Source organism: Rhodococcus sp. Chr-9, assembly GCF_000801125.1.
GTDB lineage: Bacteria > Actinomycetota > Actinomycetes > Mycobacteriales > Mycobacteriaceae > Rhodococcus > Rhodococcus pyridinivorans.
In genome coordinates, this window is sequence record NZ_JTIZ01000089.1 from 398,560 (window position 1) to 456,230 (window position 57,671).

Consider the following 57,671-nt stretch of genomic DNA (forward strand, 5'->3'; position numbering starts at 1 on the left):
GCTCGGCGACCTTGCCTGCGAGCGCCTCGGCGCGTTCGTGCGCCCACACGAAGTTGTCACCGACGGATTCGGCGACCTGTTCGGCGAGCCACTGCCCCAGCCGCGGCCATTCCTTGCCCGGATCACAGTCGTCCACGGACGCTTCGGCGTCGCGGGTCACCGTGCGCAGCCGGTCGCGCAGGTCGTGGTCGATGTCGGCCGCGAGATCGGCGATGCCGTCCGACAACGTGATCTGCCACCGCGCTGCCCGCGTCCGCAATGCCTCGGTCGCGGCGCGTGCCCGGTGCAGGTCCTCGATCGCGTCGTTCCCGGAGTCGGGGTCGCGCAGGGTGGCGAGTTCGCTCTCGCATCCGAGCGCGAGATGGTCGACGACGGTCTTCACGTCGTGCGCCACCGACAGTCGCGCCGAGTCGGCGTTGCGCGCGACCACCTGTTCGCGCAGGAAGTCGTAGATCGCGTCGAAGCCGGATTCCTGCTGCAGCGAGGCGTCTTCGGTGCGCAGGGCGTACTCGCGCAGCAGGGACGAGACGGGCAGCAGCGGCAGGTCGATCCCCGCTCGCTGCAGGTGTTCGCGGTCGGCGTCGACGATCGCGCGCCAGTGCGGATACACGTCCGTCTTGGTGACGAGCACCGCCGACGCCGGGCACAACGTCTGCACCTGTCGCAGGAACGACATCTCCGGTGCAGTGAACTCCTGACTCGCATCCGAGACGACGAAGACCGCATCCGCGGTGGCCAGGAGCGTCAATGTGGCTGCTGTGTGCGGATTTCCGTGGCCTCCCACACCCGGGGTGTCGACGAACACGAGTCCGTCGGCGAGCAGCGGACTCGGCACACTCACCTCGAGCCGGTCGACGTCCCGGCCGGCGCTGCGCGGCGCGACCTGCTGCAGGTCGTCGAAGGGCACGGCGATGCGCGGCGCCGAACCGGTCGGGACGAGTTCGGCGGACGGCTCCTGCCCGTGTTGCACGAGCGTGGGGACCGCGGTGGTCTCGTCGTCGCCGACGGAACACACCTCGAGGCCGAGCAGAGCGTTCACGAACCGGCTCTTGCCCTGGTTCAGACCCCCGACGACGACCACCCGCAGTCGCGGGTCGGAGACCTTCGTACGGGCGGCCGTCAACCGGTCGGTGAGATCGTTGCGCCTGGCGCTGCGAGATCGCGCGATCGCGGAGTCGATCAGGTCGAGGAGCGCTCGGCGTCTCGAAGGATCGGATGGATGCTGCGTATCCGGTGAATGCTGCATGGGCTGCGTCGACTCGCCTTCCGTCGGTGCGGGCTCCGGACATTATGTCCCGGAGCCCGCACCGCTGCGGGTCAGGGCAGCAGTTCGTCGAGCTCGGTGGAGTCGGTGGCGCCGAGAGAGGAGTCGCCGCCGAGACCGGAGGTCGCGGTGAGACCACCCTCGCCGAACAAGCCCGCAGCTCCCGAGGCAGAGCCGAAGACGTCCTCGCCGACCGATGCCCAGCTGTCCGCACCGCCCGACAGGGCCGTATCGACCCCGCCCGACAGGGCCGTATCGACCCCGCCCGACAGGGCCGTCCCCACCTGCGTGGACAGCTCGGCACCGAGGTCGGCTGCGCTCTCCAGACCGCCGGAGACACCGAGGTCGGCAGCCGCGCCCAGGTCTGCTGCACCACCGAGATCCAACCCGTTCTCGACATCGGTGGCTGCACCCAGATCGACGGACGTTCCCAGTCCACCGGCCGCGCCGATCCCCGAGCCGATCGCCGCGCCGAGGTCCGCTCCCACGTTCACTCCGGCCCCGAGTTCCGCCGCCGCGTCCAGTGCGCCGTCGAGGGCGTAGCCGAGCTGACCGGTGGCTTCGGCACCGGCATCGAGGCTGCCGCCGATCGTCGACGCGAGCTGCGTGCCGAGATCGGCCCCCGCATCGAGGGACGCCGACCCTGCGGCCGTCTCGAGTGCACTGCCGAGTTGCAGGCCGAGCTCGGCGCCGGCCGAGCCGCCGGTCGCGAAGGTCGAGCCGAGGACGGACGACAGATCCGATCCGAGGTTCGTCCCCGCCTGCACGGTCGAATCGACGGTCGCGCCGATACCGGTGGTCGAGCCGATGGCGACGTTCAGCGCCGACGACAGTTCGGTGGCCGCGGTGGTCTCGAGGCCGAGCGCACCTCCGAGCACCCCGCCGACCAGCGTGCCGAGTTCGACGCCCGCCCCGGCCTCAGCGTCGATCTCACCACCACCCGAGAGGACCGCGTCGAGGTCGACACCGCCGAGCAGACCGCCCTGCGCGCTGTTCTCGATGACGGTCCCCAGCGCGGCGCCGAGATCGGCCGCAGCTCCACCGCCCGCTCCGAGCAGGGCCGAGAGGGACGCACCGAGGCCGAGCGTCGCGCCCACACCGGCGTCGAGACCGTCGGAAAGGTCGGTTCCCAGTCCGGCGCCGAGATCGGCCACACCACCGAGGACGCCGCCCAGGCTCGTGCCGAGCGCGCCGGTCAGTTCCGTGCCCACGCCGAGAACGCCACCGAGGGTCGTGCCGAGTGCGGCACCGAGTTCGGCGCCGCCCTCGAGGGCCGCGGTGAGTTCGGTCGAGAAGGTGCCGCCGACGTCGACGGCCGATTCCAGCAGGCCACCGAGGGCAAGCCCGATGTCGGCGCCGAGGGTGCCGCCGATGCCCAAGGCTCCTTCGAGGGTCGTGGCGAGATCTGCGCCGAGGCCGCCCGAGGCCTCGACGGCCGCGTCGATCGCCGCGGCCAGGTCTGCAGCGGCACCGACGCCCAGGCCGAGCCCACCTTCGAGCGCTCCGGCCACGGCACCTCCGACGTCGAAGGATTCGCCGAGTTCGAGGCCTGCGTCGAGAGCACCACCGAGCGCTGCACCCAGGGAAGCGCCGAGTTCGCCACCGGCTTCGAGCGCCGCTCCGAGCTGCGCACCGAGGTCGACGACGATCCCGGTCTGCGCGCCGACGGTCCCGCCGAGGTCCAGTCCGCCGCCGAGGTTAAGTCCACCACCGAGACCCAGGCCCCCACCGAGGCCTGCTCCGACACCGAGGCCCAGGCCGGCGGCGCCACCGAGGCCCGCTGCTCCGCCCAGACCGGCTGCGGCGGTGCCTGCGATCGACGCCCCGACGTTCGCCGCACCGTTCAGCGCTGCGGTCAGTTCGGCGGCGGTTCCGGCGAACAGACCACTGTCCGCAACGAGCGGGGCGACGGCGACGATGTCGGCGTGGCACACGCTGTCCAATCCGGCTTCGGCGAGGACGGCCTCGGGGTTGTTGCAGTACCGGGCGAGTTCCTTCTCGTCACGGAACAGGCTGAGGATGAAGTCGAGTACGGCGTTGGTGGCCATCGCGTGTCTCCTGAGTCGTCGGGATCTACGGACGACGCTACGAAACGGCCGGTCGCGGGCACAGGGGGTGCTGCCCCCTGCCCGCCGTCGCCCGTTAGGGGATCGGGGTTCGGGGGCATGGGGGTCGTTAGGGGACAGTCCCTACGATCGGGCCGGTGGCGGCGTGGGCGCTAACGGGCCGCGCGGCGGGAACGACAGGCTCATCGAGACCGAACGGTGGAGCGAGATCGCGGACCGATGTCCGCCCAGAACACGGGAGCGTGCATGTATTCAGGACTCGGCGTCACGATCGGGGCGGCCAACTCGGCGGCCCTCACCGTCCTCGACCAGCCCCGATCCGGCGATCCCAGCGTTCTGTCGATCCCCACCGAACTCCACCTCCCCGAGGGCGGGGCCTTCGTCCTTGGCGCCCCGACCCCCGGTGCGCAGGTGTTCTCCGGCTATGCGGCCCGGGTGGGCGATCCGGTCGGCATCCTCGCCGAGGACGGCTCCACCTACCTGGGTGAGGATCTCGTCGCGTCGACCGTGGCCTGCCTGCAGTACCGCACCGGCACCTCCGATGTGCCGACGATGCTGGCACATCCCGCCGCGTGGTCGGCTCACACCGTCGAGGCCCTGTGCGCCGCGCTCGTCCGGGCGGGCGTCACTGCACGGACGATCCCCGAACCGATCGCGGCGGTGCGCTGGCTCGACGCCACACACGGGCCGCTGGGAGACGACGTGACGGTGGTCTACGACCTCGGTGCGCGCAGCCTCGACGTCACCGTCGTGCAGGGCGGCGCCCATCCCATGCTGCTGGGCCGCCCGTTGAGCAGCGACGACGTCTCCGGCGACCATTTCGACCATCTCGTCACGACCTATCTGCTGGAAACGCTCGGCGGGGACTCGACCGGCCTCGATCCGTTCGATTCCGCGACCGTCGCGGCACTCGCCGACTTCCGCGGTCGGTGCCGCGCGGCGAAGGAGGCACTGTCCAGCGACACCGAGACGGTGGTGCCGGTCGCGCTGCCCGGCCTGCACCGCGACCTGCGTCTGGTGCGCAGCGAGTTCGAGGAACTCGCCCGGGAACCGCTCGGGGCGTCGCTCGCCGTGGTGCAGGACGCGATCCGCGGGGCCGGGCTCGATCGTGCGGACATCGGACGCGTACTGCTGATCGGTGGTGGCTCGTCCACCCCGCTCGTCGCCGAACTGATCTCGTCGGAGCTGGGTCTGCCGATCGTCTCGTCGGCGCGACCGGCCTTCACCGCAGCGCATGGGGCCGCGCTTGCAGCAGCCGCGGACGGTGCCCCGACTGCCGCGGTGCCGATGGCGCCTCCTGCACCTGTCGTCGACGACGAACCCGAGACCGTCGCACTGCCGGTGGTGCCCGCCGCGGAGGCGCAGCCTGTCGCTGCAGCGCATCGGCCGGCGGTCGTCGACACCGCGACCGGCACACCCGCACGCGGCCGCTCGTTCGCGCTGGTGGGTGCCGCTGTCGCTGCCGTCGTCGTCCTCGCCGGGGGCGGACTGGCGATCGGCACCCTGTCGTCGGAGGCCGAGACGCCCGGTTCGGAGGTACGTCCGTCGAGCGAGGTCGTGGCCGGGAACCCGACGACCACCGAGACCGCGCCCGGGACGACCGTCCCCGGCACGACCGGCGCGCAGCCGTCCGAGGCGGGAACCACCGTCCCGATCGGGGTGCAGGGACCGGACGGCACCGTGACCGCTGTCCCGGTCGCCGCGACGCCCGCTTCCGGCGCCGCACCCACCGGCGCTGTACCTGCACCGGACCCGACCGCTCCCGCACCGGTGACAGCCGGGGAGACCACGCAGGCACCCCAGCCGGCACCGCAACCTGCCCCAGCACCCGCCCCCGCTCCGGCACCGGCACCCGCCCCTCAGCCTGCGCCGCAACCCACCGCACCCACCGCGCCGAGCACGGGCGGAAGCCGTGTCGGCGAAGCCCTCTCGGGCGCCGGCCAGGGTGCGGGTGCGGTCGTCGAAGGTCTGGGCAACGGCGTCGGCGGCCTGCTCGGAGGCACCGGGCAGGCTGTGGGCGGACTGCTCGGAACCGGACGCTGACCGATCCCGATGACGTCCGCTCCCGCTCCTCCGCGACGCCCGGTCCCCCGGGAGGTCACGCGTGCCCTGACCGCGGCCGCTCCCCCGCGACTGCTGCTCGTCGGCGGCACCGGAACCGGGAAGTCCGCCGTGCTCGCTTCGCTCCGAACCGATCTCGCCGATGCCCGTATCGTCGACGACGCACACCGCATGACCGCCGCGGAACTGCAGGAGCTCGTCGACCACATCCGGGACGCGCCGACGGGGATCGCCGTGGCCACCGAAGCCCGACCACACCGTCCCGAGATGCGTTCGCTGACCGCAGCGTTCGCGGGAAGCGGGACGGTGGTGGAACTGGGTTCGTGGACGCCTCGTGAAATCGCCGGTCGCGCGGCGTCGTTCGAGCTCCGGCTCGCACCGCCCCAGGTGCGAGCTCTACACCGCCTCACGGGCGGCGTACCGCATCTCGTCGACACCGCCCTCGAGGCCGTGCGGACGGAGAGCGATGTCCAGCGGGCCGTCGAGGAGGCGATCCGCCGGCAGCTCCTCGCGGATCTCGAGCTCACCGCAGTCCTAGCGCTCGTCGATCTCGGTGCCGCGCTCGATCCCGGCGAACTCGCCGCCGTACTCGACATCCCCGTCGAGCGTGCCCTCGACCTCGTCGATACCGCTCGTGCGAGCGGCCTGCTCGGCCAGGATGCCGCGAGCCTCACCACCGGGGCGAACGGTGTGCCTGCTGCGGTCCTGGGGAGGCACAACCTGTTCGCCGTCGCGCGCCGTCTCCTCGCGACCCGCATCGACGCCGGAACGCTGACGCCGCAGCTCGCCCGCGGTCTCGCGACGATCGGTCTCACCGACCCGCACCTCGCCGATCGGCTCGTCGCCTTCGCAGCCGACGCGCCACCTCGCGAAGCCGCCGAGCTTCTCGACGCCGCCGTACCCGCGGGAGCCGATCCCGCGGCCCTAGCGGTGCGACGAGCCGAAGTCGCCTTCGCGGCAGGGGATCTCGAGCGATCCGAACAGATCACCGACCGGCTGCTCGACCGCGCCGACACGGCGGACGTCGACGACGTGCGCGCCGCCACCCGGATCTCCGCGAGCATCGCCGCGCATCGCGGCATGCTCGACCGCAGTGCCGACCTGTTCGAATGGCTCGGTCCCGAACGGGTCGGTACGGACGCTCCCCTCGCCGCCACCGTGCTGCTCGCCGCCGGACGACCCTCGGCCGCAGAACGTCTCCGCGGTGCCGCCACCTCGGGTGCGCCGACCTCTGCGGCCTCCGCCGCACGACTGTTCGAGGAGGGCCTGCGCGAATCCGTCGGCGGCGACGGCCGGATCGCGATGAACCGCCTCGCCCGCGCATTGACGAGCCTCGGCTCCGACGGGCCGCTGCGCGCCTGGCCCGACACGGTCGACGCCGTCGCCGCACTGCTGTGCCTGCACTCGGGCGAACTCGGGCACGCACGCGCGATCCTCGACCGTCCGGAGACCCCCACCGTCCGCAATCGCATCCTGGTGGCGTGGACCGAGATGCTCGGCGGTGATCTCGCAGCGGCGGCGGCGACCGCCGAAGCCGTCGCTCCCGAGGTGACCGGGCAGCGCGACCTCCTCTTCTTCCACGCCTTGCAGGTCGGGTTGGCGCGACGCAATGCCGACCTCGGAGCGTTGACGGTGCGGTGGCAGGCCGCGCAGTCGGTGGTGGCGGAGTACTCCGTCGACCTGTTCGGGCTGCTGCCCCTGGGCGAACTGTGGCTGGCCGCCGTCCGCCTCGGGGAGTCCGCGCGGGTCGCGCACCTCGTCGCCGCTGCCCGCGTACTGCTCACCACCCTCGGTGAGCCACCGCTGTGGGGCGCGGCGCTGCACTGGTACGGGGTGCAGGTCGCGATCGCCGCGGACCGGCCGGCCGACCTCGTCCCGCACGCCCGCGCGCTGGCCCTGGCTGCGGAGACCACCGCCTACGCCGCGGTGCTCGCGCGGGCCGGGCACGCATGGCTCTCGGTACTGCGCGGTGAGGTCGACGCGACGCGCATCCGCGAGGCGGCCGAGTCCCTCGCGTCCGTGGGTCTTCCGTGGGACGGCGCGAAGCTTGCGGGAGAAGCGGCGCTGCGGACGGACGACACCACCGTCGCCACCGGATTACTGCAGGTCGCGCGGACGATTCGGCAGGACGGCCCGGCCGGTCGCGCACCGGTCGACATCGCCCCCGACACTCCCCCGGGCGATCCGGACGAATCACCCCTCGGTGCACGGGAGAAGCCGGGTGCACTGTCCGAGCGCGAGGCGCAGGTGGCCGACCTGGTGGTTTCGGGCCTCACCTACCGAGAGGTAGGAAACCACCTGTACATTTCCGCGAAGACCGTGGAACATCATGTCGCCCGTATCCGGCGCCGACTCGGTGCCGGTTCCCGCTCGGAGCTCCTGTCACTGCTCCGGGCCATGGGGCACGGCGCAGATGTACCCCGTCACACACACTCCGACCGGAATGGAGGCAAGCCGGCATGTCCGTAGGCGTAGGCCTGAGGGTGGGGACCACCGTGTCGTCGGTTGCGGTCACCTCACCGACGCCGGGACGGCCGGACCCCGCACCGATCGAGCGATTCACCGCCGTCCACCTGCACTCCGACGGCACCGCGACACTGGGCGACCACGACGTCGTCGACGGGCACACCAGTTCCTTCACCGGCTTCGTCGACCGCCTCGGCCACTCCGGAGGTGTCCGCGCCAACGACGGTTCGCTCTCCCGCGCCGAAGACCTCGTCGCCACGGCCATGGAATGCCTCCTCGCCGACGCTGCCTCCCTCATCGGCGACACCCCGTACACGGCAGTGGCGACGCATCCCACCGACTGGCCGAGCTCGACGGTCGCGGTACTGCGCAACGCGCTCGACTACGTCGGGTTGCGTCACGTCTCGCTCGTCTCCGACGCCGAGGCTGCCGCGGCATGGTTCGAATCGCAGGTCGCGCACCAGACCGGACGGCTCCTCGCGGTCTATCACATCGACCCGCAGGGCTCGACCGTCACGCTCGTGCGCTCGGGAGTCGCGGCGGGTAAGGCCTTCCGATTCCCCGAGGACGACGCCCCGTCGGTCGCCGCGCAGCTCTCGTCGGCGCTCGGCGCGTTCGGCTGGCTCGTGAGCAACCTCGACGCCATCGTCGTCACGATCGACGAAGCAGTCGATCCGAGCGCCGCGCAGCTCGTCGCACAGTCGGTGAAGACCGGTCTCGGTGTGCGGTGTGCCCTGGCGCCCGCCCCGCACCAGACGATGGTGCGGGGCGCCGCTCTCGCCGCGGCCGCCGGCTCGGTCGACCTCCTCGGTTCGACGCAGATCCTGCCCACCGCCAAGCTCACCGAACCGCGACGCAGCGAACTCGACCCCGAGATCACCGCGGTGATCTCGAAGATCACCGCGACTCCCCCTCCGGGCGCCACGCCCGCTGCCGCCGCGGCGAACACGCCGAAGGCGACGGTCGCCGCCGTCGCAGCCGGAGATGCCGCCGACGAGAAGCCCTCGGGTCGCTCGTCGAAGGTCACGGCCATCGCGGCGGCTGCGGCGATCGCGTTGCTGGTAGGCGTCGGCGCGTTGGTGTTCGGGCTGCGGGACTCCCCGACGGCCACCGCGGGCACGCAGGTCGCCGACACCCCGACCGCTCCCGCAACCACGACGACCTCGAAGCCGAGCAAGCCGCCGGCTCCCCGCAGCACCGAGGAGACCACCACCGAGGAGTCGACCGAGCCGGCCACCGCCGAGCAGACGGTCCCGGTGGCCCCGCCGGTCGTGCAGCAGACCTGGGTCGATCCCACCACCGGCACGAGCGAACAGTCCTCTTCGTCGGCGCCCGGCTCGACCACCTCGAGCACGTCCTCAACCACCTCGAGCACCGGCTGGTCGCGGCGGAACCAGCCCGATGATTCCTCGGGTGGCGGACGCGGCAGTGGTGGCAGTGGCGGGAGCGGTGGCAGTACCACCACCACCACGACGACCCAGCCGACGACCGCCCCGACCGATCCCGACCCTTCTGAGGAACCGCCCTCGACGGACATTCCGGAAACGACAGAGACTGAGACCGGCAGCTAGACAGCGCGGCTATCCGAGTGGTGACCTACGGCACTATCGGCGGTCGCCGGGCCGTCCCGTAGGCTGTCCCGCGGGTCGGCTCGCCGATTCCACGAAGCACCTGTTCAAGAGCACATCGAGCACACATGAAAGGCCTCCATGCGTCTCTCGTCGGCGTCGCGCGCCGCAGTCCGTTCCACCACCCGCCGCGTCGCAGTCGCAGCGGCCTCCGCGGTTCTGCTGGCTGTGCCTCTGAGCGCCACAGCGAACGCCGCGCCCGCCGAACAGTTGCCGTCCACTGAACTTCCCGCCGAGCTCGTCGAAGCGATCCAGCGCGACCTGGGTCTGACGCCCGAGGAATACCTCGATCGCGCCGCGCGGGCGCAGGAACTCGGTGACTACGCCCGCGACTTCCGCTCCGAGCGTCCCTCCGAGTTCGCCGGCGCCTGGCTCGGCGAGGACGGCAAGCCCGTCATCGCCGTCACGAACCCCGAGGCCGCAGAGAAGGCAGCCCAGGACGGCTACCGGGCGACGGTCGCGCCGGTCTCGGCCGACGGACTCGAGCAGGCCCTCGCCGAACTGAACCGCTGGGTGGCGGGGCTCCCGCGCGAGGTGTCGTCGCAGATCAACTCCGCGTCGATCGATGTGCTCAACAACCAGATCGTCCTCGACATCGTGAACTCGCCGATCGGGCGCGCACTGAACCTGCCGTCGCTGGTGGCGAACGTGCAGGTCCAGTTGTCGCCGGGCATGCCGCCGAACGATCCGGCCCCGATGGGTGGCGACACCTACATCACCGCCGACGGCGACGTCCGCGCCACGCCCATCGAGCGCATCGGCATCTGCTCGTTCGGCTTCAACGGTGTCGACGCCGACGGCGACGCCGTCAACCTCACCGCCGGTCACTGCGACGCGGTCGCTCGTTCCGACGGTGGTTCGACGGTCTACCTGCCCAACCGCGCGAACATCGACGAGAGCGTCCGGATCGGCAAGTTCACCGAGTCCACGGTCGGTACCGACAGCACCCTCGACTACGGCATCGTCTCGCTCGACAAGGCCGGCGTCGAGGCGGGCCTGGACCGCCCGTCGGTTCGCGGCGGCAACGGCTCGACCCTCACGGTCACCGGCACGGCCGTTCCGGTCGTCGGCGCGCCCGTCTGCAAGTCGGGACAGTCGTCGTCGTTCACGTGCGGGCTCGTCGTCGCCGATCGCATCGAGACCCAGCTGACCTACGACTCGGGCTTCTCGAGCACCATCCGCGGCTTCGCGACCTCCGCCTGCACCCTCGCGGGTGACAGCGGTGGTGCCATCGTCACCGGCACCCTCGCCCTCGGCGTGATCAGCGGATCGAACAGCGCCGGCGCACCGAACTGCGTCGAGGCGAATCTGGTACTCGCGCCCAACGGTGGCACCTCCAGCCTCGGCATCCCGATCCAAGAGATCGAGAACGCCACCGGCGCCCGAGTCCGTACTGCGGCGAACCCGTCATAATGCCCGGAACACCCGGGCCGTTCGTCACAACAGTCACACGAGTCTCATACGTAACCGAGAAGTAGCTACGTACTTCCGCGATCACCCCTTAGGATCGGACGGACGCCGATCCGCGGGGGAACGGCGCCTTCGCGCGTGCATGCGCGAGGGAACGAGAAAGGTATCCATGCGACGCACCTTCGCACGTCGGACGGCCGTCATCGGTTCGACCGCACTGCTGCTCCTCGGTCCCGCCGTTGCCATCGCGCAGGCCGAACCCGAGACCGAACCGGCGCAGACATCGTCTCTGCCGGCCGAGCTCGTCGAGGCGTTGCAGCGCGACCTGAACATCGATGCCGAGCGCTTCCTCGCCGATGCGCAGCGCAGCCAGGATCTCGCCGCGTTCGCCGAGAAGGCACGGGAGCAGTTCGAAGCCGTCTTCGCCGGTGTGTGGCTGGACGACCAGGGCACCGCCACCGTCGGCCTCACCGAAGGTGACGGCTTCGAGGAGGCCCGCAAGGCCGCCGAGGATGCCGGATTCACCGTCGCCGAGACCGAGCGCAGCGAGGACGCCCTCGAAGATCAGCTCGGCGCGCTGGGCGACTGGCTCGAGACCCAGCCGCCCGCCGTCGCCGATGTCATCCGCGGCATCGCCGTCGACGTGGTCAACAACGATGTCGTCGTGCGCACCGACAACGTGTCCGGCGTCGAGCTCCCCGACTTCCTCGACGGCGTGCGCGTGCTGTTCGCTCCCGCCGAACTGACCCCGGAGGGCGCAACCGACCTGCAGCCCATCGCCGGTGGTCTCGGCGCGCCCGACGCGCTCTTCGGCGGCGACGCCTACGCCGCGCTCGGTGCCGGCGAAGGGCTCCGCTGCTCGCTCGGCTTCAACGCCGAGGACGGCAGCGGACGTCCTGTGAACATCACCGCCGGTCACTGCGACCCCAACCGCGCCCAGGCCGGTACGCGATGGGCGTCCCAGGTCCACCAGCTCGTCGGCGACAACCTGGGTCAGCACCTCGGCTCGTTCGAGAAGACGGTGCTCGACCGCAGCGACTACGCGCTGATCCGTCCCTCCGCCGAGGCCGCAGCCCGTTTCGAGAACAACGGCGTGCGCGTTCCGTTCGCCGCTCCGCTGACCATCACGGGCGTCGCGGATCCCGTCGTCGGCGCTCCGGTCTGCAAGTCGGGCCTGCGCACCGGCTACAGCTGCGGCGTCGTGACGGCCGCCAATCAGAACGTCGAGATCGGCCACCGCGTGCTCGAGAACGGCTTCTCCACCAACCTGTGCGCCCTGCAGGGCGACAGCGGTGGCACCCTCGTCACCGGCACTCTCGCCCTCGGCATCTCCAGCGCCTCGAACGTCGGCCAGTACGGCATGTGCGAGATCGCCGGGTTCGTCAGCGGCCTGCTCGGTGAGAGCCCTGAACTGTTCGCCACGCCGATCAAGACGGTCCTGGCCGAGAACCCGGGCCTGAAGGTCCGCACCTGGTAGCGCGAGTCCACACGACGACGAGGCCCGGCTTCCGCACCGCGGAGGCCGGGCCTCGTTTCGTCTCATCTCCGCAGATTGCGCTCTTCTCGAAGCGTCGTTCGGGCGCCAAGATCGAATCGGATAGGCTCGCCCGATCGGTCGGACCGGACGAGTGGACCGCAGGGACAGAGGGAGATTGAAGTGCTGGGATCATCGATCGTAGGCAGCATTGCGGTGCTGCTCACGGATCAGCAGGTGCTGTGGAATCTGATCAGGCTTTTCCTGGCCGGTTGATCTGCATACGAAACGGCCCCGTCACCCTGCAGGGCGACGGGGCCGTTTCGTACTACTGCTTACTTATCTTCGGCCCACTGCGTGGTTCCCGGAGCAGCCAGCAGATCCTGGACCACCGCGATACCCGCGATGACAGCCGTCGGGCCGCCAGCCGTGAACGCGCCGATGGTGCCACCGACGCCCGCACCGGCACCACAGCCGAGGATGGTCCCTGCGCCCGGCACGATCGTTCCGGGAATCGCTCCGACGATGCAACCGATGATCGCGCCCGCGACAGTGCCGATAGCGGTGGCCATGCCCAACTGCGACACGAAGTTCTGCTGCGACTTCAGGTTCTCTTCGGGCGATGCGACATCGGTGAGCTTCAGCGCCACCGGGGTGAGCGACGGTCCGACCTTGTCCTCAGGTGCGACCGGGGTCGCCTTGGACAGGTCGGTGACGGGGGTCAGCGTGAGAGTCTTGCCGTCCTCGCTCACCTCACGCTCGAAGGGCAGCTGCAGATCGCCGAGCTGGATGGCGAGCGGCAGGCTGAGGACGGTGTCGCCCTCGTCGTCCTGCAGTTCGACGCTCTTTCCGTCTCCGGAGACCTGGAAGGAACCTGCGTCGATGACGGTCACGACGGACTCACCCTCGGGCCGGACCTCGTAGTTGATCGCGTCTTCGTCGGCTGCGGCCGGAGCGGCGTACGAAGTTCCGGCGGTGATGCCCATGGCGGCGATCGTCATCGTCGCCACAGCGGCAAGCTTCTTCAGCTTCATCTTTTTCCGTTCTGTGACATGGCGCACGCCTGTTAAGACGCCCCCATTCTGCTGTATCGACCTGAAGTTCTACGTCCCCCGACGTGTACATCCCACGTGCGAACCCCACGTACCGGGCAAATCATAACCGACATCACATCCGGAGCGTTATACCCCCTTGTTCGAATGGACACCGCATCGTGGCCGGTAGAGCGTGTCGTGACCTCCGTGTGACACACGCCTCGTTTCGGGCGAGTTAGGACATCCTGCGCGACGGCGGTATCGCGTTTGACCTCTAGCGTGTCCGGGCACACGGTCTCCGATTCGACGCAGATTTTGCTACTGGCGGGTAACTCCAGTTCAGACCAAGTTACCGGTGGGTAACTTAGCTTGCGTTACGATGCGGTGACTCATACCAGGCGGCACGACGCCGCCCCCGACACGAAAGGCCACGTATGAATGCCCTGACGATTACGTTGGGCACGATCGGCGTGCTGCTGAGCCTCGTGTGTTGGTTCGCGTTCATCAGCGGCGCGCTGAAGATGGTCAACACGATCCGTATCGGCCAGCCGGCCCCGGACCGCTGGCGGCCGTTCTTCCCGCGCTTCAAGCAGATGGTCGTCGAATTCCTCGCGCACACGAAGATGGTCAAGTTCCGCACCGTCGGCTGGGCGCACTGGCTGGTGATGGTCGGCTTCATGCTCGGCGCGATCGTCTGGTTCGAGGCCTACGGCCAGACGTTCGACCCGAGCTTCCACTGGCCCATCATCGGCAACACCGCCGTCTATCACTTCATCGACGAGATCCTCGGCCTCGGCACAGTGATCGGCATCCTGACGCTGATCTACATCCGCCAGCGCAATCATCCACGTCAGCCCGGACGGATGTCGCGCTTCAGCGGCTCGAACTTCAAGGCCGCCTACTTCGTCGAAGCGGTCGTGCTGCTCGAGGGCCTGGGAATGATCCTGGTGAAGGCCGGCAAGATCGCCACCTACGGCGGCGGTCACCTGTCGACCGACTTCTTCACCATGCAGGTCGCCCGGATCCTTCCGGAGAGCCCTGAACTCGTGTCGGTCTTCGCGTTCATCAAGCTCATGTCGGGCATGGTGTGGCTCTACATCGTCGGCCGCAACATCACGTGGGGTGTCGCATGGCACCGCTTCTCGGCCTTCTTCAACATCTACTTCAAGCGTGAGGACGACGGCGGTCCCGCCCTCGGTGCCGCACGTCAGATGATGTCCGGCGGCAAGCCCGTCGACATGGAAGACGCCGATCCGGACAAGGACACCTTCGGTGCCGGCCGCATCGAGGACTTCACGTGGAAGGGCTGGCTGGACTTCACGACCTGCACCGAGTGCGGTCGTTGCCAGTCGCAGTGCCCCGCCTGGAATACCGGTAAGCCGCTGTCGCCGAAGCTGCTCATCACGTCGCTGCGCGACCACGGTTACGCCAAGGCTCCCTACCTGCTCGCCGGTGGTCGCACCGATCTCGGTGGCGACGAGGTCGGCTTGGTCGACGCCGAGGGCAACCCGGACGAGGCCAAGCTGGCGAAGATCCCGGCGTCGGCTCGCGAGGAGTCGGGTCGCAAGCTCGTCGGCGAGACCGAGGGACTGCTGGAAGCAGGCGAGCTCGCTCCCGTCATCGACACCGAGACCCTGTGGTCGTGCACCAACTGTGGTGCGTGCGTCGAGCAGTGCCCGGTGGACATCGAGCACGTCGACCACATCATCGACATGCGTCGCTACCAGGTGCTCATCGAGTCGGACTTCCCGTCCGAGCTCGCGGGTCTGTTCAAGAACCTCGAGAACAAGGGCAACCCCTGGGGGCAGAACGCCAAGGACCGTCTCAACTGGATCAACGAGATGGAGTTCGACATCCCGGTCTTCGGCCAGGATGCCGACAGCTTCGACGGCTACGAGTACCTCTTCTGGGTCGGCTGTGCCGGTGCCTACGAGGACCGCGCCAAGAAGACCACGAAGGCCGTCGCCGAGCTCCTCGCGACCGCTGGCGTGAAGTTCATGGTCCTCGGCGCCGAGGAGACTTGCACCGGCGACTCCGCTCGCCGCGCGGGCAACGAGTTCCTGTTCCAGCAGTTGGCGCAGCAGAACATCGAGGTCCTCAACGGTGTGTTCGAGGGCCTCGAGCAGAGCAAGCGCAAGATCGTCGTGACGTGTGCGCACTGCTTCAACGCGCTGAACAACGAGTACCCGCAGGTGGGTGGCAGCTACGAGGTCGTCCACCACACGCAGCTGCTCAACCGTCTGGTGCGGGCGAAGAAGCTGGTCCAGGTCAAGGCCGTCGGCCAGGACGTGACCTACCACGACCCGTGCTTCCTCGGACGGCACAACAAGGTCTACAACGCTCCGCGTGAGCTGATGGCGGCGTCGGGCGCGAAGCTCGTCGAGATGCCGCGTCACGGCGAGCGGTCCATGTGCTGTGGTGCCGGTGGTGCCCGCATGTGGATGGAGGAGAAGATCGGTAAGCGCATCAACATCGACCGTGTCGACGAAGCGCTCACCACGAATCCCGCCAAGATCGCGACGGGCTGCCCGTTCTGCCGCGTCATGCTCACCGACGGTGTGACGGCGCGTCAGGAAGAGGGCAAGGGCGAGGGCGTCGAGGTCATCGACGTTGCGCAGCTCATGCTCGAGTCGATCTCTCGCGTCGAGGCTGCGAAGCTCAGCGACAACCTCAAGGTCGTCCAACAGCCGAAGACTCCGGTCGAGGTCGAGGAGACCGCGGAAGAGGTCGAGAAGGAGCGCGTCGAGGAGGTCGAGGCGGCAGCGGCAGCGCCGGCTGCTCCGAAGACCACCGGTGTCCCGAAGTCCGGCGGCCTGCAGATGAAGGGCGGGCTGAAGGCTCCGGGCGGACCGAAGGCTCCCGGGGGCGCGAAGGCTCCTGCTGCCGAAGCTGCCGAGGCGCCGGCAGCGCCGAAGGCGAAGCCGGGCGGCCTGCAGATGAAGGGCGGTCTGAAGGGTCCGGGCGCGAAGAAGGCTGCGGCGCCGGCCGCACCGGCCGCGTCGTCCGAGGCTTCTTCTGCTCCTGAGACCGAGGCACCGGCAGCACCGAAGGCGAAGCCGGGCGGGCTGCAGATGAAGGGCGGTCTCAAGGCACCGGGCGCGAAGGCCCCGGGCGCTGCGAAGCCGGCCGCACCTGCTGCTCCCGCCGCTCCTGCCGAGTCGTCGGAAGCTCCCGCTGCCGAAGCACCCGCGGTGCCGAAGGCGAAGCCGGGCGGACTGCAGCTCAAGAGCGGCCTGAAGGGACCGGGCGCCAAGAAGGCGGCTCCGGCGGCGTCCGCAGCTCCGGCTGCACCTGCCGAGGAGGCACCTGTTGCCGAGGCTCCCGCGGCGGAGTCGTCTACGGCCGAGGCGCCTGCTGCGGAGCAGCCGAAGGAGTCGGTGATCCCGAAGGCGAAGCCGGGCGGACTGCAGCTCAAGAGCGGTCTGAAAGGTCCGGGCGCGAAGAAGGCTGCGCCTGCCGCTCCGGCGAAGGCGGAGCCGACGCCGGAACCCGAGCCGGTCGCCGAGGCTCCGGCTGAGCCCGAGGCGCCCGCGACCCCGGCGAAGCCGGAGGTCGAGGCACCGAAGGCGAAGCCGGGCGCGCTCGGCTTCAAGCCCGGCGCGAAGGCACCTGGCCGCAAGTAGGTACGCAACGCGAGGTTGAGGCTCGCAACGCTGGCAGTGACTGCTGGCGTTGCGAGCCTTACTTCTTTGTTGCGTACCTCCCCGTCGGCCCGCTTCCCCGCGCCGCCCGTGCGAACGCCTCCCGCACCTTCGTTGCGACGGCGCCGCGGGTCCCGAGGTCCTGCCACGTCCACCGCACCACCGTCCACCCCGCGTGACGCAGTGCGTCCTCCCGCAGCTTCTCGCGGTAGACCACGTCCTCGGCGGCGGTGGTCGCGACCCCGTCGCGGCGGTACTTGATCCGACCGTCGAACTCGCCGATCACACCGTGCTCCGGCCACAGGAAGTCGACGCGAGCGAGCCACCTGCCGTCGGCGCAGAAGACGTCCACCTGCGTGAGCGGCATCGGGATCTGCTCACGGACGAACAGAACCCTGCTCCGCGACTCGCCGGCGCTGTCGCTGCACCCGCTCGACAGCTGCACGGCACGACGCGCATGCGCGATGCGGGGATGACTCCCCATCCGTTCCACGGCACGGGTCAGCTCGTCGGAGGCAACCAGCCCCGCTCGCAGCGCACTGTCGGCAAGTACGACGGCCTGCTCCACCGGCACCGTTGCGGCCACATCCGTGATCGTCCGTGCGACCGACAGCACCCGCGCTCCCCTCCGGTCCACGACGTCCGCCTCACGGAAGAGCGCCGCGTGCATGGCGCGGCCGGGTGTCCTCCGCGCTCCACTCGGCGCGTTGCGGGTGAGGTGCACATCGTCGAGTGGGATCTGCCAGACGTCGAGCCCGTGCAGCACCGCGGCCGATACGTGGCTCAGCGCCGAGGTCGGTCCTGCATTGGCGATGAACGCCCGTGCCCGAAGAGCATGTCGAGCGTGATCGTCGGCCCCCGCATATTGGTCGGACTGGACGAAGACTCCCGACGCGAGCCGAGTCCACGTTCCGTTCCGCACCAGACGTCGGATCTCCGCATCGGTGACGCCGCGCGCATTTGCCTCGCGCCGCAGAATCAACTCCCCCATGGCGCCTAGCATCGCCCGTCGCCCCGGGCCGCAGGTGCCTACGAGGACGAATCGGCCGGAACTGTGGATGAACCGACCGCCTGTGGATGAACCGTCAGGACGCGCCGATCGCGGGACCGAGGACGGGCCACGAGTTGTGCAGGTCGTCCTGCCAGTAGCCCCAGTTGTGGGTGCCGTCGTCGTGGATGTCGATTGTGGCGGGGATGCCCAGTTCGTCGAGGCGCGTCGCCATGCGTCGGGTGCAGTCGGCCGCGGCGGCTTCGATGAGCCCGCCTTTGATGACCACGTCGGCGAGGTCTTCCTCGTCCTTGATCCACTCGGATTCGAGATTGTCGTAGCGGCCGGGCAGGCCGGTGCGCGACGACAGGTACAAGGTGGTGCCGCGCAGTTTCTCGGCGTTGACGTAGGGATCGTTGGCGACCCAGGTGGGGTCGTCGAACGGACCCCACATGTTGAGCGGGTTGCCGAAGAAGTTGACGACGGTCGTGGTGACGAAGGCCTGGCCGAGGGGGTCGCTTGTGCGTGCGCAGCCGCTGAAGCTGCCCACCGCGTCGTACAGATCCGGTGCGGCAATCGCGAGATTGAGCGACGACGTGCCCGACATCGAGAAGCCGATCAGGCCGTTGGTGCCGGTGGTCGCGTAGGTGCTGTCGATGACGGGCGGCAGTTCCTCGGTGAGGAAGGTGGCCCACTTGTAGCGGCCGAGGTTCGGGTCGTCGTGCTTCCAGTCGGTGTAGTAGCTCGACTCGCCGCCCTTCGGGATAACGACGTTGACGTGCTTGTCGGAGAAGAAGTCGACGATGTCGGACTGGTCCATCCAGCTGTTGTTGTACGACCCGCCGTCGACGCCGCTCAGCACGTACAACGTGGGGCTGGGAGTGACGGTGTCGGTGGGGCGCAGGATCCGCAGCTCGATGTTCTCGTCCATGGACGGCGAGTAGACCTCGATGTCGAGTTGCTGGTCGTCGACGACCGTAGTGCTCACGAGCCGGGCCTCATCGGGTTCTGCGGACGCCGTCGACGCTCCGAGGCCCCAGGTCGACGCCACGACGGTCGTCACGACAACCAACGCGGATACCCGCCGCATAGATATACTCCGATTCCGTTCCCCTGCGCAGCCCCCGGAACACCTTATAGGGCCGCAGTGCACTTACCGATAGTCGTCACTGTTCGAAGGATGACCCGTGTTTGGCCGACCGCTCCTGCTGACCGTTCTCGCCGCGGGTCTTCTCGGCTCCGGCACGGCGGCCGCCTCGCCTGCCACGCTGCCCGTGCCGTACGAACTTCCCGACACGGTGGCTCTGGAGCTCGAGAATCCGGGTGGTTCGGCTCCCGGCTCGAACGACCCGAACTGTCGCCCGACCCCCGACAAGCCCAATCCTGTTGTGCTGGTCCACAACACCAGCGGTAACCGGCAGGTCGCGTGGCAGACGTTCTCGCCTCTGCTCGCCAACGCCGGCTACTGCGTCTTCGCTCCGACCTTCGGCGCGTTCCCCGGTCCGTGGCCCGTCAGCGCTCTGGGTGGGATGGCGCCGCTCGAGCCGAGCACACATCAGCTCTCCGCATTCGTCGACGAGGTGCTCGCGCAGACCGGCGCCGAGAAGGTCGACATCGTCGGCCATTCGCAGGGCACGCTGGTCGCGGCGAAGTGGATCGGTGACGGCGGCGCCGGCAAGGTTGATCGACTCGTGTCGCTCGCTCCCCTGTGGGACGGAACGACCATCGTCACCAGCGACGGTGTGATGCGCGACTTCGAATACGCGACCTGCCCCGCCTGCGCCGACATGCTTCCCGGCTCGCAGTTCCTCGAGGATCTCGCCGCGACCGGCCGCTTCGTCGAGTCGGTGGAGTACACGAACATCCTCACCGCCCACGACGACGTGGTGGAGCCGTACACGAGCGGCCTGGGCGAGGATCCGAACGTCACCGATGTCGTGCTGCAGGACGTGTGCTCCTCCGCGAAGACCACGCACCTGGAGATGCTCGCCGACCGGCTCACCACGGAGCTCGTGCTCTCCACGCTCGACGAGACGGTTCCGGCGCCGACCGGCTGCGTCGACTGACAGCACCTCAGCTCTCCCGCTCGGAGAGCACCGCGTCGAGCACGGGCACGATGACGTCGAGCGCATCGGGTGAGGTCATCTGCCAGTGCGTCGCCGGCACCTGATGGTTGTCGACGGCACCCGTCACGGCCGCGTTCCAGCCGGACGCTCCGCGTGTTCCGGTCGGGTCGTCGGCTGCGGCGGTGAAGTAGACGATGTCGCCGTCGTATGTCCCCGGCCGATGGCCCGCCATCAGCTCGGAGTTCCGCTGTGCCGCCGCGACCAGCCTGGTCATCACACGTCTCGTGTCGTCCTCGGTGTTGCCCGTAAGTGAGGCGACGGACGTGACGAGGTCGTCGATGTCCTCAGCGCCGGCTGCGTCTGCATCGTCGAGTCCGAATCCGGCGAGCAGCTCGCTCATCGACACATCGCTCGACTCGCCGGTCCGTGCACCGTTGCCGGCGACGCTGTCGAGCATCACCAACGTGTCGACACGCTCCCCCTCCGCCTGCAGACGAACGGCCATCGCGTGGGCGATCACGCCGCCGAGCGACCAGCCGAACAACCGATACGGCCCCTCGGGCTGCGCGGCCCGCAGTTCATCGACGTAGCGCGCCGCGAGTTCGTCGAGGGTGGCGGGCTCGAAGTCGTCCTCGGTGACGGCCGGGGTCTGCAGACCGTAGACGGGTGCGTCGTGATCGAGCTGACGCGCGAGGGCGGTGTAACACCACGACAATCCGACGATCGGGTGGACGAAGAACAGCGGCGTACCTGCACCCCGGGTCCGGATCGGCAGGACCGGGGCCACGGACTCTTCGACGTCACCGGCACTTTCACGATCGATGAGCGCCGCGAGTCCTTCGACGCCGGGTTCCCGGAACAGCCACTGCAGAGGTACTCGCGTGGGGAGTTCCGCGTTCAACCGGGAGACGAGCCTGGTGGCCACCAACGAATTGCCACCGAGTCCGAAGAAGTCGTCGTCCAGGCCCACCTGCTCGACACCGAGCACCTCGGCGAACACCGACGCCACGATCTGCTCGACATCGGTGACCGGCGCCCGGAACTCGCGAGCCGCGAGTTCGGGCTCCGGCAACGCCCTGCGATCGAGCTTCCCGGACGCATTGAGCGGTAGCGCATCCAGAACGAGGAACTGCGCCGGGACCATGTACCGGGGAAGGGATGCTCCCAGTGCGTCACGAACGCTGTCGAGTTCGACGGTTGTGCCCGCAGCAGGAACAACATAGGCCACCAACTGCGGACCGAATTCACCTTCGTGCACCACGACGGCTGCCTGTCCGATCTCGGGCAGGCCCGTCAGAGCAGTCTCGATCTCCCCGAGTTCGATCCGCAGACCGCGCACCTTGACCTGGAAGTCGGTGCGGCCGAGGTACTCCAGCATGCCGTCGGCGTTCCACCGAACCCTGTCACCGGTGCGGTAGAGCCGGCCACCTCCCGTCGTGAACGGGTCCGCGACGAAGCGCTCGGCCGTCAGGTCGGCTCGTCCGATGTACCCGCGCGCCACCTGGACGCCCGACAGGTACAACTCGCCCTGCACTCCGACCGGGACCGGGTTCAGACGTCCGTCGAGCACGTAGGCACGGACACCGCGGAGCGGTACACCGATCGGAACCGACACGGATTCCGTGCCCACACATCGGAACGCCGTAGACGTCACAGTCACCTCGGTCGGGCCGTAGGTGTTGTCCAGTACCGCATCCGAACGCGACGCGACACGTGCAACGAGATCCGGCGAGAGCGCCTCACCGCCCGCCGAAAGATACCGCAGCGACGACGGAAGCTCGAGTCCTTCGTCCGCAACGAACAACGCCAGCATCGATGGGACGAACTCCATGATGCACACATCCCACCGACGTGCGACCTGCACCAGATACTCCGGGTCCCGGTGGCCGCCGGGCTCCGCGATCACGAGACGCGCACCCACCTGCAGCGGGTAGAACAGCTCCCACACGCTGGCATCGAACGTGATCGGTGTCTTGTGAAGCGCGGTATCTCCCGGACCCAGGCCGTACCGTTCCGCCATCCACGCGATCTGATTGACGACCGATCGGTGCGAGACGGTGACGCCCTTCGGTCGCCCCGTCGATCCCGACGTGAAGATGACGTACGCCGTGTTGTCCGGGTGCGGCGCAACCGGGAGAACCGAGCTCACGTCGTGCGCATCGAGATCGATCGTCTCGACGTCCACCGCGACTGCAGACGCCGGAAGCGAAGCTCCATCCGTTGCCGTGGTGAGAGTCAGCAACGGTGCTGCGGTCTCGAGGACGTACGCCGTCCGGTCGAGCGGATGTTCCGGATCGATCGGTAGATATCCCCCACCTGCACGCAGGATCGCATAGATCGCGACCAGCATGTTCGGCGACCGACTCATGCAGACGCCAACCAGCACTTCCGGCCCCACCCCACGTTCGACAAGGTATCCGGCGAACGCCTCGACACGGCGGTCGAACTCGCCGTACTCGAGGACATCGTCGCCGAACACAACTGCCGGTGCGTGCGGCGTGCGCTGCGCCTGAGTGGTGAACCCGTCGAGCAGGAGAGCATCGGTTACCGGTACCGCGGTGTCGTTCCACTCTGTCAGGATGCGGTGCCGCTCGGCATCCTCCATTACGTCCACATCACCGATGAAGAGATCCGGATCGGCGGTCGTCGTCGAGAGAAGCCGGACCAGGCGCTCCGCCATCAGATCGACGGTGTCTGCATCGAAAATGTCTGTGGCGTAGTCGATCTGACCGAGGTACCCGTCACCGCCCGGCGTCTCGGCAAGACTGAAGGACAAATCGAACTGCGCGGACTTGCGATCGAATTCCAACGCCGAGAGGGAAAGTCCGGGGATTTCGACTGCAGACTGGGTGTAGTTCTGGAAGGCCAGCATCACCTGGAACAATGGAGAGAACGACTGGGACCGTACCGGGTTGATCCGGTCCACCAATTTCTCAAACGGTACATCCGCATGCGCGAACGCCTCGAGATCCGCCCGGGTCGTGGCCGTCATCAACTCACGGAAAGACGAGCTCGGGTCGACCTCGGTCCGCAACACCAGAGTATTGACGAACATCCCGACCAGGTCATCCAGCGCGCGCTCACCACGACCGGCCACCGGAGTGCCGATCGCAATATCGGCGGTACCTGACAATCGGGCCAGCAGCACCGCCAAGGCCGTGTGCACCACCATGAACGGAGTAGCGTGCTGCGCGGCGGCGAGCTGCCTGACGCGAGCCACGACTTCCGGCGGGACCGTGAAATCGACGCGTGCGCCCAACCCGCCCCGAGTCGCCGGGCGTGGCCGATCGGTAGGAAGATCCAATGCGTCCGGCAGATCCGCAAGGAACCCGGTCCAGTAATCGAGTTGTCGGGATATCATCGAGTCCGGATCGGATTCGTCACCGAGCACGGCACGTTGCCACAGTGCGAAGTCCGCATACTGCACCTCGAGCGGTGGCCATGCGGGAGCTTGCCCTGCGATGCGAGCGGTGTAGGCAACGACGACGTCCCGCGCCAACAGTCCGATCGAAACCCCATCGGCAGCGATGTGGTGCACAACCAGCGCAAGGACGTGTTCGTCCTCGTCGATCCGCAGTAGTGCACCACGAATCGGCGGCGCGTTCGTGACGTCGAAACCACTGGTGAGAAGCTCGGTGACGCGGAGTCGTAGCTCGTCCTCATCAGCCGCCCGAACAGGTTCGAGGCCGGCCGGTATCCAACCTGCAGGAAGCACCTTCTGGGTGCCCACGCCGTCTACTTCCGGATACTCCGTGCGCAGCACCTCGTGCCGGGAAATCACTTCCCGCATCGCTCTCTCGAGGGCCTCGATGTCGAGGTCGCCGCTCAGGCGAATTGCAAACGGAATGTTGTACGCCGCCGACTCCGGATCGAACCGGTTCAGGAACCACATCCGCTGCTGGGCGAGTGAGAGCGGAATCTGATCGGGACGTTCTTGTGCCACCAGCGGAACCACAGCACCGGCACCGGCCCGTCCTTCGAGGTTCGCAGCGAGAGTTTCGACGGTCGGCGCATCGAACAACGAACGCAACGGGACCCGCGCCTCGACGGCCGCTCCGAGACGGGACACGACCTGGGTCGCCACGAGGGAGTTGCCGCCGAGGGCGAAGAAGTCGTCGTCCAGGCCGACCTGCTCGACACCGAGTACGTCTGCGAACACCGATGCGACAGCACGTTGGGTTTCCGTGACCGGGGCACGGAACTCCCGCTCCTCGAGCTCCGGAGCCGGTAGCGCCTTCCGATCCAGCTTTCCGGACGCATTGAGGGGCAACGAATCCAGCACGACGAATTGTGTCGGAACCATGTACGACGGCAGCACTTCGCCTAGAGCGCCACGCAGCTGGGTCGCGTCGACGTCACCCACCGGAACGATGTAACCGACCAGCTGATCCGACCGGACGTCGACCGCTGCTGCCGCGATCCGATCCGTGCCGCGCAGCACCGCTTCGATCTCGCCGATCTCGAGGCGCTGGCCGCGCAGTTTGACCTGCAGGTCGTTGCGACCGACGTATTCGAGTTCGCCGTCGCGGTTCCACCGAACGAGATCGCCGGTGCGGTAGAACCTCTCGCCGGTACCACCGGCCGGGTCGGCCACGAAACGTTCGGCAGTCAGTCCCGCACGTCCCTCGTATCCACGCGCGACCTGGATGCCCGACAGATACAGTTCGCCCATCACGCCGACGGGCACGGGGCGCAGTCGCGCGTCCAGAACACGCGCGTGCGTGTTCCATACAGGTGTACCGATGGGAACCACGACGTCGTCGTCGGCGCTCGCCTCACGGTGCGTCGCCTGAATCGTCACCTCGGTTGGGCCGTAGAGATTGTGCACGTCCGCGCCGAACTTCGAACGGGCACGCTCGACGGTCGCCGACGACAATGCTTCTCCGCCGGCGAACACCGCTCGCAATGCCGGGGTCGGCTCCGTCGACTCATCGAGCACGGCGTCGAGCACGATCGGTACGAACTGTGCGATCGTGATGTCGAAGTCCACCAGCGCCCGAGCGAGATAGGCGGGGTCGCGGTGTCCGTCGTGCGATGCGATCACGAGGCGGGCACCGGAGATCAGCGGCAGCATGAACTCCCACACCGAAGCGTCGAAGGTCGCGGGAGTCTTGAGCAACACCACATCGGAGGGTCCGACATCGAACTGCTCTTGCATCCAGGCAAGTTGGTTGACCACAGCGGCGTGCGTGACCGCGACGCCCTTCGGCCGCCCTGTCGAGCCCGACGTGAACAGTACGTAGGCGACGTTCTCCGGCCGCAACTCTCCGCGACGTTCATCGGCCGCCAACGGCTCGGAATCGAAGCCGGAAAGATCGACGGTGTCGACCACAACCACTTCACGATCGGTACGGAACTCTGTTCCAGAAGTCGTCAGAACGACCGCCGGATCGGTGATGTCGAGAACGTAGCCGACACGCTCCGACGGCTGTTCGGGATCCACGGGCACGTAGGCGCCGCCGGCCGCGAGGACCGCGTAGATGCTCACCACGAGATCGACAGACCGCCCGATTGCGACCGCGACGGTGGAGTCCGGAGAAACTCCGACCGAAATCAGATACCGAGCAAGAGAATTGACTCGTCTCGAGAACTCGCGATAGGTGAGAGTCGTGTCCTGAGCGGAGACCGCGGCAGCGTCGGGGGTTGCCGCTACGCTTTCGCTGAACCATTCGGGGACAGTCATCGGCCCCACGAGTTCACGTGTCGCAGACTCACCGAGTGCGCGTACTTTCTCCGTCTCCGCAGGTAGCATCCACGGCAAGTCACCGACCGCCGCTGCTGCGTCGGTGACGACGGCGTCGAGTATTCGCAGGAAACGCTGCGCGATCGCGCCGACCGTCGCATCGTCGAACAGGTCGGTGGCATACGTCCACGCCATCGCGATACCTGCGGGCTCGTTGGCATCCGATATCGTTTCGTGCACTGTGACCTGAAGGTCGGTCATCGCATGACCGAGCGGCACTTCGACCGGCGACATGCGGACTCCACCGAGACGGAAGTCGGTGGTCTGTGCATTCTGCAGGGTCAGCATGACCTGGAACAGCGGGTTCCGAGACTGCGATCGAGTGGGCGCGAGCACGTCGACCAGCGACTCGAACGGGATGTCCGCGTGGGAGAACGCCTTCAGGTCGATACTCTTGACCGAGTCGAGCAACTCGAGGAACGGCACACTCGGTTCGATTTCGGTTCGCAGTACGAGAGTGTTCACGAACATGCCGACGAGATCGTCGAGCTCGGCGTGGCCACGTCCGGCGACAGGTGTGCCGATGACGATGTCGGTGCTGCCACTCAGTGCTGCAAGCTCGACTGCCAACACGGAGTGAAGCACCATGAAGAGAGTTGCATTGCGTTCTCGCGCCAAGCGTGTCAGCCCGGCGTGGACCGTTCGGTCGACCGTGATGGTGTGTGTCGCGCCGCGGTGGGATGCGATCGCCGGCCGAGGCCGGTCCCACGGCAACTCCAACTGCTCGGGGGCACCCGTGAGCGTCTCGATCCAGAAGCGAATCTGACCGGCCATGACACTGCTCGCGTCATCGGCCGAACCCAACATCTCACGTTGCCACAATGCGTAATCTGCGTACTGCACGGCCAGGGGCGACCACGTGGGTACGGTCCCTTGATCCCGAGCTGCGTACGCCAGCATGATATCCCGCGTCAGCGGCCCGGCAGAGAAGCCGTCACCTGCGATGTGATGCACGACGAATACGAGAACGAACTCGTTCTCTGCAGGTTTGTACAGTCGCGCGGCCAGCGGCACTTCGGTCGTCACATCGAAACCGGTGGATACGAATTCGGCGAGGCGACCGAGGATCTCGCTCTCACTCACCGGTATGGGAGAGAGGTCCACGTCGACGTCCGATGCCGGCAGGATTCTCTGCACGCCGATTCCGTTGATCTCCGGATACACGGTGCGCAGGATCTCGTGACGGTCGAGAAGGTCCTCGACGGCGTGCTGGAGTGCCGGCACGTTCAGGTCACCGGACAACCGGATCGCCAGCGGAATGTTGTAGGTCGCGGACGCCGGATCGAAGCGGTTGAGGAACCACATCCGCCGCTGAGCGAGGGACAGCGGCACATGTTCGGGTCTGGTCCTCGCTGTGAGTGCAGGCCGGTTGCCGGAACCACTTCGCCTTTCCGCAGCAGCTGCGAGGTCGGAGACCTTCGAGGATTCGAACAACAGGCGCACTGGAATCTGCGCTTCGAATGCGTTGCCGAGACGGGCAGCGACACGTGTGGCGATGAGCGAGTTGCCACCGAGATCGAAGAAGTCGTCGTCGGCACCGACTCGTTCCAGGCCGAGGACCTCCGCAAATACGCCGGCAACAATCTCTTCTGCAACCGTAGTCGGAGCGCGGAAGTCGCCGCTACCGAATACGGGATCGGGGAGCGCGCGGCGGTCGATCTTTCCGGATGTGTTCAGCGGCATCCTCGGCAGCGCGATGATGCTCGAGGGCACCATGTAGCGGGGAACCTTCGATGCAACTGCCACGGCGAGGGAGTCCGTATCGATATCCGCGCCGTCTTCCGGCACGACATAGGCAACGAGATGGTCTCCGAGTGTTTGGTGGGAGTGCACGATGACCACGCATTGACGGACCGTCGCATCACCGAGAAGCGCCGACTCGATCTCGCCCAGTTCGATGCGAAGTCCCCGCAACTTCACCTGGAAGTCCGAGCGTCCGACGTACTCGAGTTCCGATGCCCGATTCCATCGAACGAGGTCACCGGTACGGTACATCCGACCGCCGTCGCCACCGAACGGATCGGCGACGAACCGCTCGACTGTCAGATCGGGGCGTTCCACATAGCCGCGGGCAAGCTGAACTCCGGCGAGGTACAGCTCCCCTGTCACGCCGACGGGCACCGGACGGAGATGCGCGTCCAATACGTACATCCCGACGGGACCCTGCGCCGCCCCGATCGGAATTACATTCAGGTCGGTGGCAGAGACTGCGTGGCGGCTGACGGATACTGCCGCTTCGGTCGGACCGTACTCGTTCGACAGCGCCGTCGCGGCGTTGACAGTGCGGAAGGCCCCGGCGAGCTTGGGGGTGAAGACTTCTCCACCGCAGAACACCTGGCGGAGGGAGGCGAGTTCGCCCGGTTCGGCGGACGCAACCAGCTCGGTGAGCATCGACGGGACGAAGTGTGCAGATGTCACCTGGTTCTCGACAATTGCCTCGATGAGACGTCGAGGATCGCGGTGCGCGTCAGGTGCGGCGACGACCAGTCGGGCGCCCGATGTGAGGGGCCACCAGAACTCGCGAACCGACGCATCGAAAGTGAACGGTGTTTTCTGCAGGACTGTGTCATCGGCGCCCAGGCCGTAGGCATTCTGTCGCCACGACAATGAAGCAACGACCGCACTGTGGGGAACTGCAACACCCTTCGGCCGCCCGGTCGAACCGGACGTGAAAATCACGTAGGCGATGTTCTCGACATGCAGCGGCGCGTTCCTGTCGGCGTCCGAAACGGTCCGTTCGGAGTAGTTTCCGAGCTCGAGGATGTCGATCTGAACGATCTCGAGATCATGGTCCGTGGCGAAATCGTCGCCGGACGTCGAGAGGACCAGGAGTGGGTCGGCGGTCCCGAGGACGTAGTCGTTGCGGTCCTGCGGCAAATCGGGATCAACAGGAACGTATGCGCCGCCCGCCTTGGCCACTGCGTACATACCGATCAACAGGTTCGCCGATCGACGCAGCGCCAGGGCGACCAAGGTGTCGGGACCGACCCCGCGGGACACGAGGTACCGGGCCATCGCATTGACCTGCGCATCGAACTGCGCGTACGACAGGGTCACGCCGTCGGCCGACAGTGCCGGCGCATCGGGCGTCCGCGTCACCTGACGGTCGAACAGATCGACGAGAGTCTCGCTGTGCAGGGGTTTGACGCCACGGTCCCACTGGACGAGTGCCCGTTCGGCGGGTTCCAAGATGTCGATGTCACCGACCGCTACCTCGGGCTCGGCAGTGACGGCACCGAGTATCCGACGGAACCGATCTCCGAATGCATCGATCGTGGAACCGTCGAACAGGTCGGTAGCGTAGATGAATTCAGCTGTCCACCCCGAAGGATCTCCTGCTGCGTTGTGCGAATCGGTCAGCGTCAACTGCAGGTCGAACCGAGCTTCGGCGAAGTCCGTGTCGAGCGCGGAGATGGTCAGCTCGTCGAGTTCGAACACCGACTGCTGCATGTTCTGGAAGACGAGCATGACCTGGAACAACGGTGTTCGCGACTGCGAGCGGGGCGGATCGAGCACCTCGACGAGCCGCTCGAACGGCACGTCCGCGTTGCCGAAGGTGCCCAGGTCGGTGTCGCGCACCTGCGCGAGCAGCTCGGTGAACGGCAGGGCCGGGTCGATGTCGTTGCGCAGCACGAGGGTGTTGACGAACATGCCGATCAGGTCGTCGAGTTCGGCCTCCCCGCGACCCGCGACGGGCGTGCCGATGGTGACGTCGCGGGTGCCGGCGAGTTTCGCGAGCAGGACGGCGAGTGCGGCGTGCACGACCATGAAGGTGGTCGCGTTGTGTTCGCTTGCGAGGCGTTGCAGCGCACCGACGGTGGTGGCGTCGATCTGGAAGGTGTGCCGTGCACCGCGGTTGGTGGCGACCGGCGGACGCGGGTGGTCGAGCGGCAGTTCGAGCGGCTCGGGCAGGTCACCGAGTCGTTCGGTCCAGTAGGCCAGTTCACGTGCGACGAGACTGTCCGGATCGTCCTCGGATCCGAGCAGTTCGCGTTGCCACAGAGCGTAATCCGCGTACTGGACGGCGAGCGGCGACCACGACGGCGCCTCCCCGCGGCGACGCGCGTCGTAGGCGACCATGACGTCGCGGGTCAGCGGTCCCATCGAGAAGCCGTCCGCGGCTACGTGGTGCACGACGAAGACGAGCACGTACTCGTCGTCGCCGACCCGGTAGAGGCGGGTGCGGACCGGTACCTCGGACGTGACGTCGAATCCGGCGTTCACGAATTCGACGACGGTGGGCAGGATGTCGGCCTCGTCGATCGGCACGGGCGTGACATCCGGGCGCACTTGGGAGACGGGCAGCACGACCTGATGGCCGACACCATCGGCTTCCGGGTAGACGGTGCGCAGGATCTCGTGGCGCGCGAACAGATCCGCGACGGCGTCTTCCAGGGCCGTGAGGTGCAGAGAACCGGTGAGGCGGATGGCGACCGGGATGTTGTACGCGGCGGAGTCGGGGTCGAGGCGGTTGAGGAACCACATCCGCTGCTGCGCGAGCGAGAGCGGCACCGAGTCGGGTCGCGGTTGCGTCTGCAGTGCCGGGCGGCCACCGGATCCGGCGTGTTCCTCGGCCCGCACGGCCAGTGCTGCCACGGTGGGTGCCTCGAACAGCACGCGCAGCGGGACGCGCGCGTCGAGTGCGGTGGCGAGTCGCGCGATGACCTGGGTGGCGATCAGTGAGTTGCCGCCGAGTTCGAAGAAGTCGTCGTCCGCGCCGACGCGGTCGACGCCGAGCAGGTCGCGGTAGATGCCGGCGACAATCTCTTCGATCGGGGTGGACGGCGCGCGGTACGCGCGCGTCGCGACCTCCGGTGCGGGCAGCGCCTTGCGGTTGATCTTGCCGTTCGCGTTGAGCGGCAGCGCGTCGAGGATCATGACGACCGACGGCACCATGTAGCTCGGAAGACTCTGTGCGAGTGCGTCCTTCACGGTGTTCGCGTGCAGGGACTCGTCGCCGGTGAGGTAGGCGACGATCCGGTCGCCGGTGTGCGGGTCGCTGTGCACGACCGTCACGGCCTGCGCCACACCCGGCTGTGCCCGCAATGCGGTGTCGATCTCGCCGAGTTCGATGCGGAAGCCGCGGAGTTTGACCTGGAAGTCGGCGCGGCCGCGGTAGTCGAGGGTGCCGTCCTCGTTCCAGGCGACGATGTCACCGGTGCGGTAGAGGCGCGCGCCGGATCCGAGCGGGTCGGCGACGAACCGGTCGGCGGTGAGGTCGGGGCGTCCGGCGTAGCCACGTGCGAGTTGGGCGCCCGCGAGATACAGCTCGCCCGTCACACCCACCGGCACGGGGCGGAGGCGACCGTCGAGGACGTGGACGCGCGTGTTCCACTCCGGGCGGCCGATCGGCACCGAGTCGGTGTCGTCGCCGGTCACCGCGTGCGCGGTCACGGAGACGGCGGCCTCTGTCGGCCCGTACAGGTTGACCAGGTCGACGTCGGGGTGGAGCGAGCGGAACCGCTGGGCTAGCGCGGAGGGCAGCGCCTCACCGATCGCGAGGATGCGCCGCAGCGACGGGCTCAGCGCATCGCCGGCCGTGTCGAGCAGCGCCTCGAGCATCGACGGCACGACGTGCAGAGTGGTCACGGACTTCTGCCGTATGACCGCGTCGAGGTAGGCCGGGTCGCGATGACCGTCGGGTGCGGCGACGACGAGTCGACCGCCGGAGACGAGTGCCGACCAGAACTCCCACACCGACAGGTCGAACGTCGCGGCCGTCTTCAGCAGCGCGGCGTCGTCGGGGAACAGACCGAAATGCCCTGTCTTCCAGAGCAACTGGTTGGCGATCGCCGCATGCGGAACTGCGACACCCTTGGGTCGTCCAGTGGAACCCGACGTGAAGATGACGTAGGCGAGGTGCTGCGGGTCGAGCGGAACACGACGTTCGGTGTCACGCACCGGGCTGTCGTCGAGCGCGTCGAGTTCGGGTGCGTCGACGTGCACCACGGCGCGACCGCCGGCATCGAAGTCGTCGTCGCGACCGGTCAGCACGCAGACGGGGTCGGCGACCGACAGGATGTAGTCGATTCGCTCGCGGGGGTGATCGGGGTCGAGGGGGACGTACGCGCCGCCGGCCTTCGCGACGGCGTACATGCCCACGAGCAACTCGACGGAGCGACGCATCCCCAGCGCAACCGCCGTCTCGGGCCCCACGCCGAGGTCGATCAGGTGACGGGCGAGACGGTTGACCCGTCCGTCGAACTCGCGGTAGGTGAGGGAGCCGCCCTCGTGGTCGAGCGCGACGGCGTCCGGCCGGGCCGCGACCTGCGCGTCGAACAGCGACACCAGCGTTCCGACGGGAACGTCGTTCCGAGTGTTGTTCCACTCGTGCAGGATTCGCGTTCGCTCGACGGTGTCGAGGATGTCGAGATCACCGACGGGACGGCCGGGTTCGGCGACGATGCTGTCGAGCAACCGGACGAACCGATCGACGAACCCGCGGGCCGTCGACTCGTCGAACAGGGCCGACGCATAGGTCAGGTAGCCGACGATGCCGGTGGGTGTACCCGACTCGTCGTAGCGGTCCTGGACGATCCAGTGCAGGTCGAACTGCGAGGTGTCGTGTTCGAGGTCGACGAGGGCGACGTCGAGTCCGGGCAGCGCGAGGGTGCCCTGTTCGAAGTTCTGGAACGAGAAGCCGACCTGGAACAGCGGGTGCCGCGCGGTGGAGCGCTGCGGGTTGAGCACCTCGACGAGCCGCTCGAACGGCACATCGGCGTGCGCGAAGGCCCGCAGGTCGGATTCGCGGACGGCGGCGAGCAGGTCGTCGAAGGTGACGGCGCCGGATACCCGGGTGCGCAGCACGAGGGTGTTGACGAACATGCCGATCAGGTCGTCGAGTTCACGTTCGCCGCGACCCGCGATGGGTGTGCCGACGGCGATGTCGTCGCTGTCGGACAGTCGCGCGAGCAGCACCGACAGGGCGGCGTGCACGGCCATGAACAGCGTGGCGTGACGGCTCTGGGCGAGGTCGACGAGCCGGGCGTGGAGGTCGGCGTCGATGCGGATCTCGACGCGTCCGCCCTCGTAGGACTGCACGGCGGGCCGCCGGCGGTCGGTCGGCAGCGACAGTTGGTCGGGCAGTCCGGCGAGGGCACCGCGCCAGTAGTCGAGTTGCTGCGACACCAGCGAGTCGGGATCGTCCTCGGACCCGAGCACACGACGCTGCCACAGCGCGTAGTCGGCGTACTGCACCGGCAGGGGCGCCCACTCGGGCTCGGAGCCGGTGAGGGCCGAGGTGTAGGCGACGAGCAGGTCGCGCACCATCGGGGCGATCGAGAAGCCGTCGCCGGAGATGTGGTGGACGACCATCGCGAGGACGTAGTCGTCGGCGCCGAGTTCGAAGAGCCCGATCCGCAGCGGCACCTCGGTGGTGACGTCGAAACGGGCGGTCGCGAACGGTGCGACCGCCGCGAGCAGGGCGTCGTCCCCACCGGCGACGGTGTGGACCTCGATGTCCGGAGCGGTGTCGGCGGCCGGCAGCACGACCTGCACCGGCCCGTCCGGGGTGTCGGGGTAGACGGTGCGCAGCGATTCGTGTCGCTCGACGACGTGGGCGACCGCGATGCGCAGCAGGTCGACGTCGACCGAGCCCGACAGACGGATCGCCATCGGCAGGTTGTAGGCCGCCGAGTCGGGATCGAAGCGGTTGAGGAACCACATCCGCTGCTGGGCGAGCGACAGCGGCACCTGTTCGGGCCGCTCCCCCGCGACGAGCGCGGGTCGCGCGGCCTGCTCACCGTGCTCGGCCACCGCGGCGGCGAGCGCTTCGACGGTGGGATGTTCGAACAGCGTGCGCAGCGGGATGTCCGCGCCGAGCGCGGCACCGATGCGGGCGATCACGCGGGTCGCGATGAGTGAGTTGCCGCCGAGCGCGAAGAAGTCGTCGTCGAGACCGACCCGCTCCACCTCGAGCACCTCGGCGATCGCGGCCGCGACCGCCTGTTCCGTAGGGGTGACGGGAGGGCGGAACTCCCGGATCGCGGCGAGGGGCGCGGGCAGAGCGCGACGGTCGAGCTTGCCGGATGCGTTGAGCGGAAACGCGTCGAGCACCATGAGCACGTCGGGCACCATGTAGCGCGGCAGCGACCTGCCGACCGCCGCACGCGCCGCCTCGATGTCGACACTCGCGCCTGAGGACGGGACGACGTAGCCGACGAGTTGCCGGCCGTGGTCGCCGTCGTGCACGACCATCACGGCTTGCGCGATCTCCGGCAGCGCAGTCAGGGCGCTCTCGATCTCGCCGAGTTCGATGCGCAGACCGCGCACCTTGACCTGGAAGTCGGTGCGGCCCAGGAAGTCCACCTCACCACTGGGCAGGATACGGACGAGATCGCCGGTGCGGTAGAGGCGTTCGCCGTCAGGTGCGGCGACGAACCGTTCGGCGGTGAGGTCGGGACGGGCGTGGTAGCCGCGTGCGACCTGCACTCCCCCGAGGTAGAGCTCACCGGGCACCCCGATCGGCACCGGGCGGAGTCGCGCGTCGAGCACCTGCACGGTGGTGTTGCGGATCGGACGGCCGATCGGGACGCTGCCCGCGTGCTCGCCTTCGACGCGCAGGACCGTTGCGGTCACGGTGGTTTCGGTGGGTCCGTAGGTGTTGTCGAGCGCCGCCGTCGATCGTGCGGCGAAGTCGGCGGCGAGATCGGCCGGCAGGGCTTCGCCGCCGACGGACAGGTAGCGCAGCGACTCGGGAAGCTGCAGCGCCGGGTCGGCGAGGAACACCGCGAGCATCGACGGGACGAATTCGAGGATGCTCACGCGCTCCTCACGCGACACTCGTGCCAGATAGGCGGGGTCGCGGTGCCCACCCGGAACGGCAACGACGAGGCGTGCCCCGACCTGCAAGGGGTAGAACAGCTCCCACACCGACGCGTCGAAGGTGATCGGTGTCTTGTGGAGCGCAGCGTCGGCGGCGCCGAGGTCGTACCGTTCGCGCATCCACGCGATCTGGTTCGCGGCCGAACGATGGCTCACCGCAACACCCTTCGGGCGACCGGTGGAGCCGGACGTGAAGATGACGTAGGCGGTGTTGTCCGGTCGCAGCGGCGCGACGCGGTCGGCGTCGGTGAGCGGCGCGTCGGAGACCGTCGACGGCGCATCGATCTCGAGCACCGGTGCCGCGGCGGGCAACGAACCCCGATCGGCTGCGGTGGTGAGCACGACGACGGGCCGAGCGAGGTCGAGCACGTACTCGGTGCGGTCGGCGGGATGTTCGGGGTCGAGCGGAACGTACGCTCCCCCGGCCTGCAGGATCGCGTAGATCGCGACCATCATCTCGATGGACCGGCCGGTGTACACGCCGACGAGGCTCTCCGGACCCACACCGAGTCCGACGAGGTGCCGCGCGAGACGGTCGACCCGCGACGCGAACTGCGCGTACGTCAGGGTCGTGTCCTCGAAGATCAGCGCCGGCGCGTCCGGGGTGCGGGCGGCCTGCTGGTCGAAGCGGGCGAGCAGGGTCTCGTCGACGGACCCCGCGTCGGCCGCATTGATTTCGTCCAGCAGGCGGATCTCGTCATCGTCGCGCAGGTCGATGTCGCCGACCGCGATCTCCGGCGCACTCACCGCGGCATCGACGAGTGCCACGAGGCTCTGCGCGGCCTGCGTGATGGTGTCTTCGGTGAACAGGTCGGTGGCGTAGGTGATCGAGCCGTCGATACCGAGGCGTCGGCCGTCGGCGTCGAAGGTCTCCCCGAGGTGGATTTCGAGGTCGAGCTTGGCGCCGGTCGCGCCCGGTTCGACGGTGCTCAGCCGCAGCCCGGGCAGGTCGATCTCCGAGCGCGTGAAGTTGTGCACCACGAGCAGGGTCTGGAACAGCGCCGAATAGGCCGTGGAGCGGACGGGATCGAGCAGTTCGACGAGTCGCTCGACCGGCACGTCCGGATGCGAGAAGGCCGCGAGGTCGACGTCGCGCACCTGGTCGAGGATCTCGTCGAAGGTGGCGCCGGCGTCGATGCGGGTGCGCAGGACGAGGGTGTTGCCGAACATGCCGACGAGGTCGTCGAGGGCTTCCTCGCCGCGACCGGCGATCTGGGTGCCGATCGGGATGTCGCTGCTCCCCGACCAGCGTGCCAGCAGCACCGCGACGGCCGCGTGGGCGAGCATGAACAGCGTGATGCCGCGTTCGCGGGTGAACTGTGCGACGCGGTCGGCGAGCTCGGCGTCGAGGGCGATCGGGACGGTCGCGCCCCGCGACGACTGCACGGGCGGACGCGGCCGGTCGGTGGGCAGTTCCACCAGGTCGGGCAGGTCGGCGAGGGTGTCGGTCCAGTACGCGAGCTGACGGGCGAGCAGCGACTGCGGGTCGTCCTCGCTGCCGAGGAGCTTCTGCTGCCAGAGCGCGTAGTCGGCATACTGGACGCTCAGCGGCGACCAGCCGGGCTCGGCACCTTCGCGACGCGCGAGGTAGGCGGTGACGACGTCGCGCGACAGCGGTGCCTGCGACCCGCCGTCGCTCGCGATGTGGTGGGCGACGACGACGAGGACGTGCTCGTCGTCGGCGATGCGGAACAGCCGGGCGCGCACCGGCACGTCGACGTTGAGATCGAAACCGCGCGTGACGAAGTCGGTGAGGACGCCGGTGATGTCGTCGGCCGCGACGTCCTGCGGTCCGAGATCGGACGCGGCCTCGCCGACGGGCACGATCACCTGGGCGGGCCCGGCGTCGCTGTCGGGGAAGACGGTGCGCAGCGCTTCGTGCCGGTCGAGGACGTCGAGCAGCGCGGCCTGCAACGCAGGCACGTCGAGCTCGCCGCTCAGGCGCAGCACCATCGGGATGTTGAAGGCGGCCGAGCCGGGATCGAAGCGGTTGAAGAACCACATGCGCTGCTGCTGGAGCGACAGCGGGATGCGGTCGGGGCGTTCGACGGCCACGAGCTCGGGACGACCGCCGGAACCGGCGGTGCGCGCCACGGCGGCGGTCAGCGCGGCAACCGTCGGAGCGTCGAACACCGTGCGCACGGGCACGGTGGTGTGCAGGGCGGCACCGAGCCGCGCGACGAGTTGGGTCGCGTTGAGCGAGTTGCCGCCGAGCGCGAAGAAGTCGTCGTCGAGGCCCACACGGTCGACACCGAGCAGATCGGCGTAGACGGACGCGACCGTCTGTTCCACGGGTGTCTCGGGTGCGCGGAAGGCGCGTGCCTCGAAACCGGGGACGGGCAGCGCCTTCCGGTCGAGCTTGCCGTTGGCGGTGATGGGCAGCGCGTCGAGGACGAGGATCTGCGCGGGCACCATGTACGACGGCAGTTCGTCGGCGAGGCGGTCGCGCAGCACCTGCGGGTCGGCTGCGGTGCCGGTCGCCGGGACGACGTAGCCGATGAGGCGTTCGCCGGTGCGCGCGTCGGTGTGCAGGACGACGACGGCCTGGGCCACCTCGTCGGCGCGGCTCAGCGCCGCTTCGATCTCGCCGAGTTCGATGCGCAGGCCGCGGACCTGCACCTGCGCGTCGCTGCGGCCGACGAAGTCGAGTTCGCCGGTCGCGGTGCGGCGCACGAGATCACCCGTGCGGTACATGAGCCCACCGGTGAACGGGTTCGCGACGAACCGCGCTGCCGTGAGTCCCGGCTGCGCGTTGTAGCCGCGCGCGAGACCGGCACCCGCCAGGTACAGCTCTCCGATGACGCCGTCGGGTACGGGATGCAGACGCGTGTCGAGGACGACGGCACCGGCACCTTCGATGGGCGCGCCGATGGTGATGCGATCGCCCGGAGTGAGCGGCGCGGTCTCGGTGATGATGATGGTGGTCTCGGTGGGACCGTAGCTGTTGACGAAACTGCAGACCGGCCCGAACTTCTCGACGAGTTCCGGCGGGCACACGTCGCCGCCGATCACCACGGATTCGAGGTCGGGCAGGTCGTCGGGGGTGACAGTGCCGAGCGCGGCGGGCGCGGTGATGATGTGCGTGATGCGTTCGCGGCGCAGCAGGTCGGCCAGTTCGGCACCGGCGACGATGTGCGGCGGCACGACCACCACGGTGGCACCGGCGGAGAACGCCGAGATCTGCTCGAAGACCGACGCGTCGAAGCTCGACGACGAGAACCGCAGCATCCGCGAGCCGGTGCTCAATCCGAGTTCGGGGCGGTGGTCGGCAGTGAAGGCGTTGAGGCCGCGGTGGGTGACGACGACGCCCTTCGGCGTGCCGGTGGAACCGGACGTGTAGATCATGTACGCCGCCGACTCCGCATTCACCGCGGACGTCACCGGTGCAGAAGAGTAGTCGTCGGCGTCGACGCTCAGCCACGGAACGTGCGACGGTCCGTCGCCGAGCCCGAGGATGGCCCGGGAGTCGGTGAGCAGGTACGCGATACGCGCTGCAGGCAGTGCCGGATCGACGGGCACGAACGCCGCGCCGGTCTTGACCACGGCCCACAGGGCGACGACGGCGTCGAGACTGCGCGGGAACGACAGCGCCACCACGGTTTCCGGCCCGGCACCGTGGTCGATCAGCTTGTGCGCGAGCCGGTTGGACGCGAGGTCGAGTCCGGTGTAGGTGAGCTGCCGTTCGCCGTCCACCACCGCGACACCGTCCGGGTGCGCGGCGACACCGGCCGCGAGGATTTGCGGGAACGTCCTCTGCGGCAACGGCGCCGGCACCGAGTACGACAGTGCCCGACCGGTCTCGGCGTCCGACAGGAGGGCGATGTCACCCACGGCAGCCGTCGGGTCGGCCGTGCTCGCGTCGAGCAGCTGCACCCACCGCGCGGCGAGATCGACGGCGGTCACTTCGTCGAACAGGTCGGTCGCGTAGGTGAGTTCGGCGGCCAGTCCGCCACTCTCGTCCTCACGCAGCGCGATGTCGATGTCGAACTTGGCGATGGCGAGATCCGCTGTGAGCGGTTCGACCCGCAGCCCGGGCAGTTCGAGCTCGCCGATGCCCTGGTTCTGCAGCGACAACACGACCTCGAACAGCGGCGAGTGACTCTGCGAACGCACCGGATCGACGGCCTCGACCACCTGGTCGAACGGCACGTCGGCATGCGAGAACGCCGCGAGGTCGGTGGTGCGGACCTGCTCGAGGAACTCCGCGAACGACGCCGCGGGATCGATACGGGTGCGCAGCACGAGGGTGTTGACGAACATGCCGACGAGGTCGTCGAGGGCACGATCACCGCGACCGGCGACCGGCGTGCCCACCGACACGTCCTCGGTGCTGCCGAGACGCGCGAGCAGCACGGCGAGCGCGGCGTGCAGGACCATGAAGCGGGTCGCGCCGTGGGCGTGCGCGAGACGGTCGACGCGGGCGAGGACCTCGGGGGCGATCCGGAAACCGGTGTTGGCACCCCGGTATGACGCCGCCGCGGGTCGCGGCCGGTCGGCGGGCAGTTCGAGCACGGCCGGGGTGTCGGCGAGGACCGAGGTCCAGTAGTCGAGTTGCTGCGCGATCGGGGCCCGCGGATCCTGCGGGTCGCCGAGCACTGTGCGCTGCCACAGCGCGAAGTCGGCGTACTGCACCGGCAACGGCTCCCAGGACGGCTGTGCGTCGTCGAGGCGCGCGGAGTAGGCGACGAGGACGTCGCGGGCCAGGGGCACGGTCGACGCGCCGTCGGCGCTGATGTGGTGCACGACCACCACGAGCACGTGGGTACGGTCGCTCTCGCGGAACAGCGCGCCGCGGATGGGGACCTCCCGCGTGACGTCGAAGCCGCGTCCCACCACTCGGGCGATCGCGGTGTGCAGTGCGCCGGTGTCGGGGGTGTCGATCGGGGTGAGGTCGAGCGGCACGTCGCCGGTGGCGAGTACGTGCTGCGACGGCCCGTCTTCGTGTTCCGGGAACACCGTGCGCAGTGCTTCGTGCCGGTCGAGCACGTCGCGGACGGCGGCGGTGAGGGCGTCGACGTCGAGGTCGCCGTGCAGGCGCACTGCAAGCGGGATGTTGTAGAGCGGCGACGTCGGGTCGAAGCAGTTGAGGAACCACATGCGTTGCTGCGCGTACGACAGCGGCACCCGCGCGGGACGCTCCTGCGGCACGAGCGGCAGCCGCTCCCCCATGCCGATGTGCGAGCCGGCGGTCTCGGCGAGCGCCTGCACGGTCGATCCCTCGAACACCACGCGCACCGGCACCGTGGTGCCGAGCGCTTCCCCGATGCGGGCCACCAGGCGCGTTGCGATGAGCGAGTTGCCGCCGAGCGCGAAGAAGTCGTCGTCGAGGCCCACGCGTTCGACGCCGAGCAGTTCGGCGACGATCTCGGCCACCGTCTCCTCGACGGGGTTGGTGGGGGCACGGAACTCGCGGGTCACCGGATCGGGAGCGGGCAGCGCCTTACGATCGAGCTTGCCGTTGACCGTGACGGGCACCGTCTCGATCGGCACGATCTGCGAGGGCACCATGTACGACGGCAGGACGTCGGCGACGGCGCTGCGCAGCGCATCGGCATCGACCTCGGCGCCGTTGCAGGGCACGACGTAGCCGACGAGCCGTTCGCCGGTGTGGGCGTCGCGGTAGACGTCCACGACGGCGTGCGCGACGCTGTCCTGACGGCTCAGCGCCGCCTCGATCTCGCCGAGTTCGATGCGCAGACCACGCAGCTTGACCTGTGCGTCGCTGCGGCCGACGAACTCGAGCTCGCCCGACGCGCGTCGGCGCACGAGGTCGCCCGTGCGGTACATGAGCCCACCGGTGAACGGGTTCGCGACGAACCGCGAGGCCGTCATCCCAGGTCGGTCGTGGTAGCCGCGGGCGAGCGCCTGGCCCGCCAGATACAGCTCGCCCAGCACTCCGTCGGGCACCGGCTGCAGGCGTGCGTCGAGCACGACGGCACCGGCGCTCCGGATGGGCCGGCCGATGGTGATGGCTCCGCCCGCGACCAGCGGGTCGGTCATCGTGATGACGATCGTGGTCTCGGTGGGGCCGTAACTGTTGACGAACCGGCAACGCGGCGCGAACCGCTCGACCAGCTCAGGCGGGCACACGTCGCCACCGACCACGACGGCCTCGAGATCCGGCAGCCTCGCCGGGTCGACGCCACCGAGCGCGGCCGGTGCGGTGAGCACGTGGGTGACGTTGTGGCGCAGCAGGAATGTTTCGAGGTCGGCACCGGCGACGATCTCGGGCGGCGCAACCACCATGGTGGCTCCGGCACCGAAGGCGGCGAGGATCTCGAACACCGACGCGTCGAAGCTCGCCGAGGAGAATCGCAGCACCCGCGCCTGCGCGCTGAGCCCGAGTTCGGTGCGGCATTCGGCGGTGAAGGCGTTGAGGCCCCGGTGCGTGACGACGACGCCCTTCGGGGTGCCGGTCGAGCCGGACGTGTAGATCATGTACGCCGCGGCGTCGGGTGCGACGCCGACGTCGAGCGCGGCGGTCGACACCTCGGCGCACCGGTCGACGATGCCGTCGGAATCCAGCACGAGCCAACGGAAGTCGACGGCCGGAGCGATCCCGCTCATGGTCAGGCCGAAGGCGGCACCCGAGTCCGAGAGCATGAACGCGATGCGGTCGACGGGCAGCTTCACGTCGATCGGCACGAACGCCGCGCCGGTCTTCGCGACCGCCCACACCGCGACCAGCGACTCGATCGTCCGCTCGAAGGCCAGGGCCACCACGGTTTCCGGTCCGGCACCCTCGGTGACGAGGACACGGGCCAGAGCGTTGGAACGCTCGTCGAGGTCGCGGTAGGTGAGCTGTCGCGTCTTGTCCACGGCGGCAACACCGTTCGGCGACGCGGCGACGCCGGCCGCGAGGATCTCCGGCAGCGTCCGGATCCGGATCGGTTCCGGTCGGGCCGCGTCGAGTGCCCGGGCGGTTTCGTCGGCGTCGAGATACGGCAGGTCGCCGACGGGGCTGCGCGGGTCGTCGAGCAGCTGCGCCAATATGCGGTTCCAGCGCTCGGTGGTGCGGGCGGCGGTGGACGCGTCGAACAGGTCGGTGGCGTAGGTGAGGGTGCCGGCCAGGGCACCGTTGTCGTCGCGGAGCGTGAACTCCAGGTCGAACTTGGCGATGCCGAAGTCGGGCACGATCGGTTCGACCCGCAACCCGGGCAGTTCGAGGTCGCTGGGGTGCGCTTCCTCGACCGACAGCGCGACCTGGAACAGCGGTGCGCTGTTCTGCGACCGCACGGGGTCGACGGCCTCGACGACCTGCTCGAACGGCACCTGGATGTGGGCGAAGGCGTCGAGGTCGACGTCGCGGACGGTGGCGACGATGTCGTCGAAGCCCGCAGCCGGATCGACAGGGGTCCGCAACACCACTGTGTTGACGAACATACCGATGAGGTTGTCGAGGCGGCGGTCGCCGCGACCGGCGACCGGCGTGCCCACGGACACGTCGTCGGTCGCTCCGAGCCGGGCGAGCAACACGGCGAGCGCGGCGTGCAGCACCATCAACCGGCTCACGCCGTGGGCCTGCGCGTAGGCGTCGAGGCGGCGGACGGTCTCGGGATCGACGGTGAACGGCACCGCGGCGCCCCGGAACGACGAGCTCGCGGGTCGCGGCCGATCGGTGGGCAGTTCGAGCAGCGCCGGTGCGCCGGCGAGTGTCGCGGTCCAGTGGTCGAGTTCGCGCGCGGCGATCTCGGTGGGTTCGCCCGGTGCGCCGAGCAGCTCGCGCATCCACAGTGCGTAGTCGGCGTACTGCAGCGGCAGCGGCTCCCAGAGCGGTGCCCCACCTGTGGCGCGCGCAGAGTAGGCGAGCACGAGATCGGTGGCGAGGACCTGGGTGGACCAGCCGTCGATGGCGATGTGGTGCACGACCATCACGACGACGTGGCTGCCGTCGGCACACTCGAGCAATGTCAGCTCGAGGGACGGTTCGACGGTGATATCGAATCCGCGTGCGGTCAGCGTCCGGATACGTTCGGAAAGGTCGTCTTCCGCGACCGTCTCCGTGCCGGCGACGAGCAGGGGACGATCCCGCAGCGCGTCGTCGACGGAGAGGATGTTCTGGTACGGACCGGCATCGGAGTCCGGGTATGTCGTCCGAAGTGTTTCGTGCCGTTCGAGGATGTCGACGACCGCCGCGCGCAGGGCGTCGAGGTCGAGGTCGCCGCGCAGCCGTAGAGCCGCGCCGACGTTGTAGGCGCCGGAGCCGGGGTCGAACCGGTTGACGAACCACATGCGGGTCTGCGCCGGCGACAACGGAATCCGGTCGGGGCGCGGCCCGGCCGTGGGAACGGTCGCCGCGGCACCGGTGCCGCGGGCACGGTCGACGGCGGCGGCGAGGCCTTCGACGGTGGGCTCGTCGAACAGCGCGCGGATGCCGATGGTGGCGTCGAACGTCTCGTTGACGCGGGCGATCAATCGGGTTGCGCCGAGCGAGTTCCCGCCGAGCTGGAAGAAGTTCGACGACGCACCGACCTGCTCGACCTCGAGCAGCTCGCCCATGATGCGGGCGACGGCGGCCTCGGTATCGGTGCGCGGCGCGACGTAGGCGGCGGAGGCGTCGAAGTCCGGTTCCGGCAGGGCCGCCCGGTCGACCTTGCCGTGCGCGGTGACGGGCAGGTCGTCGAGCAGCACGAGCACCGACGGCACCATGTGCCGGGGCACGCGGTCGGCGACGGACGCGAGGACCGCGTTCTCGTCCGGCCGCTCACCGGTGGCGACGGCGTAGGCGGCGAGATAGTCGCCGTGCCGGCCGGTGCGCAGCGTGACGACGGCCTGCGTGATGCCGGGATGCGTGAGCAGGGCGCTCTCGATCTCGCCGAGTTCGACGCGCTGACCGTTGAGCTTGACCTGGAAGTCGGTACGGCCGAGGTATTCGAGTTCGCCGTCGCGGTTCCACCGGACGCGGTCGCCGGTGCGGTACATCCGATCGCCCGAGTTCCCGAAGGCGTTCGCGACGAAGCGGTCGGCGGTGACGGCGGGACCGGCCTGGTAGCCCCGCGCGACCTGCGAGCCCACCACGTACAGCTCACCCGGCACCCCGACGGGCACCGGACGCAGCACCGCGTCGAGGACGAGGAAACGGGTGTTCCACACGGGTCGGCCGAGCGGCACCTGCTCGGCATCGTCGCGGCGCGCGATGCGGTGCGCGACCTGCACCATCGCGGTGCGGTGCGCGACCTGCACCGTCGTCTCCGTCGGGCCGTAGAGGTTGTGGACCTCGGCGCCGAGGACTTCGCGGACGCGGGCGGCGGTGGACGCCCGGAGTGCTTCACCGCCGGAGAACACCGCGCGCAGCGACGAGGCGTCGATGCCCGCGTGCTGTACCTCGGCGACGAACAGGTCGAGCACCGACGGCACGAACTGCGCGACGGTGACGCGTTCGCGGTGGACGACCGACGCGAGGTAGGCGGGGTCGGCGTGCCCGTCGCGGTCGGCGACCACCAGCCGCGCCCCGCTCTGCAGCGGAAGGAACAACTCCCACACCGACGCGTCGAAGGTGAAGGGTGTCTTGTAGAGCACCGTGTCGGCGGCGTCCGGCGCGAAGGCCGCGCGCATCCACGCGAGCTGGTTGTGCAGGGCGCCGTGCGTCACCGCGACACCCTTGGGCCGGCCCGTCGAGCCGGACGTGAACAGCACGTAGGCGAGGTTGCCGGGGCGGAGTGCGGGTCGTTCGTCGTCGGTCAGCGGGTCGCCGGCGTACCCGTCGACGTCGGACACATCGAGCACGCGCAGGCCGGCGGGCAGGCTGTCGCGGGTCTCGTCGGTCGCGAGCACGAGCTGCGGCGAGGCGGTGGTGAGAACGTGGGCGGTGCGCTGGGCCGGCTGGTCGGGATCGACCGGCACGTACGCTCCACCGGCGGCGAGCACGGCGTAGATCGCGACCAGCTGGTCGTAGGAGCGCGGAACCGCCACGGCGACGCGCGTTTCCGCAGCGACACCCTCGGCCAGGAGCCGACGGGCGAAACGGCGCACGTCGGACGCGAACTCGGCGTAGGTCGACGCCGATCCGTCGACGACGACGGCCGGCGCATCGGGTGTCCGCGCGACCTGCTGCTCGAACAACGCGACGACATCTCCGGCGGGCACGGGGTGCGCGGTGTGGTTCCAGGACTCGAGGACCCGTTCGCGTTCGCCGGGCAGGAACACGTCGACGGCGCCGACGGCATCGTCGGGGCGCTCGGCGACGAACTTCAGGATCTGTGTGAAGCGGCGGGCGAGGTCGTCGACGGTCGCGGCGTCGAAGACGTCGGTGCGGTAGCGCAGGCTCAACCGCAGGTGGGGTTCGAGCAACGCCATGAGCGAGAGCGGGTAATGCGTGGCGTCGCGGGCGTCGACGTCGGTGACGCGCATGCCGGCGATGTCGGTGTTCTCGTCGAAGCCGGCGCGGTCGACGGGATACGACTCGAAGACGGTGAGCGTGTCGAAGAGGGTGCCGGTGCCGATGCGGTCCTGGATGGCGCCGAGGCCGACGAACTGCTGGTCGAGCAGGGCGGTCTGTTCACCCTGCAGGCGCAGCACGAGGTCGGCGACCGACTCGGTCTCGTCGATCCGCACCCGCACGGGCAGGGTGTTGATGAACAGGCCGAGCATGTTCTCGACGTCGGGCAGGTCGGCGGGCCGCCCGGAGACGGTTGCGCCGAACACCGCGTCGCGGGTACCCCAGTGCCGGGCGAGCAGCAGGCCCCAGGCGGTCTGGACGATGGTGTTGAGCGTCGCGCCGGTGCGTCGCGAGAGCCGTGCGAGGGCGTCGATGTCGTCGGCGTCGAGGTCGATGTCGATCTGGGCGGGTGCGTCGTCGACGGCGTCGGTGGCTCCGGGTGCGACCAGCGTGGGTTCGTCGAGGTCGGCGAACGCCTCGGCCCACGCGTCGAGGGCGCGGTCGGTGTCCTGCCGGTCGAGCCAGGTCAGGTAGTCGCGGTAGGACGCGGGGGTGGGCAGCGCCGCCTGACCGCCGGCGGCGTAGCCGACGAGGAGTTCGCGCACGAGCAGCGGCATCGACCAGCCGTCGAGCACGATGTGGTGGTTGGTGAGGGCGAGGACGGCGCGCTGCTCGGGGAGCCGGACGAGTACGGCGCGCAACAGCGGTGGGTGCGCGAGGTCGAAGCGGGCGAAGCGTTCGCTGTCGAGGAGCGTCTGCAGGTCGTGCTGCGGGTCGGACGATCCGGTGAGATCGGCCTGGCGCCATGGCATCTCGACGTGATCCAGGACGAGCTGGACCGGGCTGCCGGAACCGTCGTGCACGAAGGCCGTGCGCAGGGCGGCGTGTCGTGCGAGCAACGATGCGAACGCTGCCTGCCAGCGACCGGCATCGACTTCCCCTGCGAGGTCGAGACGCAGCTGTGCCGTGTAGACGTCGACCGCGTCGACGGACAGCGCGGCGTGGAAGGCCAGACCGGTCTGCAGCGGCGAGAGCGGCCAGATGTCGACGAGGCGACCGAAGCGGTTCTCCCACTGCTCGATCTGCTGCTGGCGGGTGTGCACGAGCGGCACGTCGGACGGGGTGAGACCACCGGCGTCGGGTCGCTGCGTGTGGGCGGCCAGGCCGACGAGTGCGTCCTTCCACCGTTCGGCGAGCGCGCCGACCGTCTCGGCGGAGATCACCCGCGGCACGTAGGTGAACGACGCGGTGAGGTGCGCACCGTCGGGGCCGTCGACGACCATCGCGTTGATGTCGACGGCGACCGATGCGGCCATCCGTGATGCGCGGTTGGGGTCGAGGGCGAGATCGAGCGGCACCCAGCCGATCTCACGGATCTCGTCGGCGATGTGGCCGGAGGTGAGACGGCCGAGATAGTTGAACGACACCTGCGCGGTGGGCAGGGCGGCGAGGACCGGCGATGCCTCCGGATCGAGGTGGCGCAGGATGCCGTATCCCACGCCGTTGTTCGGGACGGCGGCGAGACGTTCCTTGACGGCCTTGATCGCGGTGGCGCTCGCGCGTCCTCCGGCGGCGGCGTCGGCGGGGTCGAGGTCGTCGGCGAGGTCGAGGCGCACGGGATACGCGCTGGTGAACCAGCCGACGGTGCGGGCAAGGTCGACGGTGCCGGTGGCGTCGAGGTCGCGGCCGTGTCCTTCGAGGGTGAGCAGCAACGAACGCTGCCCGTCCTGGGCGGCGGCGAGCGCGAGGGCGGTGAGCAGACCGTCGGCGGTGCCGCTGCCGTACAGCTCGGGCAGTCGGGTGAGCACCGCGTCGGTCACACTCGGGTCGAGATCGACCCGGACGGTCGCGGTGGTCGCCAGGATGTCGATCTCCGGGTCGAGCGACGCGACTGCGGTGAGCGGTGCTGCACCACCGAGGGTTTCGGTCCAGTGGTCGAGTTCACCGACGTGGTCGCGGGCGGTGTCGTGCAGGGCGTGCGCCCAGCGGCGGTAGGAGGTACCCACCTCGGGCAGCGACGGTGTCTGTCCTGCCGCGACCTGCATCCAGGCCTGGCCGAGGTCGGGCAGCAGTACCCGCCACGACACGCCGTCGACCACCAGGTGGTGTGCGACGAGCAGCAGGCGACCCTGCCCGACCGGCTCGGCGACGTCGAACCACACGGCACGCAGCACGAGACCGGATTCCGGATCGAGATCCTGTGCGGCAGCGTCGCATTCACGGTCGACGAGAGAATCGGATTCGGTAGCGTCGGCGACCGGGACGCGGGTGATCCACGCATCGAGGTCCGGCAGTTCGGCGTGCGTCCGCCACTGCCCGTCGCGCAGCGTGGACCGCAGGATGTCGTGCCGGGCGACGACGGCAGCGAGCGCGGCCCGCAGATCGTCGTAGGTCAGATCCGCGGGGGTGGAGACGAGGACGGCCTGCGCGAAGGTGGAATAGTCACCACGCCCGAGCATCTCGTGCACGATCGGCGTGATCGGGATGTCGCCCACTCCCCCGCCGGGCAGTTCGTCGAGGACGAGGGCGGTGGGCACGGCGGTGGCGACCCGCGCGAGCGCCGCGATCGTCTTGTGTTCGAAGATCTGCCGGGCGGTGATGTGCAGTCCGGCGGCCTTGGCGCGGGCGGCGAACTGCATCGCGACGATGCTGTCGGCGCCGAGGGCGAACAGCGAGTCGTCGACACCGATGCGTTCGACGTCGAGCAGTCCGGCGGCGACCTCGACGAGGAGGCGTTCGGAGTCGGTTTCGGGGGCGCGGAATTCTGCGGTGGCGAACTGCGGTGCGGGGAGCGCGGCGCGGTCGAGTTTGCCGGCGGGAGTCACCGGGATCTCGGTGAGTTCGACGACGGCCGCGGGCACCATGTGCGCCGGGAGAACGCGGACGACACCGTCGAGCAGTCCCTGCATGTCGAAGGTCGCGCCGGATTCCATACGTACGTACGACACGGGGACGACGGAACTGCCGCTGTCGTGCACGACGGTCGTCGCGAAGTCGACGCCGTCCTGGTCGAGCAGGGCGGTGTCGATCTCGCCCAGTTCGATGCGGAATCCGCGGATCTTCACCTGGAAGTCGGAGCGGCCCACGAAGTCGAGTTGGTGATCGGGCGTCCACCGCACCTCGTCGCCGGTGCGGTACAGGCGCGTGCCGGGTTCGAAGGGGTTGGCCACGAATCGATCCGCGGTCTGCCCGGGACGGCTGTGGTAGCCGCGCGCCAAAGCCGGTCCGCCGAGATACAACTCGCCGACGAATCCGACGGGCACCGGTCGCAGGCGACGGTCGAGCACCACGGCGACGACACCGTCGAGGGGACGGCCGATGGTGATCGGGTCGCCGGGTGCCAGGGGGTCTCCGGCGGTGACGACGATGGTGGTCTCGGTGGGGCCGTAGCTGTTGGTGAACCGGCAGGTGGGAGCGAAGCGTTCGACGAGGTCGGCGGTGCACACGTCGCCGCCGACGACGACGGCCTCGAGATCGGGCAGGCCCGCGGGGTCGACGGTGTTGAGGACGGTGGGCGCCGAGACGATGTGCGTGACCCGGTGGGCGCGCAGGACGTCGACGAGTTCGTTGCCGCCGAGAACGTGCGGCGGCGCCACGACCATGGCCGCTCCGGCGCTGAAGGCCTGCAGCATCTCGAAGATCGACGCGTCGAAGCTCGCCGAGGAGAACCGCAGCATCCGCGAGTCGGTGCCGAGGGCGAGTTCGGGGCGGGTGTCGGCGGCGAAGGTCGCGAGCCCGCGATGGGTGACGACCACGCCCTTCGGGGTTCCGGTGGAGCCCGAGGTGTAGATCATGTACGCCGGGTTCTCCGGCACGGCCGGCGAGCGCACGACCTCGACGTCGATATCCGAGGGGAGCGGGTCGTCCACGGTGATCCAGCGGGGCCCGGACGGCAGGTCTGTGATCCGGCTCTGCACGGTGAGTCCGAGCTGTGCACCGGAATCATCGACCATGTAGGCGATCCGGTCGGCCGGGAGCGCCGGATCGATCGGGACGAAGGCCGCGCCGGTCTTCGCCACCGCCCACACCGCGATCAGCGCATCGGCGCCGCGGTCCATGCTCAGTGCCACGAAGGTCTCGGGGGCGGCCCCGGCGTCGACGAGCTGTGCGGCGAGACGTGTAGAAAGATCGTCGAGTTCGCGGTAGGTGACCTGCCGGTCGCCGTCGATGATCGCGACGCCGTCGGGATTGCGGCGCACACCGTCGGCGAGGAAGTCGGCGAACAGCCGCACGGGCTGGGCGGGCAGTCCTCGATACGGGACGAGGCTCTCGTATTCGTCGTCGTGCAGGACCGTCAGTGTGCCGATGGTGCGGTCGGAGTCGGCGAGTTCGCCGAGATACTCGACAAATCGTGTGTGGTGCGAGCGCAGTTCGTCGACCGTGTACAGGTGGGGGTTGGCCTCGAGGTCGATGTGGGCGGGCTGCCCCGGCGCGCTCGGGTAGATGTTGAGCGAGAGGTCGTCGACCGGGCCGGTGCTCAGCACGTGCCGGCGGCCGACCGAATCGCCGTAGCGGATCTCGTGGTCGAACATCATGACGTTGACCGCGGGCCCGAAGAATCCGCGGTCGGCGCTGCCGTAGCCGGTGTCGCGGCGCATGTCCTCGTGCCGGTACCGCTGGTGACGCAGTGCCCCGGTGAATTCGAGCTGCATCCGGTCGATCAGATCGTCGCGGCTACCGTCCGGTTCGACACCGACGCGGATCGGGACGACGTTGGAGACCATGCCGCCGGAGCGACGCAGGCGGACGGTGGTGCGCGCCGAGACCGGGAGGCTGAGGACCACGTCGGTCTCACCGGTGACGCGGGCGAGGAAGGCCGCGAAGGCCGCTGCGACCACGGTCGCGAAGGTCGTGGTCTTCTCGCGCTCGGCGATCATCCGGTCGATCGCGGCCTCGACACGTTCGGGCAGGGGCGCACTGAACCGGACCGGGTGCGGGCCGACGGGCGCGGCGCGACCGGCGAGGCTGATGGGGTGCGGCAGGTCGCGGATGCGGTCGGCCCAGTAGGCGCGGTCGCTCTCGAACCGGGCCGAGTCGCGGTAGCGCTGTTCGTCCTCGACGATCTCCGGCAGCGGACTGACGTCGAAGCGGGCGGGTTCGCGCTGCTGTACCGCGGCGCTGTAACGCTCGGCGGTGCGGGTGTCGAAGGTGGTCGCCCCGTAGCCGTCGAGGGCGATGTGGTGGATCCGGGTGTAGACGAAATGGCGGTCGTCGGCGATTCGCAGGACCGCGCAGACGATCAGCCGGTCCTCGAGCATGTCGAGGGGCGTGCGGTACTCGGCGCGCATCCAGGCGATGGCCGCTGCTTCGGGATCGTCCTCGTCGCGCAGGTCGAGAATCGTGGCGCGGTCCTCGAGGTCGTGGTCGATGACCTGACGGGGGTGGCCGTCGACCTCGAAGATGCGGAGCATGCCGGTGCCCAGTTCGCGGGCGGTGGCGGCGCCGGCGTCCGCGAAGATCTCGGGATCGAATTCGCCTCGGACGTCGACGTACTGGGCGATGGTCAGTGGAATGTCGCCGAGCAGATGCTGGGCGAACCAGATCCCGCGTTGGGCCGACGAGAGCGGGAAACCGTCGCCGGCCTCCCCGAACTGCGACGATGCAGGCACATACTGCTGTTCCACTTATCTCCCCGGGCGCGCATGATCCGCACGGGTGTGCGCATCACAGAAACGGCGCGGTCTCCCCGACATGGCGCCTAACTGCGACCACCGTATCGTGCCTGAATCGCATTTCGTTTCTCAGGCTCAATATTGATTCGCGAGAAATCGTGACTGTAGTGCTCGAGCAGTCGCGGGTCCATCACCCGTCGCCACAGCGGCGGAAAGAGGGCCAGGATGATCAATACCGCGTAACCGGCGGGTAGCTGCGGCGCCTGCGGCATCGACCGCAGGGTCTGGTAGCGGCGCAGCGGATTGGCGTGATGGTCGCTGTGCCGTTGCAGGTTGTAGAGGAACAGGTTGGAGCACACGTGGTTGCTGTTCCAGCTGTGCTGGGGCTGCACGCGTTCGTAACTGCCGTCCGGTCGCTTCTCGCGCAGCAGCCCGTAGTGCTCGAGATAGTTGGCGCCTTCGAGGAACATGATCGCCATGACGGCCTGGACGACGAGCCACGGGGCGATCGACCAGCCGAACACGGCGATGAGCACCGCGTAGAGGACGACGCTCAGCGCCCATGCGTTGAGGATGTCGTTGTGCCGCAGATTCCAGAACGACGTGCCGCGACGTTCGAGCCGGCCCTTCTCGTAACGGATCGCGGAACGGAGGCTGCCGAACACCGAACGGGGCAGGAAGCGCCAGTAGCTCTCTCCCATGCGGGCGGTGGCCGGGTCCTCCGGGGTCGCCACACGGGCGTGGTGCCCCCGATTGTGTTCGACGTAGAAGTGGCCGTAGAACGACTGGGCGAGCGCGATCTTCGCGAGGCGCCGCTCGATGGTGGTGCGCTTGTGTCCGAGTTCGTGCGCCGCGTTGATGCCGACACCGCCGACGATGCCGAGTGTGGCGGCCATCGCGAATCGTTCGGCGCCGCCCATGGGCTGCGACACCCACATCCAGCACCCGAATGTCAGGCCCGCGTATTGCAGTGGGAGATAGAGATAGGTGCAGTAGCGGTAGTACCGGTCGTTCTCGAGCGTCCGCATCACGCTCTCGGGCGGATTGCTCGTGTCCAGCCTCGCGAACGCGTCGACCAACGGGCAGACGACGGCGATGACCAGTGCACCGGTGGCCCAGAAGACGCCGAGGTGGAGGTATTCGACGAGGAAGTAGGCGATGAAGGGGCTCAGGGGGACGACGAGTCCGTACAGCCAGAGGCGTTTCTTGGGGTCGGTCCATCGATCGTGTGTCGCACTGCGAGGAGTAGCCGAATCCACAAACACCAATCCCCCAGGAAGGAAAAACCGTCCGGTACGAATCCCCCCGCACCGGAGAAAACAAACTGTTACCCCACGAACCGGATATACCTTACAAGCAGTACTTACCGACGGGTAGGCCTACGCCTCCCGACTGTGATGGAGAGCACACGACGACGGCGCCGCACCGGAAGTGCGACGCCGTCGAACGCGGAATTCTCGAAAGAGTGCGACCTAGATGGCGCGCACACCCTGAGCCTGCGGGCCTTTCTGCCCCTGGCCGATCTCGAACTCGACTCGTGCCCCCTCGTCCAGGGTCTTGAAGCCCGAACCCTGGATCTCGGAGTAATGGACGAAAACGTCTGCTCCCCCACCATCCTGCTCGATGAAGCCGAAGCCCTTTTCCGCGTTGAACCACTTGACAGTGCCCTGCGCCATACCACTTGCTCCTTGCATTCCCCCACGTCACCCCGACGTGAGGCCTAGATGGACCTCGATCATCGCATTGATCCGGACATTCGTCGCGCCTTGTTTCCCAACTCGTTACCGCAACCGGCAAAACGCGGATGAAATCCTGTTGCGGCACGGTGGCACGATGTAAGCCGTGACTATCGAGGAGCAAGGCCAACTTCACCATCACATCAGCCGTCGGCTCGAGCAGTCGTCGAAGCTCCAGAACGTGCTCTACGAGATCCGCGGGCCGGTGCACGCCCACGCCGCGCGGCTCGAGGCCGAGGGGCATCGCATCCTCAAGCTCAACATCGGCAACCCCGCACCGTTCGGGTTCGAGGCGCCCGACACGATCGTGCAGGACATGATCGCGGCGCTGCCCCACGCGCAGGGCTACTCGGAGTCCAAGGGCATCGCCTCCGCCCGTCGCGCGATCGTCACGCGCTACGAGCTCGTGCCGCGCTTCCCGAAGTTCGACATCAACGATGTCTACCTGGGCAACGGAGTCTCCGAGCTCATCACCATCACCATGCAGGCCCTGCTCGACGACGGCGACGAGGTGCTCATCCCGGCACCCGACTATCCGTTGTGGACGGCGATGACCTCGCTCGCCGGTGGCACCCCCGTGCACTATCTGTGCGACGAGACCAACGACTGGAACCCGGATCTCGACGACATCGAGTCCCGGATCACCGACCGCACCAAGGCGATCGTGGTGATCAACCCGAACAACCCGACGGGCGCCGTGTACTCGCACGAGGTGCTCGAGGGGATCGTGCGCCTCGCCCGCAAGCACCAGTTGCTGCTGCTCGCCGACGAGATCTACGACAAGATCCTGTACGACGATTCGAAGCACGTCTCCCTCGCGTCGCTGGCCCCCGACCTGCTCTGCCTGACCTACAACGGCCTGTCGAAGGCGTACCGGGTCGCCGGCTACCGGTCGGGCTGGATGGTCATCACCGGCCCGAAGGATCACGCAGAGGGCTTCCTCGAGGGCGTCGACCTGCTCGCCTCGACCCGCTTGTGCCCCAATGTGCCGGCCCAGCACGCCATCCAGGTGGCGCTCGGCGGCTATCAGAGCATCGAGGACCTGGTACGGCCCGGTGGGCGCCTGCTCGAGCAGCGCGACGTCGCGTGGGAGCGCCTCAACGCCATCCCGGGCGTGAGTTGCGTGAAGCCGCGCGGTGCGCTCTACGCCTTCCCGCGTCTGGATCCGGAGGTCTACGACATCCACGACGACGAGAAGCTCGTGCAGGATCTGCTGCTGCAGGAGCGCATCCTCGTCACGCAGGGCACGGGCTTCAACTGGCCGAACCACGACCATCTGCGCATCGTCACGCTGCCGTGGGCACGCGACCTGGCGGTGGCGATCGAGCGGATCGGTAACTTCCTGTCCTCCTACAAACAGTAGGAACAGGGCTTCCGACCCCGGGCTGGCAATCGTTGCCGAACAGTTATGTTGTGCCTTTCGGGACCAAAGTCCCTGTTTAGAGGCACGGTCGACCTACCCGAACGGACAGTTTGTCGGCTTCGTGACCATCGACACATGCCAACCCCTCCCCAATCCGGGGTCGGAACCAGTAATTTGTCTTATGGCACTAAGCACTACGCACTGTGCCGGGCTCCCTGATCGATCGCCATCCCCCCTGTGCGAGATCAGGTGACGGTGGCGGGGACACCCCCCCTGCTCCCCGCCACCACCAGCCCCAACCATCTCGCCTCTTGGCTAGCCTGTCCGGGTGAATCACGGACACGGCCATTTCGGCCACGGACACGGGCAGGACGAAAGTCCCATCCCACTCGGACCCATCGCCGCGAAGATCGTGGTCGGCCTGCTGGCTGCGATCGGTCTCCTGGTGCTCTTCGGCACCGCCCTGTTATGGCCGAGCAGCCGTGCCGTGGACATCCCCGCCCCCTTTCAGACGAGTAGCGGCGGCGCGGTCGTCACCGAAGCCGGAACGGTCGTCGAGCAGAACACCGGCCCGTGCGGCAGCGCGTCCTTCGGGCGCGTCTTCACCGGTGAGCCGTCCCCTCCCTCGAGCAACGCCTTCGACTGCGAACGCAGCATCGTCGCCATCGAATCCGGTCCCGACGACGGTGCCCGGACGCTCCTCGAGGTGATCCCCGGCCCGGGTCAGCCCGATCTACAGGCCGGCGACGAGATCCGTCTCGTCCGCCAGACCGATCCGGCGGGCGCCACCCAGTACTCCTTCTACGACTACGCCCGCGGCTTCCCGCTCGCGCTGGTGGTCGCGGTGTTCGCTGTCGTGGTGGTCGCGATCGCCCGCTGGCGCGGTCTGCGGGCCCTGATCGGCCTGGTGGTCGCGTTCGGTGTGCTGGTGGTGTTCATGCTCCCGGCGCTCCTGGACGGCAAACCCGCCGTGCCGGTCGCACTGGTCGGCGGTGCACTGATCCTCTACGCGGTGCTGTATCTGGCGCACGGTGTGAATCTGAGGACCAGTTCGGCGCTGCTCGGCACGCTCGCCTCGATGGTCGTCGCGGCCCTGCTGTCCTACGTCGCGATCCGCATGACACATCTGACCGGTCTGTCGGAGGAACAGAACACCGACGTGCAGTTGTACATCGGGCACGTGTCGATCTCGGGCCTACTGCTGGCGGGATTCATCATCGGCTCGCTCGGTGTGCTCAACGACGTCACCATCACGCAGGCGTCGTCGGCCTTCGAACTCGCCGGGCTCGATCCCGAGTCGTCGCGTCGTGAGATCTTCTCGGCGGCGATGCGCGTGGGCCGCGACCACATCGCCAGCACCGTCTACACGCTCGTCCTCGCCTACGCGGGCGGCGCGCTGCCTCTCCTGCTGCTGTTCTCGGTGGCCGGGCGGTCGATCACCGATGTGATCACGAGCGACGCCGTGGCGATCGAGCTGGTCCGCGCATGCGTCGGCGGCATCGCGCTCACGTTGTCGGTGCCGCTCACCACGGCGATCGCCGCCGTGCTCGCGCGTACCGACGCCCCCGGACAGCAGACGGGCGGCCGGCACGCGCGACGCGCGTGAGCGGGTGACTCAGGGAAGCCGGATCTGCGGCAGCGGCGGCAGCTCGATCGTCGGCAGCGGCGGCAGCGTCGGGACCGGCACTCCCAGCCCCGGGATGGTCGGAGCCGGAGCGGGCGGAGGTTCGGGGGCCGGCGGAACCGGGCGCGGTGAATGGGTGGTCGGAGCCGGCTCCTGCTCGACCGTGGTGGTCGTGGTGACCTGCGTGGGCGCTACCGCCGGCGCGGGGTTCTGCCGCGGCGCGTTGGTGGTCGTCGGGATGTACGACTGGGTGGGGCTCGTCTCGTCGGTCGACGAACTCGTGAAGCCGGTGCTCAGCGCCACGCCGATGACCGCGACGACCGCGAGAGCCGTGCCCGCGATCCCGGCGCCGGAGATCTGCCTGCCGCTGACCGACGGACCGCGACCGGCCAGCGACGACCACCATGGCTTCTTCGCGTCGGCGGACTCCGCACCGGTGGCGGCAGCCGTGGGCGCAGCGGCCGCGGCGGCGACGACCGGGATCTGCTCGGTGTCGGCGCTCGTCGACGGGGGCTGACCCGGCACGATGCGCGTGAGGGTGCTCACCGGTTGCGAGGTGGCCGGTTGCGCGGCGGCCAGGGCCCCGCCCTTGGCGAGGACGAGTTCGGGCTCGTGCGGCACCACCAGGGGCAGGCCGAGCCAGGAGCGCAGCACCTCCTGCACGAGCGGGATGTGCGCGCCGCCGCCGAGCAGGACCACGGCCTCGGGGTTGCGACCGGCACGGGAGATCACCTGGTGCACGAATTGCGCCGACGACTCGACGCACTGCGCGATGAGCGGATCGAAGGTCTCGCGCGACATGAGCACGACCCCTGCCGCGCCCGGTACGGCCACGGTCTCGCTCTGCGAGAGCTTCTCCTTGGCCTCGCGGCACTGGGCCGACAATTCGTCGTCGGTGGCGGGGTCGTCGGGGCGCCACACACCGTTGGTGTCGAGCTGGTGGTCGCGGATCACGTTGTCGAAGACGCGGCCGCCGATGCTGTCGGTGCGTTCGGCGAGCACCTCGCGGGAGACGAGGTCGACGACGGTGACGGTGAGCCCGGCGTCGCCGAGGTCGTAGAAGACGGCGGTGTTGCTGCCGAGCTCGCCGGTGGCCTGCAGATAGGTGACGGCGGCTTCGGGTTCGGAGACGAGCAGGTAACGGTCGATGTGCTCGACGGCCATTGCCGCGCGCAGGCGCTCGCCCTGGGCCTGGTCGCGATAGACCAGTCCCACCCGCTCGATCGGATCGCCCGCCACACCGGTCTGGAAGAGCACCCCGAGGGTGCCTGCCGCCAGCCGCGCCGGATCGTCCTTACCGGTTTCGACCACCTGGAACTGGAACCCCGCCGTCGGGGTCGTTCGATCCACCGGCCGCACCACCCGAACGGCGCTCTCCCCCACGGTCACACCGAGAATAGAACTCATCAGCCGCCTTCGACGTTGGATGCGCCAGCCGCGTCAGCTTCCCCCGGCGCCCGAAATCACCGACGATGGTACAGAACGTTACCGGCGGGTCACGAGGGCCGTTCGTATGACGTACGCCGGGACCGAGCACCCCGGAGATGGCTCCTGAGCGCCTGGATAGCGTCTCCCATAGGATCGCCGAATGCGGATTCTCTATGTGTGTACCGGAAACATCTGCCGATCACCCACCGCAGAGAGGTTGACCACCGCATACGCGGCCGAGGCCGGTCGCGAGGACCTTTCGGCGCACAGCGCCGGCACCCGGGCGATGGTCGGTTACGGCATGGAACCCACCGCGGCACTCGTGTTGCAGCAGCTCGGAGGCGATCCGGACGGATTCGCTGCGCGTCGGATCACCCCGCCGATCGCGGAGGACTCCGACATGATCATCACGATGAGCGAGCGGCACCGCGCCAAGGTCATCCAGCTCGCACCGCGCAGGATGCGGGTGACGTTCACGCTGCGCGAGGCCGCCCGGCTGCAGAACGCCACCGGTGCGCGGACCATCGCAGAACTGACGACGGCCCGGGCGCAGATGTCTGCACCCGGGCCGGAGGACATCGTCGACCCGATCGGCCGAGACGAGGAGACGTTCGTCACGGTCGGATCCGAGATCGCCGATCTGTTGCTACCTCTCCTCGCCGCTCTCCGAGCCTGAGTCGTTCACCGGGCGTCGCGGTGCGTGCACCACGGGTCGCGACAGCGGCTCGGCGGCGGAGTACGCCTGCGGCGCCTGGTAGGGCTCGCTGCCGTATCGCTCCGATGCCGGCTGCGGCGCCGGCGGGAACTGCTCCGCAGCGCGGTAGTGGTAGGCGTCGTTGCTCGGCGCCGGGTGGGCCTGCGTGGCC

20 protein-coding genes (2 of these 20 only partly in view) are annotated in these 57,671 nt (G+C 68.7%); 10 read left to right on the plus strand and 10 right to left on the minus strand.

Annotated elements, in window-relative coordinates:
• Together QR64_RS13895 and QR64_RS13900 are read right to left on the minus strand one after the other, a co-directional pair.
• Positions 1-1,246: the 5' portion of a dynamin family protein gene (locus QR64_RS13895; protein ID WP_039585588.1), read on the minus strand. It extends 572 nt beyond the left edge of the window; only the first 1,246 of its 1,818 coding nucleotides appear in the window; the start codon lies at positions 1,244-1,246; the stop codon falls past the left edge of the window.
• A gap of 71 nt (positions 1,247-1,317) precedes the next feature.
• Positions 1,318-3,312 (minus strand): IniB N-terminal domain-containing protein, encoded by a 1,995-nt coding sequence (locus QR64_RS13900; protein WP_039585591.1) that lies wholly within the window; start codon positions 3,310-3,312, stop codon positions 1,318-1,320.
• Positions 3,313-3,576: 264 nt separating this feature from the next.
• On the opposite strand from QR64_RS13900, the gene QR64_RS28570 reads away from it, so the two are divergent.
• The 5 genes from QR64_RS28570 (at position 3,577) to QR64_RS13925 (ending at position 12,372) form a co-directional block, all read left to right on the plus strand.
• A complete protein-coding gene (locus QR64_RS28570) occupies positions 3,577-5,373 on the plus strand; it encodes an Hsp70 family protein (RefSeq protein WP_039585701.1) in 1,797 nt (598 codons plus the stop codon).
• A 9-nt stretch (positions 5,374-5,382) separates the two neighbouring features.
• Positions 5,383-7,860: a LuxR C-terminal-related transcriptional regulator gene (locus tag QR64_RS13910; RefSeq protein ID WP_039585594.1), complete on the plus strand. Its 2,478-nt coding sequence runs from the start codon at positions 5,383-5,385 to the stop codon at positions 7,858-7,860.
• Positions 7,851-9,428: a hypothetical protein gene (locus tag QR64_RS13915; protein WP_039585595.1), complete on the plus strand. Its 1,578-nt coding sequence runs from the start codon at positions 7,851-7,853 to the stop codon at positions 9,426-9,428. The genes QR64_RS13910 and QR64_RS13915 overlap by 10 nt, the downstream gene beginning before the upstream one ends.
• A 138-nt stretch (positions 9,429-9,566) precedes the next feature.
• Positions 9,567-10,898, plus strand: a complete 1,332-nt coding sequence (locus tag QR64_RS13920; RefSeq protein ID WP_019291013.1) for a S1 family peptidase — start codon at positions 9,567-9,569, stop codon at positions 10,896-10,898.
• Between the two features lie 166 nt (positions 10,899-11,064).
• Positions 11,065-12,372 (plus strand): S1 family peptidase, encoded by a 1,308-nt coding sequence (locus QR64_RS13925; protein ID WP_006553038.1) that lies wholly within the window; start codon positions 11,065-11,067, stop codon positions 12,370-12,372.
• Between the two features lie 332 nt (positions 12,373-12,704).
• On the opposite strand, the gene QR64_RS13930 is transcribed toward QR64_RS13925, so the two are convergent.
• Complete coding sequence (locus tag QR64_RS13930; RefSeq protein ID WP_039585596.1) at positions 12,705-13,403, minus strand: hypothetical protein; 699 nt, start codon at positions 13,401-13,403, stop codon at positions 12,705-12,707.
• Between the two features lie 434 nt (positions 13,404-13,837).
• Here QR64_RS13930 and QR64_RS13935 point away from each other — a divergent pair, with 434 nt between their 5' ends.
• The gene (locus tag QR64_RS13935; protein ID WP_039585598.1) at positions 13,838-17,026 is read left to right on the plus strand and encodes a (Fe-S)-binding protein; all 3,189 of its coding nucleotides are present in this window, start codon (positions 13,838-13,840) and stop codon (positions 17,024-17,026) included.
• A 58-nt stretch (positions 17,027-17,084) separates the two neighbouring features.
• On the opposite strand, the gene QR64_RS13940 is transcribed toward QR64_RS13935, so the two are convergent.
• Both QR64_RS13940 and QR64_RS13945 read right to left on the minus strand, forming a co-directional pair.
• On the minus strand, positions 17,085-18,035 hold the full coding sequence (locus QR64_RS13940; RefSeq protein ID WP_006553041.1) for a hypothetical protein: 951 nt from the start codon (positions 18,033-18,035) through the stop codon (positions 17,085-17,087).
• A 94-nt stretch (positions 18,036-18,129) separates the two neighbouring features.
• Positions 18,130-19,104: an alpha/beta hydrolase gene (locus tag QR64_RS13945; protein WP_052227310.1), complete on the minus strand. Its 975-nt coding sequence runs from the start codon at positions 19,102-19,104 to the stop codon at positions 18,130-18,132.
• A 115-nt stretch (positions 19,105-19,219) separates the two neighbouring features.
• Between QR64_RS13945 and QR64_RS13950 the strand changes: the two genes are divergently transcribed.
• A complete protein-coding gene (locus QR64_RS13950; protein WP_039585605.1) occupies positions 19,220-20,098 on the plus strand; it encodes an esterase/lipase family protein in 879 nt (292 codons plus the stop codon).
• Positions 20,099-20,105: 7 nt separating this feature from the next.
• Here the strand turns inward: QR64_RS13950 and QR64_RS13955 are convergent, their stop codons facing one another.
• From QR64_RS13955 to QR64_RS13965, 3 genes are all read right to left on the minus strand, one after another.
• A complete protein-coding gene (locus QR64_RS13955; protein ID WP_039585608.1) occupies positions 20,106-50,666 on the minus strand; it encodes a non-ribosomal peptide synthase/polyketide synthase in 30,561 nt (10,186 codons plus the stop codon).
• 74 nt (positions 50,667-50,740) lie between these two features.
• Positions 50,741-51,913 (minus strand): alkane 1-monooxygenase, encoded by a 1,173-nt coding sequence (locus QR64_RS13960; RefSeq protein WP_039585610.1) that lies wholly within the window; start codon positions 51,911-51,913, stop codon positions 50,741-50,743.
• A 213-nt stretch (positions 51,914-52,126) separates the two neighbouring features.
• Positions 52,127-52,330 carry a cold-shock protein gene (locus QR64_RS13965; RefSeq protein WP_006553044.1) on the minus strand — a complete coding sequence of 68 codons (204 nt, stop codon included), beginning with the start codon at positions 52,328-52,330 and terminating at the stop codon, positions 52,127-52,129.
• A 166-nt stretch (positions 52,331-52,496) separates the two neighbouring features.
• On the opposite strand from QR64_RS13965, the gene QR64_RS13970 reads away from it, so the two are divergent.
• Positions 52,497-53,753 carry a pyridoxal phosphate-dependent aminotransferase gene (locus QR64_RS13970; protein WP_006553045.1) on the plus strand — a complete coding sequence of 419 codons (1,257 nt, stop codon included), beginning with the start codon at positions 52,497-52,499 and terminating at the stop codon, positions 53,751-53,753.
• A 328-nt stretch (positions 53,754-54,081) separates the two neighbouring features.
• On the plus strand, positions 54,082-55,359 hold the full coding sequence (locus tag QR64_RS13975; protein WP_039585613.1) for a YibE/F family protein: 1,278 nt from the start codon (positions 54,082-54,084) through the stop codon (positions 55,357-55,359).
• 9 nt (positions 55,360-55,368) lie between these two features.
• Here QR64_RS13975 and QR64_RS13980 read toward each other — a convergent pair whose 3' ends face one another.
• The gene (locus QR64_RS13980) at positions 55,369-56,784 is read right to left on the minus strand and encodes an Hsp70 family protein (RefSeq protein WP_033096243.1); all 1,416 of its coding nucleotides are present in this window, start codon (positions 56,782-56,784) and stop codon (positions 55,369-55,371) included.
• 181 nt (positions 56,785-56,965) lie between these two features.
• On the opposite strand from QR64_RS13980, the gene QR64_RS13985 reads away from it, so the two are divergent.
• Positions 56,966-57,481 (plus strand): low molecular weight phosphatase family protein, encoded by a 516-nt coding sequence (locus QR64_RS13985; RefSeq protein ID WP_024101937.1) that lies wholly within the window; start codon positions 56,966-56,968, stop codon positions 57,479-57,481.
• On the opposite strand, the gene QR64_RS13990 is transcribed toward QR64_RS13985, so the two are convergent.
• Positions 57,452-57,671, minus strand: partial view of a polysaccharide biosynthesis tyrosine autokinase gene (locus QR64_RS13990; RefSeq protein WP_039585706.1) — the 3' portion only. The gene runs 1,532 nt beyond the window's last position; the window shows 220 of its 1,752 coding nt (coding positions 1,533-1,752); the start codon falls outside the window, past its right edge — the gene reads right to left on this strand; it ends in the stop codon at positions 57,452-57,454. The genes QR64_RS13985 and QR64_RS13990 overlap by 30 nt on opposite strands.

Bases quoted from the DNA above. Each gene is read 5' to 3' on its own strand.
- QR64_RS13965 (WP_006553044.1), bottom strand. From the start codon at position 52,330: ATGGCGCAGGGCACTGTCAAGTGGTTCAACGCGGAAAAGGGCTTCGGC.
- QR64_RS13985 (WP_024101937.1), top strand. From the start codon at position 56,966: ATGCGGATTCTCTATGTGTGTACCGGAAACATCTGCCGATCACCCACC.
- QR64_RS13915 (WP_039585595.1), top strand. From the start codon at position 7,851: ATGTCCGTAGGCGTAGGCCTGAGGGTGGGGACCACCGTGTCGTCGGTT.
- QR64_RS28570 (WP_039585701.1), top strand. From the start codon at position 3,577: ATGTATTCAGGACTCGGCGTCACGATCGGGGCGGCCAACTCGGCGGCC.
- QR64_RS13940 (WP_006553041.1), bottom strand. From the start codon at position 18,035: ATGGGGGAGTTGATTCTGCGGCGCGAGGCAAATGCGCGCGGCGTCACC.
- QR64_RS13920 (WP_019291013.1), top strand. From the start codon at position 9,567: ATGCGTCTCTCGTCGGCGTCGCGCGCCGCAGTCCGTTCCACCACCCGC.
- QR64_RS13900 (WP_039585591.1), bottom strand. From the start codon at position 3,312: ATGGCCACCAACGCCGTACTCGACTTCATCCTCAGCCTGTTCCGTGAC.
- QR64_RS13935 (WP_039585598.1), top strand. From the start codon at position 13,838: ATGAATGCCCTGACGATTACGTTGGGCACGATCGGCGTGCTGCTGAGC.
- QR64_RS13910 (WP_039585594.1), top strand. From the start codon at position 5,383: ATGACGTCCGCTCCCGCTCCTCCGCGACGCCCGGTCCCCCGGGAGGTC.
- QR64_RS13925 (WP_006553038.1), top strand. From the start codon at position 11,065: ATGCGACGCACCTTCGCACGTCGGACGGCCGTCATCGGTTCGACCGCA.
- QR64_RS13980 (WP_033096243.1), bottom strand. From the start codon at position 56,784: ATGAGTTCTATTCTCGGTGTGACCGTGGGGGAGAGCGCCGTTCGGGTG.
- QR64_RS13930 (WP_039585596.1), bottom strand. From the start codon at position 13,403: ATGAAGCTGAAGAAGCTTGCCGCTGTGGCGACGATGACGATCGCCGCC.